Below are 57671 nucleotides of genomic sequence, written 5' to 3'. Positions count from 1 at the left end.
CGTAATTACTCGCGAAAGCATCAAGCAAAATTTGTTCACCAAGGATGTCGTTTATAGTATCTGCGTCAAAACCTTCTGTCAGCAAATATACTTGTAAAGCAGAAGGACTGGCAGTGACCCATTCCAAATTAGTAAATGTTCCTTCCTGTTCTCCGCCGTTATATGACCAATAATGGTCTCCAACTTCTACGGCTTCACCTATAGCGCTATCTATAGCTAAAGCCTTGTCATCGCCGTCGATTTCAGTATAAAAATCCATCGTGTAGCCTGTATCTTCCGGATCCCAATATCGTGACCACGTATAAATTGTTCGAGGCCATGCAAATGTCGTTCGATATGAATAGTAATCGGTAAATCCGTAATACCACGATGGCGATCCCCATCCCCAGTAACTGCCATAATAGCCGGCATAGTAGCCATTATACGGGTGATACCAACCAGAATATGCTCCCCATGAATATCCTCCATAGTTATAGTTATACCAGCCGCCCCAATAACCAGTAGGTACGGTGGTCCAAGTTGTATAATAGTTCCATGTTGTATAAGCATCTACACCCCAGTATCTGCCATAATAAATTCCACCATCAGCGTTGCTCGACAACAGTCCTGCTAAAAAAACAATAACACAAATTAACACCATAGACTTGATCTTCATAACTTGGTCTCCTTAATTTCGCCTCATTCCTCCCAATTTCACTTCTTTCTCGCACCGTTTATAACGTAACCCCAGAAAGAGGATTATAGTAAACCTCAGTTAATCATCAATTCGTCATTTCTGGTATCATCGAATACGAGGACAGTCAAGCTTGCGGCAATTCTGACGGAACAGCCCAATGACGTGCAATATGACATCTGCCCTGTCATTAGCCTCAAGTTTTCTAAACAGACGGGCCATATGGGTTCTTACTGTCGGGATGGTTATTTTCAGGTCCATAGCGATTCTCTTGTCCGATTCATCGGCAAAAAGACATTTGATGATTTGGCTTTCGCGCGGAGACAAAGAAAGCCCCTCTATAATCTCAGCCCACTCCTGCTCTGAGAATATTTTTGTCCCGTTCGTTGTAGCTTTTGACATAATTTCTCTCCCTATTAAGCCGACACGGGTTGTGTATTTAGTATAGCGATGCCTTTTGAAACAAACAAGCCTTTCCTTAAAATTTATATAACTGCCGTTATTAAAATAGCTTACCGGCATAAAAATTGTGTTATCCGGCCAAAAAAACGTTGACACCCCTTTTTTGGCGGTTATAATCCACCGTTTTCAATAAATTAGAGAAAGAGTCTATGAAGAGTTTTTTGGCTAAAAAAGAAGAAGTTCAGCGAAAATGGCTTATAGTTGACGCCGATGGGGCTATTCTGGGCAGATTGGCCGCGAAGATTGCTCCTATTCTGATGGGCAAGACAAAGCCGACTTATACGCCGAGTGTCGATACCGGAGATTTTGTTATTGTCGTAAATGCTGACAAGATAAGAGTTACCGGCAAAAAAGCCGAGGCGAAGGAATACGACTACTACACCGAATACCCCGGCGGGCACAAATATATAACCTTTAAGGATTTAATGACAAGAAAGCCTGAAAGAGTTATCGAACTTGCCGTGAAAAGAATGCTTCCCAAGAGCAGTCTTGGCGAGGATATGTTTAAGAAATTAAAGGTTTATCGCGGTCCGAATCATAAACACACCGCGCAACAGCCTGAAAAAATCGAACTATAAAAAATTAAATTTTACGGAAACTTAAAGTATGACAGAAAATCCAGCAAATAGCCCTTTAGGGGGAATAAAGCTGCCTTCGCCTGCGGGACAACCTGCACAAAAGGCTGAACACAAAAGCAGCTTCACCTGGGGCACCGGAAGAAGAAAAACCTCCGTCGCACGGGTAAGAATCAAGCCGGGCAAGGGAGACCTTAAGATAAATAAAAAAGAAGTTGGCAAATACTTCACGAGACCTCAGGACATCAGTAATGTTCTGGCTCCGCTGAAGACGACGAAAACCGAGAAAAGTCTCGATGTTTTTGTCAATGTTAAAGGCGGCGGCATCACAGGCCAAAGCGGCGCTGTAATGCTCGGTCTGGCAAGGGCATTGAAGAATTACGACCCTTCGCTGACACAGGCCCTGAGAGACGCAGGCCTGCTGACTCGTGACGGCAGAATGGTTGAAAGGAAGAAACCGGGACAAAGCGGCGCCCGAAGGAGATTCCAGTTCTCAAAACGTTAATTGCAAAATACCTTCAGGATTATTACAATGGCCGCGATACGAAAACGCGGCCTTTTTTATTTCAGGAGTTTTAAAATGCTTACTGTTGCTATTATAGGCGCAAGCGGATATACAGGCGCTGAGGTTATCGAAATCCTTCTGCACCATCCACAGGCTAAGCTTACCTATCTTACTGCCCTGCCGGAAGAATGCGGCAGTGTCGCTGAAGTCTTTCCGCGGTTCAAGGGACGGTGTCCGCTCGATATCGAACCGCTCAATATGAATAAGCTCGTAGAAAAAGCTCAAATCGCACTTTGCTGCCTGCCGCATAAAGTCTCGATGGGGTTTGTACCGCAACTTCTCAAAGCGGGCCTGAAAGTTATCGACTTCAGCGCGGATTACCGAATCAAAGATGTTAAGGTATATGAAAAATACTATCAGCCGCACAGCGATAAAGAAAATCTGAAACACGCTGTTTACGGATTGTGCGAACTGTATCGCGATAAAATCAAGGACGCCAAACTTATCGCAAATCCGGGCTGTTTCCCGACAGGATTTATGCTCGGCACCGCTCCGCTTTTTAAGAATAACTTAATCGAAAAATCGGTTATCGTTAACGCGGTTACCGGAGCAAGCGGCGCAGGGAAAAACCCATCTAAGAATTTTCATTTTCCGAATATGAACGAAAACTTTTTCGCTTACGGCATCGGCAAACATCGTCATCAGCCGGAGATGGAACAAATTGCAGGCGAAATCTCGGGTAAAAATATCGAGGTACTGTTTCAGCCGCACGTCGGGCCGTTCGATGTCGGAATAATGTCAACGATTTATTGCCAGCCGAAAGAGAAAATAACTGCTGAAAAACTTACCGAGTTGTATAAATCTTTCTACGCAAATGAACATTTCGTTCGGGTGCTTGATGCTGCTCCGATGCTGAAAGATATTGCGAAAACAAATTACTGCCAGATATATCCTGCCGTCTGCAAAGATAAAATAGTTGTTTTCAGCGCAATTGACAACCTGATAAAAGGCGCATCGGGGCAGGCGATTCAGAATATGAATATAATGTATGGTTTCGATGAAACCGCCGGACTTTTATAGCCACAGAGAAAGGACTTGTTTTTTTAGCCACAGAGAACACAGAGATATAAGATAATTGTGAAAAAATACATTTTAAAATTTAAAGGCCCTTTCAGCTTTATTCGACATACGCATCCGTGTATTTTCGAACAAGATATCGCGCAAGACTCTGGAATATATATTTGGACAATCCCGTATTGTCAAGGTGGTTATATTATCACATATATTGGAGAAACCGGTGTTTCGTTCTATAAAAGAACTAAAGAGCGTTTTATTCAATTAATAGGTGGTAATTACCGAATCCTTGACTCTGATTCAGCATTAAAAGGTGAATTGAAAGAATTATGGAGAGGTATGTGGCGTAAGGGAACCCGGGATAAAATGCCAGAATATTTTGAAAAGCTTATAGAGTTTGCCCCTAAAATAGTTCGATTATTGAAAACACAACAAATTTTCTTAGCCTCATTTGAGGCTGAAAGAAATATACGACGAAAAATAGAATGGGCAATTGCTGAACATATTAAAAATCAACCGTTGCCCGCATCTTCTCTTTTTCCAAGAGATGTCAGATATTATATGCCAAAAGATATAAAGGAATCACTAACCGTAATCTTGGAATGTCAGAGTAATATTTATGGTTTGCCTAAAAAATTGAATATATAATGTAATTCTCTGTGTTCTCTGTGAGCTCTGTGGCTAATAAATGACAAACCCGCCGTGAAACGGCGGGCTAAATAAAAAGGAAAACTCTGTGGCTAATGGAATTTTAAAAATTGCGACGTGCCAGTTTTCTGTGAGCGAGATTGTCGAGCAGAACTCGAAGTATATTCAAAAATTCCTCAAAAAAGCGAAATCGCTCGATGCCGATATAGTTCACTTCTCCGAATGCGCGTTAAGCGGTTACGCAGGCGTGGATTTTGAAAATCTCGAAGATTATGACTGGCCGGTGCTGATTAAAGAAACTCAAAAAATTATGCAGCTTGCCGCTGAACTTAATTTATGGGTAGTTCTCGGCAGCTCACACAAACTTACAGGGCCGAATAAGCCGCACAATTGCCTTTATCTTATAAATCCACAGGGCCAAATAACTGACAGATACGATAAACGCTTCTGCACCGAAAGCGATTTGAATCATTACACGCCGGGAAACAGATTCGTAACATTTGAAATTAACAGCGTTAAATGCGCACTGCTTATTTGTTTCGATGTAAGATTTCCGGAGTTGTATAGAGAACTTAGAAAACTAAACGTTCAGTGTGTTTTTCAGTCGTTTTACAATGCCCGGCAAAAAGAACAGAGCGTCCACAGACATATAATAAGACAGACAATGCAGGCGAACGCGGCATCGAATTATTTCTGGGCGAGCGTTGCGAATTCGTCTGGCCAAATCGCTCCATATCCATCCTGTCTTATCCAGCCGGACGGCGAAATTATAAATGAATTAAAACTCAATAAGCCCGGCATAATGGTCAACACCATCGATACGACACGGTCATTTTATGACCCATCGGAAAAATTCAGAGACCTTGCGATGAAAGGGATTTTGACGAATAGGCCGGGAAGTCTCGACGACCCGAGAAGCAAAGATACAAAGAATCTATAGGGATAAAAATGAAAAATACTACTTTAACAGCACCAAAGGGATTTCTGGCGGCTGGAATAAGCTGCGGAATAAAAATTTCAGGCAAAAAAGACATTGGAATTATCTGTTGTCCGACCGGAGCAAAGGCCGCCGGCGTCTTTACGACAAATAAAATCGTATCAGCGGCGGTAACGGTCTGTAAAAAACATATAAAAACAGGCGACGCCGAGACGATTGTAGTCAATTCCGGAAACGCCAATACCTGCACAGGCAAAGCGGGTCTGCGAAACGCGGAAATAATGTGTCAAACCGCTGCCCGGCTTATCGACGCAAAAGCGAATCAGGTTCTCATCGCTTCGACCGGTATTATCGGCCATCAACTGCCGATGGATAAAATTAACGATGGAATTATTATCGCCGCGGCGAAACTATCGAGCAGCCCGAAAGCCGGAGATGATTTTGCCCATGCGATAATGACAACTGATACCCGCTGCAAACAGGCGTATAAAACCATCGCAATCGGCGGTGCAAATATCACAATCGCAGGCACAACCAAAGGCGCAGGAATGATTGGCCCAAATATGGCGACGACTCTTTGCTTCATCACGACTGACGCGGCAATATCGAAAAATCTTCTGCAAAAATCGTTAAAAGACGCTATCGGCAATTCGCTGAACAAACTTACAGTTGACGGCCATCAAAGCACAAACGATACTGCGATAATTCTCGCTTCAGGCCTTGCCGGAAATAAAGCTATAACTAAATCGGATGTAAATTATAAAAAGTTCGCTTCGGCGCTTTCCGAGCTTGCCACCGATTTGGCAAAACAGATGGCACTCGATGCCGAGGGCGCGACAAGAATGTTTACAGTTGCCGTAAACGGCGCTGCATCGAAAGATGAAGCGATAAAAGCCGCACGTGCTGTCGCAGATTACGACCTTGTCAAATGTGCGATTCACGGCGGCGACCCGAACTGGGGCAGAATTATCTGCGCAGTCGGTTCCTGCGGCGTAAAATTAAATACAAACAAATTAACCTGCATTCTTGGAAACGTAACTGTCTTCAAAAACGGCCAACCCGCAAAATTCGACCCGAAGAAAGTTTCCAAAATTATATCTCAAAAAGAGCATACAATTACGGTAAATCTCGGGGCGGGAAAATTCAGCGATTTCTGCTACGGCTGCGACTTAAGTAAAGATTATGTAACAATTAACGCCGATTATCACACATAATCGTATTTGTCTGCCAAAATCAAAGCACCAGGTCTTCCGATTTTTTCCGGCTGGTTTCAATCTTTTTGTTACGGCCGGCCACCAAAGACAGACCGAAAGTCAGCGGCCCTAATCGTCCCATATACATTAATCCGATGAGAATTATTTTTGACATTGATGTTACCGACGATGTGATTCCCGTACTAAGCCCGACAGTGCCAAGAGCCGAGGCCGCTTCGAAAAGTATTTTTTCGAAACCTATAGATGCGTCGCTTAGACTCAATAAATACGTACCTATGAGCAGGAAAGTTACATAAAAACAGAAGACCGCACTGGCCAGCTTCACCCGATAGTCCGGCACAATTCTTCCCCAGAAAGACACCTCTTTTTCTCCTTTAAGAGTGCTTTTGACAAGACCCCATAACGCCGAAAAAGTAGTTGACTTCAAACCTCCGCCTGTGCCTGAAGGTGAAGCTCCTATTACCATCAATGTTATAATCAATAAAAGAGAGGCGCGGGAAAGACTACCGATTGGTATCGTATTGAATCCAACCGTAGTCATTGCAGTCATCACCTGAAAAAATGACGCCAGCAGTCGTTTGCCAGCCGGCAGATTCTGTATAGTTGGTTCTGTTATGAAGAAGATAAACGTACCGATGATACTGACGTAAAAAGTCGCCCACAGAATGATTTTCGTTGTCAGCGTTACATTTTCAATTTTCCCCTGCAATTTTCGCCACACATCCACAAAAACGATAAACCCGACTGCTCCAAGATAACTCAGAACGGCAATTACAATATTCAAACCGAAATTAGACGGATAATTCTCAAAGCTGTTATCGTACAGACCAAAACCGGCCGTACAAAATGAAGATATGCTGTGAAATATCGCCGACCAGAATGCGTCTTCAACACCTGCTTTTCGAAATAAAGCATAAAGTATAATCGCCCCGACGATTTCTATCGAAGCCGTAAAAATAATCACGCTTTTGATAAATTTATAAACCTTAAACGATTCCGGAAGAGCAAAAACCACATTAGCAATATTCATACGCTCTTTGCTTAATGGTTTCCTTTGAGCCAGGAAAACAAACGACCCAAAAGTCATATAACCAATTCCGCCAAGCTGAATCAGAATCAACACTATTATCTGGCCGGCAATATTATATGTTCCGGACACACTTACAGTAACTAATCCCGTTGTCGAAACCGCTGACGTGGAAATAAACAAATGGTCGAGAATACTGGCGACAGCGCCAGCCTTATGCAAAAAAGGAAGACAAAGCAATATCCAGCCGATCAGGATATATATGAGATATCCTATTACAACATGCCGAACAGGATGCATTCCAAAAAAATAATTTATAATATTTTCAAGCTTCGTTTTTATTTTAATTTTCATAAAATCGGCCTTTTTGCTTCAAATTTTGGCACAATAAAGCCCTTTTATACTAAACAGAAAATATATCACACGAATTATGTTTTATCAATTGAGAACTTGTTTTGGATAGTCTATTTTTGTATAATGCCTGCCAGGTCCTGATTACAGATTTTATATATGCGAAGATTATACATATTGTTTGCTGTTTTTGCCGTTAGTTCATTCTGCGGAGTATGTCAATCCGCCCCGTCATCAATCGAAAAACTGCTTACCAAAGCCGAAAGCGGCGATGCGAACAGTCAATTTACCCTTGCCAAAAAGTATTCCATAGGTCAGAGCGTTGAGCAGGATTACAACGAATCATTTAAATGGTACACAAAGGCCGCCGAGCAGGGAAACGCAAAGGCTCAATACGAACTTGGTGCGATATACGATGACGGCCTGAATATTGTGCAGGATTACGCCCAGGCGATTCAATGGTACACAAAAGCCGCCGAGCAGGGAAATGCAAACGCTCAGCACAGTCTTGGTTTAATGTACGGCAAGGGCCGGGGAGTTAGGCGGGATTACGACAAGGCGGTTGAATGGTTTAAAAAAGCTGCCGCACAGGGGCAGATAGATGCTCAGTTCGACCTTGGATTGATGTACTTCAGGGGTCAGGGCGTCGAGAAGGATTACAGCGAGGCAGTTAAATTATTCACAAAGGCCGCGGCACGGGGAAATGCAAAGGCCCAGTATATTCTTGGTATGATATACTGCAACGACAAGAATGAAGAAATTCCGCAGGATTATAAGGAAGCAGCTAAATGGTTTACAAGAGCTGCCGTGCAGGGACAAGCCAAAGCCCAGTATGTTCTCGGTACGATGTACTGCAGCGGCGAAGGCGTCGAGCAGAATTACACAATAGCGGCTAAATGGTTCACAAAAGCCGCCACACAGGGAAATGCGGAATCACAGGTTGTTCTTGGTGTAATGTACTGGAACGGCAGAGGCGTTACGGAAGATTATGTTGAGGCTTATAAATGGCTGCTTCTGGCCGGAATGAACGGAGACAAAGACGCCCAGTGGCTGAAAAAAGACCTTCATGAAAAAATGACGCCCGGCCAGATAGAAGAAGCTCAGCAAAGATTAAACAGGATAAAAAAAATAAAAGGATTCCTGGCCGAGAAAGAAAATAACAACAAGGACAATAACCAGACTGTAGAAAATGTAGAAAGTATTTCAACCGGCTTTTTGATAACTTCGGATGGCTTCATTCTTACGGCCTGTCATTCTGTCGGGAAAGCTACAAATGTGGAAGTTACATATAATCAAAAAAAATATACCGCGAAGGTAATCGGCAAAGACGAATCGATTGATGCGGCAGTTCTGAAAATCGACGGCAACGATTTTTCTTTTCTGCCGATAGCTTCAAGCGATACGGTTAAAACCGGCGATGCGGTATTTACTATGGGCTATCCTCAGATTACGCTTCAGGGCACAGAACCGAAATTTACCGAAGGCTCCATCAGTTCTCTTTCCGGCCTTACCGACAACCCTCAGTATTTTCAAATCAGCGTTCCTATCCAGCCGGGCAATTCCGGCGGTCCGCTGGTAAATAAAAACGGAGAAGTTATTGGTTTGATTGTCGCAAAGCTGAACGATATCTCTTCTCTTCTGAAAACAGGTTCGCTGCCTCAGAATGTCAACTACGCACTGAAGAGTTCATTTATTTTGTCGTTTTTCGAATCTGTTCCGGACCTTTCGCAAAAAATAAAAATCACAACCGACGACTCTCTAAAAGACAGGTCCGCGACCATTGAAAAAACAAATAAATCCATCGTTTTAATTGTTACACATAGATAATATTACTTTAACTGAAAACATCGGAACACCTTCTACGGCCAATGCATAACTTCTTGCTTTTACAATAGTTATGTTATTTATTTTGTCTCGGAATAAAAAACGAGAAATATTTCCGGAATCTTTTTTTCTTCTGGTCTAAAATTTAGACCAATTTTCAGGTTTTTTAGCGCTAATTTACTTGCAAAAAAAGCTCTGTTCTATACACTGTCGCTAATTTCGCGCGTAAAAAACCAACGGTTTTCTTTATAAGGAGTTTTTAAGGTGAAAAATACTATCGTAAAAACAGGATTTTTGGCGACAATTTTAATTTTCGCTGCAACTGCTTTGGCACAGGAAGGCGCTGCAGAAGCATCAGCAAATGCGATACCGGCTTTATGGTGGATCGCACCGATTTCATCTGCGCTGGCACTTGTGTTTGCATTTGTTTTCTACAAAATGATGATGAGCGCAAATCCAGGCACTCCGAAAATGATTGAAATTGCACAATATGTAAAAGAAGGCGCTTACGCTTATCTTTTCAGACAATACAGAGTTGTCGCGATGGTCTTCGTAGTTTTGCTTATCATTTTTGCGATACTTGCCAGGATGGGAGTTCAAAACCCGTTTGTGCCTGTCGCGTTTTTGACCGGCGGTTTGTTCAGTGGTATCTGCGGCTTTTTGGGAATGAAAACCGCGACCAACGCTTCCAATAGAACTGCTCAGGGCGCAAGTGAAAGCCTTAACAAAGGTCTGCAGGTCGCCTTCAGAAGCGGCGCTGTTATGGGCCTGATTGTCGTGGGATTCGGCCTTTTGGATATTTCGATTTGGTTCCTTATCCTCGATAAAATTGTTTATACCGCAGGTAATATGGCAGCAGGCCTGCGTTTCCTCGGACTTCAGCTTGTGCCGGTTGGAATGAACCCGGAACATAAACTCGTTGAAATAACAACGACTATGATTACTTTCGGTATGGGTGCTTCGACCCAGGCTCTGTTCGCAAGAGTCGGCGGCGGTATCTATACAAAAGCCGCTGATGTCGGAGCGGACCTTGTCGGTAAAGTCGAAGCCGGTATTCCGGAAGACGACCCGAGAAACCCGGCAACAATCGCTGACAACGTCGGCGATAACGTAGGCGACGTCGCAGGTATGGGCGCCGACCTTTACGAAAGTTATTGCGGCTCGATTCTCGCAACGATGGCCCTTGGCGCTGCTATGGCAATGAAAACTCAGGCCGACGTTCTCAAATCGGTTCTCGCTCCAATGGTTGTCGCCGGAATGGGTATTGTCCTTTCGATAATCGGCATTTTTATGGTTCGATGCAAAGAAGAGGCGACTCAGAAAAATCTGCTTCGCTCGCTGCTCATCGGAACGCTCGGAAGTTCGGCACTGATTTTAGTGGCATTACTTTTCCTTGTAAAATTAGAGTGGATAAGCTGGGGCATTTTCGGCTCAGTCGTATCTGGCCTCGTAGCAGGCGTTGTAATCGGTCAATTTACTGAATATTATACTTCAGACGAATATAAACCTACGAAAGGCATTGCCAGCCAGGCGGTAATGGGTCCTGCCACAACCATCATCGATGGTTTCGCAACAGGAATGTACTCATCAGGCCTGCCTGTGGTAACTATCGTAATCGGTATCCTTTGTGCGTTCGCTTTCGCAGGCGGCTTCACAACTCCAACAATGGGATTGTATGGTATCGGTTTCGCAGCAGTCGGTATGCTCTCAACATTAGGCATTACACTGGCGACAGACGCTTACGGCCCAATCGCTGACAACGCAGGCGGAAACGCTGAAATGAGCGGTCTCGGCAAAGAAGTAAGAAAAAGAACGGATGCTCTTGATTCTCTCGGAAATACAACCGCGGCAACAGGTAAAGGTTTCGCAATCGGTTCAGCCGCTTTGACAGCTATGGCACTTCTCGCATCGCTGATTGAGGAAATAAGAATATGGATAGGCAGACTCGCTGACGCCGCACCTGATAAAATTTATTACGTCGGCAAATACCTGTTCAGCTCGAACGGGCAAATCGAAGGCACTATTTCAACAAAGACCGCTACTATCGCAGATTTCGTACAGGCTTATGAACTGAATATTATGAATCCGAAACTTCTTTGCGGCCTGTTCATCGGCGCTATGATGTCGTTCGTATTTTGTGCTATGACCATTAAGGCTGTCGGAAGAGCGGCAGGTGCAATGGTTAATGAAGTTCGCAGACAGTTTAAGGAAATCGTTGGCATTATGGAAGGTACGGGAAAACCTGATTACGCAAGATGCGTATCTATATCTACCGCCGGTGCCCAGAGAGAAATGATTCTGCCGTCGCTATTGGCGATTATCGTACCGGTTGCCACGGGTCTGTTTCTCGGAGTGGCAGGCGTAATGGGACTGCTCACAGGCGGACTTACCTGCGGATTCGTTCTGGCAATCACGCTGAACAACGCAGGAGGCGCATGGGACAACGCCAAGAAGTATATCGAAAAAGGCGCTCTCGGCGGAAAGGGCTCACCTGCTCATAAAGCCGCAGTTGTAGGCGATACAGTCGGCGACCCGTTCAAAGATACAGCCGGGCCGAGTATGAACATCCTTATAAAACTGATGTGTATGGTCAGCGTCGTATTCGCAGGCGTTATAGTCAAATTTGCTCCTGCTATCGCTGAATTTCTGCATTTGGGCAAATAGTTGACTTATACAGCAATTGAATGTATCCTATCGGGGTCGAGAATGCTTCTCGGCCCCGTTTTTTTTATGAAAAGTAAATATCTCTGTGACCTCTGTGTTCTCTGTGGCAAAAAAATAAAACTCTGTGGCTGAATCTGAAAAGGATTAAATTGGCAAAAAAGAAAACTACCGCAAAGAAAAAGACTATTGCAAAAAAACCTGCTGTTTTAACCGCAAAAAAATTCGCCCTTGAGGCGGCTAAAATCGCTCTCGAAAGACACTGCACTAACGTAGTTGTGCTCAACCTTACCGGCAAAAGCCCCGCAACGGATTATTTCCTCATCGCCACCGGAACAAGCAACCGCCAGACCTGTTCCGTCGCCGATGAGATTATGGAAATGGGCAAAAAGCACAATTTTAGAATCTTCGGCCGGGCAGGTTACGAACAGGGCAAATGGGTACTGCTGGATTTCGTCGATGTGGTAGTTCATCTATTCAACGAGGAATTCAGACAATACTACGATTTGGAATTGCTCTGGGGCGACGCTGAAAAATTGAAGATTTAAAATGTAAATTGAAAAATTTATAACCACGAATGAACACGAATTAACAAATATTATTTCTCTGTGTTCTCTGTGGCTAAAATAAAAAAACTAAAGAACTCTGCGGCAAAAAAATGAAACCTGTAATTCAAATAATCTCTGAACGAATCAGTCAGGCCATTCAAAAGGCGACCGGCCAAAATGTTCCCGCAATCGTAACTGCCGCGACTGACTCTAAATTCGGCGATTACCAGAGCAACAACGCCCTTGCGCTTGCAAAGCAGTTAAAAGCAAATCCAAGACAGCTTGCCGAAAAAATTATCGCAGAACTGAAAATTGACGATATATGCCAAAAGCCGGAAATAGCCGGTGCAGGTTTTATAAACTTAAGGCTCAAACCGGAATTCGTCAAAGAAACCCTGCGAGAAATTTCCAAAGACACAAAAGAGCTCGGCATAGAAAAAACAAACAAGCCTCAAACGGTTGTTGTTGATTTTTCCGGCCCGAACATCGCAAAGCAAATGCACGTTGGACATTTGCGCAGCACAATCATCGGCGACTGTATCTGTAGAATGTTAAAACAGGCAGGCTGCAATGTAATCCCGCAAAACCACATCGGCGACTGGGGTACGCAATTTGGTATGCTAATTGCGTATTTCAAATTAGAATGGCCTTATGTTGATGAAGATTATTCAAAAGTAGAAATTAATGATCTTGAGCAATTTTATAAAAATGCAAAACAACGATTTGATAATGATGAAAATTTTGTTGCTGTTGCACATCAGCAAGTAAGAAGATTGCATCAATCTGACTCTATCACAATGGAGCAATGGAAAAATATTGTAGACGAATCTCGTAAACATTATCAGCCAATTTATGAGACATTAGGTATTGATTTAACTGTTAAAGATGAATGCGGTGAAAGTTTTTATAAAGATAAATTGGCAGATGTTGTCAATGAATTAAAAAAACTTGGTATTGCAAAAGAATCTGAAGGAGCGATTTGTGTTTTCCCGGAAGGTTTTAAAACCAAAGAAGGCAATCCGATGCCTTTCATCATTCAAAAGACTGACGGTGCTTTTCTTTACGCAACGACAGATTTAGCGGCTATCAGATACAGGGTAAACGAATTAAAGGCTGATGAAATTATTTACGTTACCGATGCCCGGCAGAAACAGCATTTTGAAATGCTCTTCAAAGTCGCTGAAATGGCCTGCTGGGCAAAGGATACAAAACTTGTTCATATTACATTCGGAAGTGTCTTAGGCGAAGACGGCAAACCATTAAAAACCCGCTCCGGCGAAAATGTAAAACTGAAAGAGCTTCTCGATGAAGCCGTCAAACGTGCAAAGTCTGTCGTCGAGCAAAAAAATCCCGAACTGCCGGAGAGCGAAAAAGAAACAATCGCCCAGGCAGTTGGAATCGGCGCCGTAAAATACGCCGATTATTCTAATAATCGAACAAGCGATTACATTTTCAATTTCGATAAGATGCTTGCGATGGACGGCAACACCGCACCTTATATGCAGTACGCTTACGCGAGGATTAAATCCATCGGCAGAAAAGGACAGGAAAAAGGAATTGATACCGCAAAGGAACTAAAAGACATAAAAGAAATTTATCTTGAGAACAGCTCCGAACTTGAGCTTGCAAAGCAGCTTATCCGTTACGGCGAGGCGTTTAATACTGCAATTTCCGATTTTAAGCCGAATTTTTTAACGGCTTATCTTTACGAACTGGCGGGCAAATTCAGCGGGTTTTATAATGCCTGCCCTGTTCTCGATGCGGATAAGAAAATTCGACCATCGAGACTATTGCTCTGCGATTTAACCGCTAAAATAATTCGGCACGGTCTTGAAAACCTGCTCGGCATAAAAACAATCGACAGGATGTAAGAGGAAAAATTATGAAGACTGCAAACAGTTCATTTACTGTCAGCACAGGCAAACGCAACGAGATGGTTGATATCACAGGCAAAGTTGAAAAAGCCGTTGCCGATGCGGGCGTATCCGACGGGTCAGTCATAATTTACTGTCCGCACACAACCGCGGCGATAACCATAAATGAAAACGCCGACCCCGATGTCGTGCATGATATTCTGCTGACGCTTTCGGCCCTCTTGCCGCAGGACAGAGCCGGCTATTTACACTCCGAAGGCAATTCGGATTCTCACGTCAAAAGCTCGCTGGTAGGATGCAGCGAAACAGTGATAATAAGCGGCGGAAAAATGCAGCTCGGCACATGGCAGGGAATTTATTTTTGTGAATTCGACGGACCCAGAAGAAGAACTGTCATCGTCCGGATAACCGGACAATAAACACCTCGTGAAAACAGTCCCATATTATATCGCCGGGGAAAATCTGCGCATAAAAAATGGCGAGCAGGACAACGTGGCTTGGGGGGAAACCAATGTTGTACCTGCCTCGCCGAGGATTTTTCAGCGAGATAGTGACGCAGCTGGGGGGCGGCTACGTCATTGGGGGAAATTCTCGCCGCCTCAAAAATGGCGAGACGGCCAAAGTGGCTGGGGGGAAACCACTGTTTTGACACTGCCTCGCCGAGGTTCTTAAACTGCTTGACGCAGCTTATTTACAACAAAGATATTATAGCAATTTTAAAGAGCAAAGTCAATTGAATTCCCGGTACCCATACATCCCATAAAATCAGAATCCACAATGCCTGTCAAGGCATTTTTGGGCAAAAATACAAAAACTTTAGACTTGAATTACGCAATTTTGGGCCTTAGATTATACATGTTAATTTATGGGGAATTTCCCCTTATATATTTTAGGCAGGGAGTTACAGCACATGACAAAGAAGACCGATTCGGCCGTTGCCGAAAAGATAAAAAATGCCGCCAAGTCTATTCAGGACAAGATTTTAAAGAGACAAAAACCGACTATGTCCACTCCTGTTCGTTCGCTGGGCAATGTTAAATACCATTCCGACGAGGGACATTTTGAAATCCTCGGCAAAAACAAGATAAGAACTCTGACGGTAAGCACCGTAAAAACCTTTGCCCAGACTCTCAAGATGATGTCGCTTTCAAAAGAGCTAATCGAGGCCAGCAACATGGCAACAAAGAGGGAGGCCTATTACATCTCGAAGAACTGGGGCAAGGCGGGCTTTACCGAACAGCCCGAATCGGACACAATAATGGACGATATCGAAGCGATGTTCGGCGTCAACCGCGAACAGCTCAAATTCATTCCCGAAGAGAAAGGCGGCGAAGTCGCAGGCAGACTCGTTGTTATCGACAAAGACTCGAAGGGAAACAGATTGAAAATAGACTGCACACGTTTCGGCTCCGGTGCGTATTCTATTCCGATTGATGTCGAAGAGCTTGAGTTTTCTAGCGACGCGAAATTTATTCTCGCCATTGAAACCGCCGGTGCGTTCCAGAGACTTGTCAAGTACGACTACTGGGACAAAAACAACTGCATCCTTATCAGTATGGGCGGCGTTCCTACACGTGCGTGCAGAAGATTTATCCGCAGACTTTCCGACAAGCTGAAAATACCTGTTTACGCTTTTGTCGATGGCGACCCTTACGGTTATTTCAATATTTACAGAACACTAAAAGTCGGCTCGGGCAATTCGGCCCATCTGAATCAGTTCTTTTGTGTTCCAAAGGCAAAGTTTCTCGGCGTAACTCCGCAGGACATTGTTGATTATAAGCTGCCTACGCATCCTTTAAAGGAGGTTGATATAAAACGGGCAAAAGACGCCCTGAAAAACGACCCGTTCGTAAAACACCACAAACCCTGGCAGGCTGCGATAAATCAAATGCTGAATATGGGTGTTCGTGTTGAGCAGCAGGCATTTGCAAAGCACGGGCTGGATTTTGTCGTGGCCGAATATCTGCCGCGAAAACTTAAAAATGTGGTAAAATTTCTGCCGTGATAAGAAATACCAGATGAGTAAAATAGCCGATAATCTGCAAAAGGTTCGTGAAAATATAGAATCTGCCTGCGCCCGCTGCAAGCGCAGCAGTTCCGAGGTGACGCTCGTTGTCGTGACTAAATCGGCCAATCTCGATATGATAAAACAAGTCGTGCGCCTCGGCTGCAGCGAACTCGGCGAAAACAGAGTGCAGCATTTAAAACTTACCGCCGACGACATTGACCTTTTCCTGAGTGAGAATCAAGCCGATTCGACTTTACCGAAGAAAATCAACTGGCACATGATAGGCCATCTTCAAAGGAACAAGGTTCGTCAGCTTTTGAGAAATTCCGAAACAATCCAATCGGTCGATACGCTCCGGCTCGCCGAGGAAATAAGCAAAAGCGCTGAAAGACTTAATATCTGCCCCAAAATTATGATGCAGGTGAACTGCTCGGAAGAACCGCAGAAATACGGCGTTCCGGTCGGCGCCGCCATTCATCTTGCCGAACAGGTTGGTACGATGCCGAATATTAAACTCATCGGCCTTATGGCCATGGCTCCTCTTACACTCAACAAGGACCTTGTAAAAGCCAGTTTTACCCGCACACGGGAGCTGTTCGAAGAAATCCGCGGAGAAAAAATCTCAGGGCCTGATTTTAGACATCTCAGTATGGGGATGAGTCAGGACTACGAAATCGCCATCGAATACGGTGCTACGATTTTGCGAATCGGCTCAGCGATATTCGCCGGGTAATATTTATGTTTCCTGCACAGATTTTCTGACCACCGGCCATTTCGAGAATTCCAAAATGCAAACTCAGGCGGAATTTCAGTCAAAGACCGATAAAATTCCAAAATATCACTCTTAAATTATCAACCCCGTTAGAGAAAGCTGTGGAATAGTCGCCGATTTTAGTTACTTCGTAGTGAAAGTTCTCTAACGGGGTCAATCAAAACTAACCTTCATAAGTCCTGAATATAAACAGCCGAAATAAGGTTGTACTAATAGCCTATGGTCTAAAAAATGCTCGAAACCCTTATAAAACCGAACAAAAACACGACAGGCTTTATCGATGCCCTGTTTATTTTCGCCGGCGATATTATTTGCCCGGAAATCCGCAAAATCATTGACTACGAAAACTTCTGCTGGCAAATCGTGGATTTAGACAAATTTCCTGAAATGAGACTAAGCCTTGAAAATATAGGAACTGCCATAATCGATGCCGAATCGGTAACAGGCCGTAATTTGAAAAAATGGCTTGAAATTATTTCGCTGCTGGACAGGGCGAATATCCCTACAGTGCTCTATGGAAATACAGACAACATCAACATAAAAAAATTCAAAATGCTCAATGTAATCGAGAAAAAATCCGCCCGGCAGATTATCCCCGTAATAAAAATAAGTAATGTTTATCGAAAAAGTGCCATTGAAACTAAAAATTACAGCTCAGATATTTCAGCTAAAGACCATCATGCACAACAGCTCGAGACTCAGCTGAAAATGGCCGGTGCCGTTCAGCGTGATTTTCTGCCGCAAACCCTGCCAGACAGCGAAAAATTCAAATGGTCTGTCGCTTTTATGCCTGCGGACTGGGTATCAGGCGATATTTACGATATAACAAGACTCGATGAAAAGCATATAGGTTTCTATCTTGCCGACGCGGTGGGGCACTCAATGCCCGCCGCCCTGCTGACTATGTTTCTCAAACAGGCGGTTCAAATGCGGCAAACTATCGGCAATAAATATAAAATCTTTTCGCCGCTCGAGGTTGTGGATAATCTCAACGAGAAAATGTTTGCTCAGCATTTAAGCGGCTGCCAGTTTGCGACCTGCTGTTATTGCCTGTTGAACACACAAACGATGAACTTGTCTTATTGCAGAGCAGGCCATCCGTATCCGATTTTGATAAGGGGAAATAATCCGCCGCAGCAGCTTCAAACGAGAGGTTCGCTGCTTGGTATCTTTGATAACGCTAATTTTGAACAAAATTCAATACAGCTCGTCCCCGGCGATAAATTGCTTTTATATTCCGATGGCGCAGAACCGTTTATCGGCTCAGCCGAAAATAACGTGTCGCTCGAATTCAGCAAATGGTTTCTTGAGGTTGTAAAACTTCCGGCCCAGGCAATAACATCGGAATTTGAATCGATTACCCGGCAGCACAAAACTTTCGCCGAGCTTGACGACATTTCGCTGATTGTGCTCGAAATCCAGTGATGAGTTTTTTTATTTTCCCATCGCCTTAAGTCTTCCCTTTGCTTCCTCGCGTATAAGGTCCAAATCCTGCTGACTTATGCCAATTTGTTTCGCAAAGGTTACAATAATTTTCTTTTCCATCTGATGCAGTTTTTTATCGCTCATCGCAACAAACATCATATCTTCAAGGTTTCGTATTTTTTCAGAGAAGCGCAGCGGCAGTTTTATTTCAAAATCTTTCTGCTGCGCCGAGTCCAGCGCTTTTCTTGTCTCCAAATATCCTGCCCCGATTCCCTTGGCGATATCCTGCAGAAGATAATCTTCTTCCACTTCAAAACATCCATCCCCACAGGCCAAATAATAAATATTGGCTAAATATTGTATCTGCTCCTGCTGTGTCATTGCCATTAACCCTTTCATAGCATTTTGGCGTATTTTACGAATAATTCCTGACTATCGGCAACCAAATTTGTTTTTTCTTTGAAGATTTACAGGAATTATGGCAAATTGCAGGGATGAGCAAAACCGAGCTAAAATACGTTATTTTTCAAACTGCCTGGGGTTTTTTCGGACTATTGGCCGATGGCAAAGGACTTTTGCGAGTAACTCTACCAATGAGCGATTTCAAGACCGCCAAAAGATACCTACTGGTCGGTACGTTTTCAAAGACGAAACAAGACCTGAATTTGTGTCCGGCACTGCAAAAAAGCGTAACGGCTTATTATAAAGACAGTTACGTAAATTTTTATAAGTTAAAATTGGCGTTAAACTGGGAAAATCTCACAGATTTTTATAAAAAGGTTCTTAATGTCTGCATTAAGATTCCACTCGGTCAAACAATCACATATTCCGAGCTTGCCAAACGTGCGGGCTTTCCCAAAGCGGCAAGGGCCGTAGGTAGTGTTCTCGCGAAAAATCCGCTGCCCTTAATTATTCCCTGCCACAGGGTTATCCGCTCTGACGGCAAAATCGGAAATTTCAGCGCAGCGGGCGGAAGCAAAACAAAAAAGAAAATGCTCGAACATGAAAAAATAATAGCCGCGAAGACACCAGGGCACTAAGCAATTTTAATTTATATAATTTTTTTGTGTCTTTGTGCCTTAGTGGCTAAGTTGAAAGTAAGGAATTAAGAAATGAATACGATTAAAAAAATAAGTACGGTAAATGCACCGGCGGCGATTGGGCCTTATTCACAGGGTATAACTTCAGGGAACACAATATATCTCTCGGGCCAGTTAGGACTTGACCCGAAGACGGGCAAACTCGCCGATGGTGGAATCGCCGCTGAAACAAAACAGGCACTTGAGAACATTAAAGCTGTTTTGCTTGCGGCAGGAAGCGACCTTGCAAGTGTTGTGATGGTGAACGTTTATCTTGCGGATATGGGCGAGTTTTCAAAAATGAATGAACTTTACGCGACTTATTTTACCGAGCCGTATCCGGCTCGTGGGACGGTGGCGGTGAAATCTTTGCCGAAAGATGGACGTGTTGAGATATCTGTAATTGCTGTAAAATAATACAGTTCTGAATCATCTGTGATAATAACTTTTTTGCGGCTTGACTTATTCGGATTAAAAATTTACTTTAAACGTATAGACTTATTTGTTGAATGGACTTAAGTAATGGCGGAGAAGGGATTTACCCCGCACCTTTGCTAAAAAATGGCAGGTTTGCAGGGAATGAACAAATATTATGGCAGAGCAAGAAGAAATAAATAATACAACATCGGCAAAGGGGCGGGGCTTCGCTCATCTTCATTTGCATACGCAGTATTCACTGCTGGACGGAGCGATAGCGCCTGAAAAACTTTTCGCACGCTGCGCCGCAGACGGGATGAATTCTGTCGCCATTACCGACCACGGCAATATGTTCGGGGCGGTCGATTTCTACCTTGCGGCAAAGGCCGCCAATATCAAACCAATCATCGGAATCGAGGCGTATATCGCGCCTGACAGCCGATTTAATAAGCAGAAAGCCTCAATCTCAGACGCGGCATATCATCTTATTCTGCTTGCGGAGAACAATACCGGCTATCACAATCTGCTCAAACTTGCGAGTATCGGATACACGGAAGGTTTTTATTACCGGCCCCGAATCGATAAGGAAATTCTGGCCGAGCTGAACGAAGGTCTTATCTGCGCGACGGCCTGTCTTAAAGGCGAAGTCAATGTAATGCTCGCCAGGCAGGATATGGAAGCGGCAAAAAAAGCGGTCGAAGATTACCTGAAGATATTCGGCGATAAAAGGTTCTTCCTTGAAGTTCAGCAGCATGAGCCAACCGATGTGCCGCACGTTCGCGGCGCGATAATCGACCTTGCGCGGAAGATGTCGCTGCCGCTGCTGGCGACGAACGACTGTCATTTTCTCGACGCGGACGATTACGAAGCGCACGACGCTCTTACATGCATCAGTACGGGGAAAAAAGTTACGGACACCGACAGGATGAAGTATCCGGCCGATGTATATGTGAAAACGCCGGCGGAGATGCGTCAGCTTTTCGCGGATGTACCGGATGCGTGCGATAATACACTGCTTGTCGCCGAAAGATGCAATGTGGAAATCGACACGAAGCATCGGCACGCGCCGAGTTTCAAGCCGGCGGACGGTTCGACGCCTGACAAGTTTCTGACGAAACTCTGTTACGAAGGCGCGGAAAAACGCTACGGCAAAATCACAGACGAGATAAAACAGCGGATCGACCATGAATTGACGGTTATCGAGAGCAAAGGTTTTTCGAGTTATTTTCTGATTGTGTGGGATTTCTGCCGATATGCGACGGAGAATAATATTCCGACCGGGGCCAGGGGCAGCGGAGTCGGAACGGTTGTCGGGTATTGCCTGGGTCTGTGCAATGTCGACCCGATTAAATACGATTTGCTGTTCGAGCGGTTTATGGACCCCGAACGAAACGAGATGCCTGATATCGATATCGACATCTGCCAGGACGGCAGGGCAAAACTTCTGGATTATGTCCGCAACAAGTATGGTCATATCGCCCAGATTATTACCTTCGGCACGATGAAGGCCCGCGCGGTCATACGCGATGTATGCAGAGTTCTCGACGTTCCTTTGGCCGAGGCGGACAAACTTGCCAAACTCGTGCCGGCAAGTTTGGGCATTACGCTCGAAGACGCGCTTAAGCAGGAGCCGGATTTAAAGAGCGCTTATGAAAATAATCCTACGACAAGAAAAGTTATAGATATAGGAAAGAGACTGGAAGGTCTCGCCCGGCACGCATCGGTGCACGCCTGCGGTGTTGTGATTGCCGATGAACCTTTGACGAATTTTGTGCCGCTGTACCGCGATTCGAAATCTGAAGATGTCGTTACTCAATACGAAGGTCCGCTGATTGACAAAATCGGTCTGCTGAAGATGGACTTTCTCGGTTTGCGGACACTGAGCGTTATTCAGCAGACTATCAATCTTGTGGAAGCGACGCACGGAGTCAAAATCGATATCGAGAAGATTGACATTGCCGATGCGAAGGTTTTCGAGATATTCGCATCCGGCAAGACGAAAGGCATTTTCCAGTTCGAATCGGGGGGGATGCAGGATTTGCTTATGCGGCTCAAACCCGACCGAATCGAAGACCTCATCGCGGCAAACGCTCTGTACCGGCCGGGGCCGATGGCACTTATCGGAGATTTCATCGACCGTAAACACGGGGCCAAATGGGACGTGCCGCACCAGATAATGAAGGAAGTACTCGAAGAGACTTTCGGGATTATGGTATATCAGGAACAGGTGATGCGAATCTGCAACAGGCTGGGCGATATACCGCTGCGACAGGCCTATACGCTTATCAAGGCGATAAGCAAGAAACAGGCCTCGGTTATTTCCAAACAGAGACATAAATTTATCGAGGGCTGCGCGGAAAAGGGACTGAATCAGCACAAGGCCGATGAAATTTTCGAACTTATCGAACGGTTCGCCGGTTACGGTTTCAACAAGAGCCACGCGACAAGATATTCTTTCATCGCTTTTCAGACGGCATATCTGAAGGCTTACTGGCCGGTGGAATTCATGGCTTCGCTTTTGACTTATGAAAAAGGCGATGCCGACAAGGTCGCCGATTATATCGGCGAGTGCAGGCAGATGGGAATTGAGGTTGCTCCGCCGGATATAAACGAAAGCTCGAACGATTTTACGGTCATCTACGAAGAGGAAAGCCATCGAAAAGCAGGCAAGGGCCTGATACGTTTCGGACTTGCCGCGGTTAAAGGCGTAGGCGAAAAGGCGGTCGAGCAGATTATCGCGGCAAGAGAAAGAGTCGGACAATTCCACAGCCTGTTTCACTTTTGCGAAAACGTCGATTTGCGGCTGGTCAATAAACAGGTAATGGAATCATTAATAAAGGCAGGAGCATTCGATAATCTCGGCGGAAGCAGGTCGCAAATGATGGCCGGACTCGAGATAATGATGAAAGCCGGGGCGAATATGCAGACCGACCGGGCCAGCGGACAGATGGGACTGTTCGAGTCAGATGAGGTAAAACAGGATTATGAAACTGACCATTTGAAACTTCCGGATGTGCCCGCGTGGCCGGAGACGCAGATGCTCGCTTATGAAAAAGAAGTGCTCGGTCTTTATGTTACGAAAAATCCGCTAAGCGAACACGCCGATACTATAAGTGTTTACAGTACGCTGAATACATCGCAGCTCAAGGATGAAACTTCCGGCAGGCCGGTGATTATCGGCGGGATGGTTCAGAAAGTCCGAAGTATCGTAACCCGCAACGGCAGAAACGCCGGTGCCAAGATGGCGGTATTTACACTTCAGGATTTGCAGGGAAACTGCGAAGTCGTGATGTGGTCGGATTGTTTCGCGGTGTTCGGGCAAATGCTGGCGGTCGATAAAATCCTGTTCGTCAGGGGTAAAGTTGACCTGACGAGGGAAACGCCGCAGATTATATGCGAAGAGTTAATCGATATCGAACACGCGGCGACGAAGATAACAGCCAACAGGAGCGTAAATATTCTGCTGGACGAGGCGCAGGCAACGAAGGAAAAAATCGCGCGATTAAAAAGTATCTGTTCGGCGCATCGCGGAAAAAGTCCGGTTTATATAACCGTAAAAACAAACACGGGTTTCAAGGTCAAGACCATGGCGGGCAGGAATCTGAATGTCAATCCATCGACGGATTTCTGCCGGCAGATGGAACAGCTTCTCGGTGCGAATAATTTTCAGTTGTCGAGATGACAATTATCAGTCGTTTTGCGGAATCTTGCCGTCTTTGAGGAGTTTGTATTCGACACTGTCAACGAGAGCCTGCCAGCTTGCCTCGATGATGTTTTCCGAAACGCCGACAGTTCCCCAAATCGCATCCTTGTCGCGGGTTTCAATGATAACTCTTATCGTGGCGGCGGTGGCGGCGGCGGGATTAACGATACGAACCTTATAATCGATAAGATGCATTTCACGGACAGTCGGGTATAACCTCTCGAGAGATTTACACAGCGCACTGTAAAGCGCATCGACGGGGCCGTCGCTTTCACTGACGACGTGTTCGACAGAACCGTTGACAATAAGTTTGACGGTAGCCTGGCTGACCATTTTGCCGTAAAGATCCTTCTCGACAGTTACGTGGAATTTTTCGAGCTTAAAGAAAGGCTTATAAGTTCTCATTATTTTTTTGACGAGCAACTCGAAACTGGCCTCGGCGGCCTCGAACTGATAGCCCTTGTTTTCGAGGTCCTGAACCTTGTCGAGAATTTTTTTTGCGAGGTCTTTGTCCTGAGCGATGTTTGCTTTTTCAAGTTTGGCAAGGACGTTGGCCTTTCCGGAAAGCTCGGAAATCAGAAACCGCCGTTCGTTGCCGACAAGAGCCGGGTCGATATGCTCGTAAGTCTTTTTGTTCTTACGCAGCGCATCGACGTGCAGGCCTGCTTTGTGCGCAAACGCGCTTTCGCCGACATAAGGCATATTCGAAGCAGGTGATAGATTAGCTGTTTCCGAAATGAACCGCGAAGTCTCGGACAGCATTTTTATTTTATCGGGACTGAGTATCTCATAGCCCATCTTAATCGCGAGATTAGGAATAATCGTGCACAGGTTCGCGTTTCCGGTTCTTTCGCCAAGGCCGTTGATTGTGCCTTGCACGTGTCTCGCTCCTGCGTGAACCGCGGCAAGAGAATTCGCGACCGCACAATCGGTATCGTTATGACAATGAATACCGAGCGATACTTTGCCGAATTTTTGCTTTACAGCTTTTGTCATGTCATAAACGTCATTCGGCAGACATCCGCCATTAGTTTCGCAAAGCACAATTACATCGGTGCCGGCGTCGACAACAGCGGCGAGAACCTTCATCGCGTAATCAGAATTTTTTTTGAACCCGTCGAAGAAATGCTCGGCGTCGAAAATTACTTCCAGACCTTTCGACTTCATATATTGTACGGATTCGGCGCAGATTTTTATATTATCATCGAGACTGCATCGAAGGACTTCTGTAACGTGCAAATCCCAGCATTTGCCGACAAGTGTGGCAACGGGAGTTTTGCAGGCAAGAATAGCGTTCAACGATGCATCGGTCTGACAGGTAGCGTCGGCTCTGCGGGTATTGCCGAAGCCGGCGATTTTCGCTGATTTTAAATCGAGTTTGGCGGCCTCAAGAAAGAACTGCATTTCCTTTTGATTGCTCGACGCGTAGCCGCCTTCGATGTAGTCGAAGCCCAGCTTGTCGAGATGTTTTGCTATCGCAAGCTTGTCGTCGAGCGAAAAACTGACGCCTTCGGCCTGCATTCCATCGCGAAGAGTTGTGTCGTAGATTTTGATTCTTTCCATATCTGCCTGTTTAAAACAAAAGATTAATTTAATAAAAAAGACAGAAAAAGTAAAGGAAAATTATAATAGGGTATAGGGGACAGAATATAGGGCATTATAGAGCTTTCAGCAAGTTTACAAAGGCACTCATTTCGTTATCGTTAATCAAAGATTTATCAAAAATCGCCAGATTTGCTCTTACCTTCCAGCTTTTATCCCCGGCAATTTTCTTAAGCTCATCTGCGCTGAATTTATAATCGATTTTTCTTAACTGGCAAAGACACCATGCCCTTAAATCTTCATTATTACTTTGCAGCCCTTTGACAAGCAGGACGGCGTCCTCGGATGTCAAATAATATTCAACTCCAAAGGTTTCCAATCCTCTATTCTCCTTGTCATATACGCCCAACATTAAATTTAATATTCTTTTTGCGGTAGGGCTATCCCAATATAAACCTTCAAAGCTGCGTAAGTCCGCTAATGGATTTAGCCTTCTGTAATCATCAGAACTTCCAGGATTAGTTTGTACTTCATCAAGATACAGATTAAAAATCTTTAAAACTAAATCCTTCGGAAGCAGGCAAAAGAATCTAAAATCAAAATTGTGACATTCTTTTCCCAAAGGATTCCTTTCAAAATAATCCTTATACAATTCATAAGCATATTCAGGTTCGGAAATTACCGCTAATGCTGAAATTATTTCTATTTCATCAGGTTTTGAAAAATCCTCTATGGTATCTAATTTAGTACTATTATTTACATCGCCAATCTTTTCCCCAAGCAGTCTCTGTAATTTTTCTTTAGCGCTTTTATCGCCTAATTGAGCCCTGTAAATCAAAGATCTTCCGATATCCGGATTTTTCATATAACTAAGTATTACAGGCATCTGGTCTTTGCCGGCATCTCGCAATAAATTTGAAATACAAAAGTCGGTATTCGTATTGTAATCTATGGTTTCCTCTGAATGAAACCCCGGAGGCATTACATAGCCATGTGTACATCGTTTTTCCATGAATTCTTCTATAATCGCAGGTAAATCAACTGATTTTACGAAGGAAATATAGCTTGCATTAAATGACATATAATTGTTCGCATCGTTAATTTCATTTAAAACATTCTGATATGCTTTTTCATAATCTTTTTGCGGCTGATAAGAATAAGCCGGGACGGTTTTCTCTTCTTTTTCCATCGATTTTTTAACCGGAGCGGCCAGGAATAAAATACCAAGCCAGCACAGAATCACCGAAAGAATTGAGAGCTTGAGTAAATTAGTTCGCAATACAGGAATTTCATTTCTTGAGCTACCGGCAATGGATTTAAAGATATCTCTGAAAGTAATTTTTCGGAAAGAATATTTAAACACAAATAAAAGAAAAACAATTACCGGCAGGTATTTGGTATATTTATCGCCGGTGAGAAATAGTGTTGCCAGACCCAGCGGTATTGAAATTAAAATACCAGCAATAAAGCGTGTAATCAAATTGTCAAATTTTGGTTTAAAGAATTTTATAAGAGCTATCAAAATTGTAATTGCAAAAGGCAAAACAAACACGAAGAAGAAAAAGGGCTCTTTAAACAATTCCTTTATGTCACGAAAATTTATATCAGAGAAATGAGGCGGGATAAATAAAATATCCGCATAGCTTAAATGGCTACATTCATCAAAATCTGAGTTCAAAAAAAATTCAGCTATAAGAATAGCCTGTCCAGCCGTGAAAAAAACAGAACTGAAGACAAAAAACCTGATTATATCAGCCTTTTTAAGTTTACCTGATACATTGTCTTTGCTGACAAAAGATATTATAAATAAAATAGCAGCCGCAACCCCAAAAACACACATCATTCTATAAAGATATAAAAAAGGCAACAAGCTTAAAGCGTAAAAACCGTATATCTTCTTTGGTACATTTTCTTTCTTATATGAGATAATTTTTTCGGGACTGGCAATTGCGCACATTTCCATTCTTTTTGCATTTGTCTGTGAAGCGGTAAGATTTTTTCTTCTAAGATCTATCTGTTGCGGCAAATCCCAGAAACTGATCATTCCACGCATTGAATGCGGAACAGAACGCATAACAGGTTCATATTCAACTTTAAGCAACATTTTAAGAACATCTGCTATTTCATCGGCCTGTGTGAAATTGCCTTCTGTAATAAGCAGATTTTGATACGATATTAATGTTCGATAAATTTCCCTTGTAGAATCGTTAATTGAAATATCAAAATCCAGTTCTTCAATCAAACGATTATGCAATTTCTGTTTTCGACCAATCGATACGGCCCTATCCTTATAAATTGAATACGGGGATTTATAATATTCACATTTTTGGGCTATCTTTAATTCTTTGATTGTAGCATTAAAATCATTATCTGTTCTGGAACGGAATAATGCGTAAGCCTTCAAATAATGATATGCCGCATTTTTCTCATTTAACCGGATAAGTCTGTTTGACAGGTTAATCAGAATTTCAGGGTCAAGCCAATTTCCTGAAATATGAACTAATAACTCGCAGAGTTCATAAATAAAATATTGGTTATTTGGGAATTCGAGTATATTCTGCGGCAATATTTCTATACCTGGTATATCTCCGCGATAAATTAATCTATAATTTACAATTGCTGCCGTTTCGGGATCGGTTTCCGCAATTTTTGGTTTTATCGCCGGCTGCTTTGTTTTCCAGCTATAATCGTCATAGTAATAACTTTTATGTATAGTCCAATATTCGCCAAAGATGGTTTTGAGGTTATTTTTTTGCCAGAAAGTCAGGCCGATGCAAACTATTAAACCTGATATCAAAATCAATTTTCCAGGTCTCATCTCGTGTCTCCTTTTGGGATATTAGACCACTGAATGTACCGGAAAATCAAGAAAAATATCACTGGAATTTACCCAATCAGCAATTATCAGCATTATTCGAGATGAACGACGCTTCTTTTGCCGTCGGCGTCGAGGCTTGCCTTTTTAATGAGGTCGTAAAGCTGTTTCGGTCTGCGTACTTTTTCAAACCTGAATTCAGGGTCGGTCTTGTCATTGGTAATCAGCGTAACAGAACCTATTCCCGTAAGCCTGTCCGAAAAACTTCGGTGCATACTCATATCGACAATCCGGAACATATCGATATTGTCGATGCGTCTTTCAAGCAGTCCTCTTGCCCATTCAATCCTGTCGGTGGTCACCCTGTAGCGAATACTTTTCAGTTTGATGACCCTGAATAAAAAGATAATCAATGCCGCCGCGGCCAGTGATAGAGCCACGATGGCTCTATATTTTTCTATTTCAGCAATTGCATCAGTGGGAAGTTTAAGGTTTGTCAGAAGTTTTTTAACCGGCCAGAACGCCATAAAATAACATACCGTAAAAACAATTGCTATTTTCAGGAAATTGCCGGCGAGTATCCAAAGCGAAGGCGACGCCTCGAAAAACTTCTCAGCCTGAATTTCCTTATCCGGCGATTTTTCCTGCGAAGGCTCAGCTTCTGTTTTAACAGGCTTGTTAAGAAACTCGCCGCAGTAGCGGCACTTTATCGCGGCAGTGAGAATCAGCTCAGCACAATAAGGACATTGCTTAGTGCCCTGCGGCAAATTCTGCACCATTTGTTTGTATTCAGGCATATCAGACCTAAGAATTTATAATCTCCTGCTGCTGGGGAGCGGAGTAATCATAATTAACTTCCTTAACGCTGTGCGGCGACTTGTCCAGCGGTTCATTTTCTTCATCGTCAGCCTGGGGTTCATCATCCTGCATATCTGCGTATCCGGCGTCTTTATCAGCTTCCATCTGGTTCCTGAGCCGTTCATATTCTTCGAGCGTCATCAAAACTTCACGGGCCTGGCTGCCTTTATATTCACCGAGGATTCCAGAAGCGCCCATTGCTTCGATAATTCTGCTTGCGCGGGCGTAGCCGATACTGAGTTTTCTCTGCAATAGAGAAACACTGCCGCGCTGCGATTCGAGTATGATTCTCGCGGCCTGGTCGAACAGTTCATCTTTGCCCGCCTCGCTCGCATCGAGACGATTAAGCTGCATAAGCTCGGGATGGAATTGCGGCTCGGCCTGTTCGGCAAGATGCTGTACGACCTTGCGGACTTCCGTATCATCGACGAAAGCGCCCTGAGCCCGAACAAGGTCGCTTGTGCCGGGTTTGAGGAACAGCATATCGCCCTGACCCAGCAGCGTTTCGGCGCCGTTCTGGTCGAGCACAATTCTGCTGTCCATTCTCGAAGCGACGCGGAAGCTTATACGGCTCGGCAGGTTTGCCTTGATGAGGCCTGTGACAACCGTCGCCTGCGGCCGCTGCGTGGCAAGAACTATATGAATACCAACCGCCCTGCTCTTCTGAGCGATACGGACGATATAGCTTTCTATTTCTTTCGACGAGGTCATCATAAGGTCGGCAAGCTCATCGACGATTATCATAAAATAAGGCAGGCGTTTCGGAATCTTCGCCTCTTCATCGGGACTTTGCGGATTAAACCTGCGGATGATTTCCTCGGTGCCAAGCAAATTGTATCCTGCGATATTTTTCACGCCGGCCTCGGCAAAGAGGGCGTAGCGTTCATCCATTTTCATCGTGGCCCATTCGAATATTTGCTCGGCCTTGCTGATTTCCGTAACTATCGGCGCCATCAGGTGCGGGATTTTGGAAAAGGCCGTCATTTCAACCATCTTCGGGTCGACCAGAACAAGTTTCACCTCGTTCGGCCGTTTCGTCAGCATAATGCTCATAATGATACTGTTTATGCACACGCTTTTTCCGGAACCTGTTGTGCCGGCGATAAGCAGATGAGGCATAGTCGACAGGTCGCTGACAATCGCCTGGCCGGAAGAGTCCTTGCCGAGAAACAGCGGCAGTTCCATTCGCTTATAGGTTTCGCCTGCGCGTACAATCAGGTCCTTGAGCCTAACGGTTTCCTTCTGACTATTCGGCACTTCGATTCCAATCGTATGTTTACCGGCCAGAGGCGCAACGATACGCACTGCCAGAGCGCCAAGGGCACGCGCTATGTCATTGGAAAGATTCGATATCTGACTGACCTTAACGCCCGGCGCAAGCGCCAGTTCGAACATCGTTATCGTAGGTCCCGGCTCGGAACCGACAACGTGCGCTTCAATGCCGAATTCGTTGAGCACCTGCTCGAGAGCCGAGGATTTGGCCCTGATAATCTTTTCCTGTACGGTGCCGAAATTATATTCCGGCTCCATAAGCATATCCAGCGGAGGAAGCTGATAGCCGTCAAAACTTTCCGACTCGTACGCCGGTTCGACAGCCTTAACTTCAGGCTGGTCTTTTTTGGAAATTAAAAGTTTCTTCTCCAGATGGTCTTCGATTACCTCGTCTGTTTTTATTCCAATATCCCCAGGCACAGGCACCGGCTGGATAATCTGCCCGCCGGCGGCGAGGTCTCGCCCCAGGACGGACTGCGCCTCTTCGGCAAGGAGCTGTGCCACTGAAGGCTGAGCTTTTTTAACGCTTAATTTTTTCCATATTTCTGAAATTTTCTGTGAGCGTTTTCTCGCAGCCGACCACGCGGGAGCAAAAACTCCAAGTGTCCGCATAAACACACTGCCGCTCAAATGAAGCAGGCCCATAACCAGCGAATCGGCCAAAAGAATCGAACCTACGATGAAGCCGCTCAGAACGATAATTACCGTACCGAGCAGTGAAAAATTCTTTTTCAAAAATAACACCGTTCCTGCGCCGAGGATTCCGCCACTTCCTGTCGGCAGAGCCGATGCCGCATGACGGCGAATCATATAAATTACCGACGAGACCGCCGTCGTTACAAGCAGCATTCCGACGACTCGCAAAATCGGCTGGCTGATTTTTTTGTCCGCAAGTTTCACAATAATCGCGGCAGCAGCGGCGGCAAGCGCGATAAACACGCCCGGCCCGACGTAGTACATCAGGTAATACGCGAAAAAGGCTCCAACGGCGCCGCACCAGTTGACCGCGGGATGATTGTTCGGCCAGACATATTTACTTGGAAAATCACCTATATTGAAACTCATGCAGCTGAAAAATAACATCGCCACAATTGCCAGGGCGATTACCTGCACTGCCTTTGAGCTTAAATTCACCGGCTTATTCAACGTTCACCTCACAAAAAATTTCCAAAGGTCCTATAAAAAAGTAATATTCTGCATTATGCGCGCAAACTTATTGCGACGCCATACCAAATTTTATCGGCAAAACACGTTATTTTTCTCCAGCTTTACTGTGATTTATAGGAGAGCGTATTCTTGATATAAATGCGGCTCCTGCCGCTGCCTGAGATATGTAACAAACCACCCTGCCAACAATGAATGCATTTCTCTGCTTTGACGATGACGCCAATGGCAAGATTCAATAAATTTTTTATTAAAAAAGAGGAAGAATATATTCAAAACTCTCAATTTTTTAATTTATATAACTATTTATATAATAAAATGTTATGTCCGTTTACATCGGTTTTATCTTGAATTTTTTAAAAATTATTAATATTTTTTTGGGGGATAGTGAATAATCCACCCACAATGGCATAATAAGCCGGACAATACATTTATAACAGATTTATACCCCCCAAAAAAATGTTGACAGCCGAATTTAAAAGTATATTATATCTTTAGGTAAGCGTTTACTTGTAAATGTTTTTTCCGAGAGAGACATCAGGAACATCAAGAACAGATAAAAGAATTTAGAAGGAGTTTTAAAATGTGTGGAAAACTTCTATTAGTAAGTGCGCTCTTAGTCGGCCTGCTATCTGGTATTTCATTTGGCGGCGATTTAAATCAGACTAAAAATGATGTAATCGACTTAATAAACAAGGGCCAAACAGAAGCTGCCTCAAAAAGTATTAACCAAATTATTTCCGATTATTCGCAGGATAGTTTTTTGCCGGAGGCGCTTTATTGGATTGCATGGAGTTACGGCTGGACAGGCAGATACAATGAGGAACAAAATCTTTATCAGCAAATAATTCAGAAATATCCGGACAATACAATCGTAAATAGCGCACGGATGTGTTATCTGGGTTCGGAGATTCAGGCTTTTATAGCAGCACAAAAATTCGACGAGGCTAAAACGGCCCTGAATAAGCTGGCAGCGGATTTTTACAGTCTGCCGGATTTGCCGCAGATGCTATATCGAATCGCTCGAAGTTACGAATGGTCACAGGACAATCAGTATGAAGATTCAAAAGAAATTTTCAGGCGGATAATACAGTTTACGTCCGATGAAAAATTAAAAGGCAAGGCGCAATTAGGGGCTGCGAGGACGGAGATTCTCGCGCTCATAAAGCAGGGAATGTATAAAGAGTCGAGAGAATCTTATGCAAAATTGATCGAGGAGTTTGCGGAGAATGCGGATTTAGCAGATACATTGTACTGGATAGCTAATAGATACGGGTATGCGAACAGGTATGAAGAGGAAAAAAATGTTTATCAGGAACTTCTTGAGAAATATCCCGAAAACAATAATACTGTCAATGCACAATTTGGATTCAACAAGGCACAGATACATTCATTAATAGCGTTAGATAGAATTGAAGATTCAAATTCAGCATTAAACAAATTTGTCGCGGATTATAACAATCATCCGGACATGCCGGAAGCTCTTTACTGGATAGCCAGAAGATATGAATGGAATGTTAACTATGCACAGGCGGCAAATATTTTCGGATTAATATTACAGGAGTACCCAAAAAATAAGATTGAGAACAAAGTACAAACAGGAATTGAGAGAACAAGCATTTGCCTGAAAATTGTCTCAGATGAAACAGAAAGTTTACAGGCAGATACAGAAAATGTTATAGCCAACTTTATCAATAATCCTGAATTGCTGGAAACTATGGAGGAAATCGGGAGAAGATATGAATGGGCCGATAAATACGAAGAGGCAAAAATAATTTATCAAAGAATAATAGATATTCAGCCGGAGAGTAATTTCAGCGACAAGGCGGAAATAGATTTGGCAAGTTTGGATACTTTAATCGCCATTAGCTCGCTGGATTATAATGAGACTAAAATCGGTATAGATGAACTGATTGCCGATTACAATGAAAGCCCATATTTGGCAGAGACTTTATTGTTTATAGCGGAAAAATGTTATGATACATGTTATGATTTCGCAATAAAAAATGAGGCATGCCGTAAATTATTACAATTGTCTGCACAAATACTCGATGAAAGAGTCCTGAATAAAATTCAAGATACCGACAATAAAACGCTGGCGTATTATCTTGCGGCGGTAGTAAATTCCAGATTAGGCAATATTGATAAAACCATGGAGTATGCAGATAAATTACTGCAAATTGCTCCTGAATTCATACATGCCGCAAGTATGCAGTTGATGATAGCGGATGGCTTTGAGAAATTAAAGGCATCGGGACAATTACCTGCGGCGGAAGCGGATTTGATAATTGAAGAAGAGTATAAAAATCTGATGGATAATTATACAAATGGCTTAAATAATTACGCAGCGCTGCATTTGGGCGAGATTTTTATTAAGCAGGAGCGGATAACCGAGGCGTGCGCGTGTTTCGGATTGTATTTAATGAACACCGGGCTCGATGGTTGCGGAGCGGTACGTATAAACAGGATATTCGAGCAGTGTGGGAGATGTAAAAAATGAAAAAGCAAACTACTTTTATTTTAATAGGTTTATTCACTATTGAGATTTTATGTACAACGACCCTCGGATGTACCCCGCCTCCCTCTCCTATTCATTGCTTTATTTGGAAGAGCGGACGATGGGAATGGAAATGTCAGGTAGACCAGTATGGTCATTCTATACAAGAGTGCTGTGAAGGCGAAACACCTGCAGAGGATGAATGCTGTGCGTGGGATAAAATTTGCTGCAATCATGAATGTGTAACGCCTGATGGAAACCAGGCCTGCTGCGATGGCGAAGAACTTTATAATACTGATACACAGGAATGCTGCGGCGGTAACGTTATTACCAAGTGCGACCCTGATGAATGTGAAAGTTGTATAGATGGAGAATGTAAAGTTTGTGGTGGCGACCCAAATAAGCAGTGCTGTGGTAACTATCAGTGCTGTAATGAATCCTGCAATGACAGCTTCAACTGCGAAAAGTGCAAAGATGGCGGAGGCTGCCAGGCTTGCCTTCGTACAGTCAGCACCTATGAAGAATTAGAAAGTTGTTCAAAAGTCGATAACCCAGATAGGTCGCCGACAGCCAACGGATGTTCGGCTCCTCTGGAAAATGGAGACAACCCGGCAGGATGTACCTATTCCAGTTTTCTTAGTTCCTGCAATACACACGATTTATGTTATGGTAATTGTAGCAGGGGAAAATCTGAGTGCGATAGTACTTTCAATAATGAGATGGAAACAGTATGTACTTCCTTGGATAACGTCTCTGATGGTTGTTACTACCCTTGTAATAGCTGGAGGAATGTTTATTATATGGCAGTCCTGGGGCTTGGCGATCTATTTTATAAACCTGCCCAAGTAACTGAATGTGCTTGTAACGACTGTTAGGGAAAATGGATGATGTTTACGGTATCATTCATAGCAGAGAATTGCAAAGAACATATAGAATATTTTACTCTTTAAATGTAAGGAGCAAATAATGAAAACATTTACACAAATAAATATAATTGTTATTATTCTATTTGGATTCACAAACGTAAATTACGTTATGGCTGAAAGTAATTTTCCGTCGTTAAAAATATTATGGCAGAAGGAGTATTCAGTAGATGACAATGTTACATATGCCCCACATATGGCGACCTTCTGCAGAAAAACTAACAGGATAGTAGTCTTAGGCAGCTCCTTTCGTCCCGTAGACCCTAACTTTCGCGGCAAAGTGTGGATTTGGGAAATCTCACCAGATGGCGAGAAAACTAAGGAGACTATCCTTAAGGAAGGTACTATAAAAGAATGTTCCGCGATAGGAGATTTGTGGCCAACCAGAGGTTTAAAAATATCCGAAAATGGTGATATTTTTATGGTAGGTAGTTTTGGAAAGCTGCCTGCGAAAGAAATGTCTCTCATGCAGACTGACGTGGAAGGAACAAAGAAGAATGCTAAATTAATTGCAGAGGAAAATCAGGAAGAAAAAGATATTCTAATATTGAAAATGACAAGTCTTCTTGATGATAATATCCTTTTAATCGGCAAGGATGCTAATGGGAATGGTCTGGTTATTAAAGCTGATCCACAAGGAAATAGGCTCTGGAAAAAAATATACAAATTCGGAGAAAACAACATTTTCACTGATGGTATCCCACTAAGTGAAAAAGGAGAATTTTTGGTAGTTGGATTATCTTTTTTTATGGACAAAAGTGAAGATGTCGCCGCTATAAGGCACAACATTTGTATGATAAAGTATAATGCCGATGGCCAAATATTGGCCGAAAACATGTTTTCCGGAGGTAACCTTAGCCCCTATGCCTATCCTCAGGTGTGCCAGCTTGACTCGGGTAATTTTGTAGTGGTGTATGACATGAGCGAAACCATGAGATCTACGGATTGCTGGTTTGAGATATTTACTCCAACATTGGAGTCATTAAAGAAAAGTCAAATAAGTAAATCTGTTAATACACTGGCATTTTCTGGAATTGAAAGTATTCCGGGGGGTGGTTTTGTTGTAGCAAACTGGTTGGAATCATCTGGGTTGATGATACGTCAATATGACGAGAAAGGGAATGAGTTAGGGCGAGCTTCAATAGACAAGACGACAGTATTTGGCAGCTTCAACATTAATATTATATGTACAGAAAATAAAGGATTCGTAGTTTTGTGTGGTCCTTTTCAAGGTGCCCTTACTAAAGCTAAAGCTGTTGCTTTTGAACTCAAGAGGCCATAATTGTAATAAAATATAGGTTATAAGAGACCGAACAAAAATAATGACTATCCAGGAGTCTGTCCCGAGTTCTTGTGGAGATGCATCGCCAGAGTGTCCGCATATGTACACCTGCGTCAACGACACCTCGGCCAGGGGCCCGACAATAGAGTGCTGTAACTGTCAAACTCCTTATGACTATACTATGGAACTATGCTGCGGCGGCGGAAAATAGCATTATTTCATCCAGTCGTTGATATTTTTGGCCAGGACTTGCGGGTCTTTTTGTTTCAAAATATGTTCTATGACCGGCTGGGGGATTTTCAACTTCTTCAGAGCCATTTCAACCCTTTGCCAGAGTTTTGCTTTCTTTTCCCTGCTTTCGGCAAGAAATATTTCAGTTACCAGCTCAGACAGCTTCGTCAGTGCGATTTTGTCGATGTTGCTGTAGTAATCCCTGATGACTTTCTGCTGATATCCGCTGAACATTTTGCCCATTTTAACAAATTCCTTTAATGTAATTTTGTTTTGATAATAAGTTCAAAGTTATCTTTTGACAACTGATAACTGCTAATTATTTCCACAACACTTTATCGGACTATAGGTTATATATTGCTGTTATCAGTATTATTATTGCGGTTTTTTGGGATTTATGGCTGGATTTATGAATTAGTATAGCTATAATCACTGGCAATTGAGGCGTTTTGTTTTCTGGAGGCATATGCGTAAACGGATTATCTGCCTTATAGTGATATTGTTATTTTGCACGGAAGGTCTATTGGCAATTGACTCCGGCAAAGCTCAAATTTTCGGCGCCGATGACCTGCATCTTCGCGGGGGAACGGTAACAAGCTACCAGGTTTCCGGCGGAGAACATATTCTTGTATTCAACGATGGCTTCGACCTTGTCATAGGCGATAACAAATTAAAAAGCAACCAGGCTGTCGTCTGGATCAACAGCGTTACCACCGATGACCGTGGCGTTAAATATGTCGAACACAATGTAACTGTTTATCTGCAGGACAAGGTAACCGTCGAGGCGGGTTTGGGTTCGAAGACATCCGGCGTCGATATGAGCCGTCCAATAATGGAAGGCGCTGAGTCGCTGGTTACGAAATTTCAGGTGGCAGGTGAAATTTTTGCGACGGCCGAGAAACGAATCACAGAAGACCCGCGTACGAGCCTGATATATCACAATGCACTTGTGGCAACTCATCAGATAGAATTACCGCCGGAAGAAAAAGCGGCCATTGTTCAGCAGCAGCCCGCTGCGCCGAACATTTTTGAAAAAGTTTTCGGCACGGACACAACCGGCCGCAAAGGGCAGCCGCAACAGCCCGCGGCACCGGCAGTGCCTGCGGCGGCCGCTCCTAAATTTCAGTATCCTGTCAATATAAGCAGCGCTACGGACAAACCGGTCAGAATCACAAATGAAAATCTTGCTGACGGCACAAATATAGCGACAGTTTTAAACAGGTTCTACCTGTGGCAGAAACAGGATGAAAGCGGCAGACTGCTTGAGTTCCAGGCTGACAGCGCGGTTATCTTCTACGCCGGCAAAACAAGCGACCCGAATAAAAACAAGGACCTTTTGCCGGTCGATAACACGGTAAAAGCTGTTTATCTCCGCGGCGATATAGTTATGACCGAAGGCAGCAGAACGATTCGCGCCGATGAAGTCTATTACGATTTCCAGAAGAAACAGGCCCTTGTCATAAACGCAGTTATGCGGACATTCGACCCGTCGCGCGGAATACCGGTTTACGCAAGAGCGGCGAAACTCAAACAGGTTTCCGAAAATAAATTTGCCGGCAGCAATGTAACACTTACGAGCAGTGAATTTTATGTGCCCAAAATTTCGGCGACAGCATCGGAGATTTATATCGCCGATAGTACTGTCGTTGACCAGCAGACAGACCAGCTCGGTAATCAAAGCTACGATGTTATGATGAAAGATGTCAAGCTGAAGGTCGATAACCGGACAGTTTTTTATTGGCCGAAACTCAGCGGCGACTTCGAGAGGCCCGACATTCCTATCAGGAGAGTGCAGTTTGCCCGCGACAATACTTTCGGTACATCTATCGAGACCGAATGGTTTCTTGCAAGAGTTCTTGGGCTCCGTGAACTGCCGGGCGTTGATTCGAGTCTTATGTATGATTACTATTCCAAACGAGGCACAGGAATAGGCGGCGCTATAAAATACGAAAGAGACACTTATTTCGGCCATATCGATGGCTATGTAATTAACGACCGCGGCAAAGACGACCTTGGCAGAGACAGGCAAAACGACAAACCTGAAGATAAGTTAAGGGGCATGGTCGATTTCCAGCACAGGCAATTTCTGCCCTACCACTGGCAGCTTACGCTTGAATCCAGCTATCAATCTGACGAAAATTATCTCGAATCCTTCCGCCGCAGTGAATTCATGAACGGCAAAGAACGGGAAACCCTTATACATCTGAAGTGGCTTAAAGACAACCAGGCCTTCGCGATACTCGGCAAATGGCGGATAAACGACTTTGCCGACCAGCTCGAAGAACTTCCTTCGGCACAATATCATTTAAAGGGGCAGTCGCTTTTTAGCGACAAGTTTACCTTATATAGCGACAGTTCCGTAGGCAGATTCCGCCAGCGAACCGGCAAAGACCACGGCCTGAACATTTCAAACGAATATTTCACATTCGGTTCGACTCGCACCGAAATTGATATGCCGGTCAAGTTCGCCTCCGGCAATATCGTGCCTTATATAGCCGGCACATTCGGCTACGACGACAGAAGCGGTTTTGACCGCGGCATAACTACCGGAACAGGTTCGAACTTCGGCCAGCAGAATGTTTTCATCGGCGAGGCCGGCGTAAGAACATCGACTCAATACTGGCGAACCTACCCAAATATCCAATCGAAGTTCTGGGACATCGACGGCATTCGTCATATTATAAAGCCGTATGCGAACGCCGCTATTTTTGCTGAAAGCGACGATGTAGTCGAACAGAAGGATACTTACACTCTCGGCGTTCTGCAGCGGTGGCAGACCAAACGCGGCCAGGGCGAGAAACGCAGGAGTCTCGACTGGATGCGCTTGAAAATGGAATATACCATGGTCAGCAACGACAACTCCGATATAGACAGACCCGACAATGCTCTCTGGAACAATCCGCTTATTCCGCTTTCGGTTTTATCAGTGCCGGCGATTTCCAACGGTGATTTAGCCGGGTACAGGCGGTTTCAGCTTTTCGGTCCGCAGAAGGACAGCTTCAACGCCGATTACATCTGGCGGCTAAGCGATACAACGGCTATTTTGAGCGACCTGAATTACGGCACCAAGGACAACGAGCTTGAGCAGTTCAATATAGGCTTGTCCCGGCTGGTATGGCCGAATCTGAGCTATTATATCGGCATGAGATACCTGAAAAACGTGCAAAATGAGGATGAAAACGGCTCAAACGCATTTACGTTCGCGATGACATACAAACTTAATCCGCGTTATATGATTTCCATGGCTCATCAGTATGATTTCAAAACCAAAAAGAGAATAACCAGCCAGGTCTCCCTCATCAGGCGCTATCACAGGCTTTATTACGGTCTTACCTACAGTATCGACGAATCCCTTGACAGACGGGCGATAGTTCTTAATATATGGCCTGAAGGAGTCGGCGAGCTCGGATTCGGCTCAAAGACGTTTATGGGGCTGGATTCCCCGACGGATCGTAACTATTAATCCTAATGATGCCCGAAACAGTGGTTTTTTTATGTCGTTAATTCAGTATATAGTGTCGTAGTCTATAAACTTTTTTTAAGGAATCGATAAATGGCTTTAGTTACCACGAAAAAGATGTTCGAAATGGCCTATAAGAACGGCTATGCAATCGGAGCATTCAATGTCAATAATATGGAGATTACGCAGGGAATTGTAGAGGCTATTGCCGAGAAAAAGGCCCCGTTAATTCTTCAGATATCCCGCGGCGCGAGAAAATACGCTTCTATGAGTTATTTGCGGGCGATTATCGACGTTGCTGTCGCTGAAAATCCGAGTATCCCGATTTGTATGCACCTCGACCACGGCGATACGTTTGAAGTCTGCAAGCAGTGCGTCGATGACGGCTTTACCTCGGTAATGATTGACGCATCGCATCATCCTTTCAAGGAAAACATCAAAATTACCAAACAGGTCGTCGAATACGCTCACGCTCACGGCGTTGTCGTCGAGGCGGAACTCGGCCAGCTCGGCGGTATCGAGGAAGACGTAGTAGGACTCAGTCACGAAGATGTCGCAAGTCATCTGACCGACCCGAACCAGGCGATTGAGTTCGTCGAAAAGAGCGGATGCGATTCACTGGCCGTTGCCTGCGGAACAAGTCACGGAGCTTATAAGTTTAAATCCGAACCGACGCTTGCTTTTGACGTAATACAAAAGGTCGCCGACAAACTGAGCGGTTTTCCGCTGGTAATGCACGGATCGAGCAGCGTATTGAAGGAATTCAAGGACCTCATAAATAAATACGGCGGCAAGATGCCTGACGCGATGGGCGTTCCGGAATCGGCCATAACAAAAGCTTCGAAAATGGCAATCTGCAAAGTGAATATCGACACCGACCTTCGTATGGCGATGACTGCCAAGATTCGTCAGGTATTTGCCGAAAAGCCTGCCGAATTCGACCCGAGAAATTATCTCGGTCCCGCAAGAGACGCGATAAAGGCGATGGTACTGCACAAGCTCGACATTCTCGGCTGCAGCGGCAAAGCGGCAGAGTGCCTGTAAAAAATTATTAAAAAATAGCCACAAAGGCACCGGGACACAAAGAAAAATAATGTAATAAACTTTGTGCCTTAGTGTCTTAGTGGCTAAGTTTCTTTATATATTTCGAGAAAAGCGCAAATGAAAAAAGCCATAGTATTTATTCTCGCATCTCTGCTGCCGATTTGGCCCGTATTTTCAATGTCAACCCCGGAAAAAAAGGTTTCGCCTTTATCAAGGCCGGACGGTAATGAAACTGCTTTAATAAAATCCGCGGTGAGTGAGATATGCGACGGCAATTTTGCCGCCGCCGAACGGACTATCAAAGAGTCCGATGTTAACGATTCCGCCTCATCTGCGATTCTCGGGATAATTTCCCAGTACAATCAGATTCAGCAGTCAAGGCAGGAGGCGAGAAAGCAGACTTTCGAGGAGAAACTTGCGGAACTTGAGAAATTTAAATTACAGGCCGATGCGAACGAACGGACGATTGCAGACTCGGCTCGGCAAATTCAGAACGCTTCTGTGCCGGGTGCGGTTGAGCCGAACCTGTTGGGACAACTTTCGGCAATGCTCAAGGATTGTAATTTTACCGACGATTACATCAGAGCAGAGTTTCTAACCGATCCGTTTATAAAAGATATTATTGATAACGAGGTTAAAAATTCTGCTGATAGCGGAATCAAACGTAAATGGTTTGGCACGCTGCTGTATTCTTATTGCTGGTTTACAGAGTCCTGCGGCGACAAGATAAGCTGTCTGGATAAATTTGGAACAAACGAATTCGTTTCAGAAGTTCCGGCCCGGCAAGAACCAAACACGGCAGAACCGAACCTGCTGGATATATTTCCTGTGGTAATCAGGGCCCGGGAAGCAGCCGAGGGGGACGATAAGGCGAAGATTTTAGAGGACCCTTTTGTAAAGGCAACTATTGCAAGGGCGCAGAAAGCCGCCGCCGATTACGAAGCCAAAGGCGATTGGATAGATGCCCTGCTGAACTGTTACAGCTGGCTCGCCGTTCTTTACGAAGACGACAAAACATACAAAGATAAAAAAGACCAGCTTGAGGAAAAGGCCATCATCAAGGCCTCGCTGATGGACAGCCCGTGTGAAAGCTGTGCCGACCGGTACGAAAAGATAAAGCCTGAAATGTTTATCCGTGCTCTTGACGTGCTCGGGTATAGTTATGTCGAGCCTTTCCATTACAGCGATATGACCGAAAAAGCCTTAGAGCGATGCCGGTATCTTGCCCAGGTAATAAGTCTTTCGGAAAATTTCGACCCGAATACGTTCAAGATTCAGTTTGATAAAGACCAGATACCGCAGTTTATTGCCGGGCTTTCAGCACTGGAAAAAAATTACAAAGCCGAATCTCTCGGTATAAGCAAAGACCAGTTTATAAAACTTTTTAAACATGTCCTGGCCCTGAACTCGGCGACAATGAAACTGCCCGAGCAGGTGGTAATCTGGCACTTTGCCGAAGCGTCGCTGAACGCGCTCGACCCGCATACGATGATTATCTGGCCAAAACAGGTGGAAGACTTCGAAAAGAATATGACCAATGAATTTACAGGAATCGGCGTTGAAATATCCAAACAGGACGGGCCTTTGAAAGCCGTAAGTCTTGTGCCCGGTACGCCTGCCTACAATTCCGGCCTTCTCGACGCCGGCGATATAATCGAAGCTGTCAACGGCGAAAGCACAAAAGATATGTCTATTTCCTGTGCGGTCAGCAAAATTACAGGCCCGGCCGGCACAAAGGTTGTTCTAACAATTCGCCGGCAGCAGGAAGAAAAAACATTTGATATTGAAATTACAAGGGCAAGAATTATCGTTCCCACCACTCGCGGCTGGTGCAGAGATGAATCCGGAAACTGGCTCTACTTCGTTGATGACAAAGACAAAATCGGCTACGTCAGAGTTACGCAGTTTTCAGGATCCACCGCGGCAGACCTTGATGAAATTATCACCAAACTCGAAGCTGAAGGTATGAAAGGACTCATTCTGGATTTAAGATTCAACAGCGGCGGCTACCTTCAGAGCGCGGCCGACATAACGGATTTATTTGTCGAAAAAGGCGTTATGGTCAGTACGCAGCCGAGAGTCGGCCTGCCGACATGGGAAACCGCCGAGAAAAAAGGAACGCATCCGAATTATCCGCTGGTGATATTGATTAATTCGAGTTCCGCCAGCGCATCTGAAATAGTTTCCGGAGCTCTTGCCGATAAAACCTTCTCAAGGGCAACCCTTGTTGGAGAACAGAGCTATGGCAAAGGCAGCGTTCAGACAATTACAGCATACCCGGGCGACGGCGCACAGATGAAATATACGATGGCGTATTATCATTTGCCGTCAGGCCAGAGAGTCAACGACCGATGGGCAAAGGAAAAACTCGGGAAAAAAGACTGGGGCGTCACGCCCAACGTAAATGTCAAACTGCTTAACGATGAAATAAAAAAAGTAATCGATATTCAGCGGGACAATGATGTTCTTGCCGCGGCGGACCACGACCAGAACAAAGCAAAACTGAAAAGACATGATCTGGCAGAAACTCTCCAGGCTGACCGTCAGCTTGACATAGCGGTTCTTGCCGCGAAAGCAAAACTTATCGAATCGGGAATACAAAAATGATGGAACAGGAAGATATCGGAAAACTTGAAAAACAGCGAATGGAGAAACTCCAGCGGATAAAACAGCTTGGAGTTGACCCGTACGGCGGACGTTTCGATAATGTCGAGACAGTAGAATCTGTCAGGGCTAAATTTGACGAGAAAATACAGCCGCCGCAAAGAGCGACCTGTGCCGGCAGGATAGTTCTTCTTCGCGATATCGGCAAATTAATATTTATAACTTTGCGCGACAGCAGCGGCACGATTCAGCTCGGTTTAAGCAAAAAACTTCTCGAAAGTCAGTGGGAACTTATCAAACTGGTCGAACTTGGCGATACAATCGGCGCCCAAGGTCAGCTTGGCCTTACGAAGACCGGCGAACTTACGATATGGGCGGACAAAATTACGATTCTGGCGAAATCACTGCTGCAGCCGCCTGAAAAATTCCACGGCCTTTCGGATACGGACCTTCGCTATCGTCAGCGGTATGTCGACCTCTGGGCAAATCCAGAGGTAATGCAGAGATTCAAAAAACGGCTTGCGATAGTATCGACGATTCGCGCTTTTCTGCAGGAAAAAGGTTTTTACGAAGTGGAAACGCCGATGATGCAGACCATCGCCGGCGGCGCAGCGGCAAAACCGTTCATTACTCATCACAACGCCCTTGATATCGATTTGTATCTTAGAATCGCACCGGAATTATTCCTGAAAAGACTTCTTGTCGGCGGCATTGAAAAGGTTTTCGAGATAAACCGTAATTTTCGCAACGAAGGTTTAAGCCCCCGCCACAATCCTGAATTTACAATGATGGAAATCTATCAAGCTTACGCCGACTATAATATAATGATGGAACTTACCGAATCTCTTATCGGCGCCGCTGTGGAAAAACACTGCGAAAGTTCGAAAGTTCAGTTCGGCGACCATACAATCGATTTTTCACGCCCGTGGAAGAGAAGTTCGTACTCAGACCTCGTCGGCCAGTATTGCGGCTGCGACATAAACGATATCGCGGACATTCGCAAAAAGGCGAAAGAGGCCGGCATCGACGAGACAAAAATGGACGATGAAGTCGTTACGAACAAACTTTTCGAGGAAAAGGTCGAATCGCATCTTGTTGACCCGATCTTTGTAATCGACTATCCCGGCAAACTTTGCCCGCTTACCAAGCGCAGCAAATCGAATCCTGAACTGGCCGAGCGGTTTGAGCTTTACGCTGGAACAATAGAGATTGCCAACGCCTATACGGAGCTTAACGACCCGACCGTACAGTATGAAAACTTTACGTCGCAGGTAAAAGGCGCCGGCGAAGACGAAAAAACCTTCCGCAGTCTCGATGAGGACTTTATAACGGCCCTGAAATACGGAATGCCTCCGGCCGGCGGACTTGGCATCGGAATCGACAGACTTATTATGCTGCTTACCGGCACGACAAATATAAAGGATGTAATCCTGTTTCCGTTATTGAAGCCGGAAAAATAATCAGCAGGATGGGATAAATGCTCAAATTTTTTTTGGCACTGCGGTATCTTAAAAAACGAAAAATCGTTTTTCTCAGCATCGCCGCGGTAACACTTTCGACCGCGCTGCTTGTTACGGTGGCAAGTCTTTTCACCGCTTTTATCGGGGCGATTGAACTCAGTTCATCGGAATACCTTGGCGATATCGTTCTTGAGCCGCCCGCGAGATTTTCCAATTACGATATTCTTATCGAGAAACTGTGCTCGGCCGAAGAAATAGACTCTGCCACGCCGATACTTTCCACAAACGGCCTTGTACATCTCGGCGCAGGAAATGTAAAAGCCGTTACTATCTGGGGCATAGAACCGGTCAGCCGCTGCCGGGTTACAAATTTCAAAAACAATCTGTTGAGACAGAAAAATTCTCTTTCGGTGCCGGAATTTAATTACGGCGATGAAAATCCCGATTCGACCGGGATACCAATCTTTATAGGCATCGCCGCCATTTTGGAGCCGGACCCCATAACCGACCGCTACGATTTTCCCCTTGCAGAAGATTTTATCGGGAAAAAAGCCGTAATAACCATCGGCACAACCGAAAGTGAAAATAATGAACCTGTAAATTTAGCCCGTTCCCGCTCGGCCCAGGCGGTTATTTCCGATATAGTCTTTACGTCGGTTTATGACATAGACAAGAGATTTGTTTTTATGCCGATAGACGCACTGGCCGGCCTTTTATTTCCTTCGGACAAACAGAATAAGGCAGCGGATATTATTCATATCAAATGCGCCGCAGGATTTAATCCGTCGCAATCCATCGAAGTTGTTCGTAAGATATGGTCCGATTTCGCATCGGAGCAGCTTAATTGGCCGGCATATCACATCGCCGATACCGAGATTTTGACATCCGTTCAAAAACAGGCCGAATATACCGCGGAACTTCGCAAACAGATGGGCGTTCTTCTTTTGATATTCGGAATCATAAGCGGCGGCATTGTCGTTCTTGTGTTCTGCATTTTCTATATGATAGTCAAGGCGAAACAAAAGGACCTTGCGATTATAAAAGCCATCGGCGGTTCATCTGCCGACATTACCTCTATATTTTTATTGTTCGGTCTTTTCATCGGCCTTATCGGCGCTTCTGCCGGAGTGGCCGTTGGTTTTGTCGTTACCAGTAATGTAAACGCCGTCGAACAGTTTGTCGGCCGGCTCTTCGGCCTTAAACTGTGGAGCAGCAGCATTTATATGTTTACAAAAATCCCGAACCATTTCGACTGGTCATGGGCGATAATTTTCTTTATTGCCGCTGTCGCCGCTTCGGTTCTCGGCGCTGTACTGCCTTCGATAGTCGCGGCAATGACTTCGCCGGTAAAGATTCTAAGGTACGAATAAAATGTACGATGTAATACTGCCGTTGAAACTATTCAAGTCCAGCAGGCTGACCATTCTTGCGGTCGCAGCGGTAGCGGTCTGTGTTTTCGTTGTCATCGTGGTAATGACAGTTATGAACGGCCTGACGGTCGACTTCATCGATAAGAATCACGAATTTTTCTCCGATTGCATTATCTCAACGGATTCGCTTGTCGGATTCGGCCATTATGATGAGTTTATAACTTCTTTGCGGTCATCCGATTTTATCGAAAGCGCAACGCCTGTCATAAACACCTTCGGTCTTGTCAAGTCGGACTCTTCCGGTAAAAATGCCGCCCTTAGTCTTATGGGTATTGCCCTTGATTCTCATATAAAGACAACGAATTTTGCGCAAAGCCTTTACTATCGCAAAGAAAAACCGCTGCTTGCTTTCGAACCTTCGTATAATTCTGAACTGCCGGGCTGCATAATCGGCGTTGACCTTCTTGTTGAACGCGACCAGTGGGGCAACTATCAGCAGTGGATGACTCTGCCGAGATGGTCTTATGGTATTACCTGTTTTCCGCTTACGCCAAAAGGAACGCTTGTCAGAACCGGAACCTCAGTTTCCGCAAACACGAGAACCTTTTATTACAGCGATAATTCCAACTCCGGTCTTGCCAAAATTGATAGTACGGTTGTTTATCTGCCGTTCGAGCAGCTTCAGTCTATGACGGGTATGAACATCGGCCCAAAGAGAGCCGGTGCGATATTCATAAAATTCAAAAAAGGCGCCGACTTCAACAAGTCCGTCGAAAAAACAACGGCTTTATGGAAAGACTTTGTCGGGCGAAAGTCTGGTTCGGAACTTGCCGACCTTTTTAAAACCGTAAACGTACAGGACTTCAAGAGTTACCGCAGAGAATCGATCGCTCCAATGGAAAAAGAACGGGCGATGTTGCTTTTGCTTTTTCTGCTTGTCGGCCTGATTACGGTCTTTATTATTTTCGTTATTTTCTATATGATTGTAGGCGGCAAGAGCAGAGATATCGGCATATTGAAAAGTATCGGTGCTTCCCGGTTCGGCATTATGCGGGTCTTTTTGCGATATGCGGTTTTGACCGGCATTGTCGGTGCGGCGGTCGGCATTGCCGCGGCGCTGGTGTTCCTGGACAATATTAACGGCCTCGAAGACTGGCTGTATGTCAAATTCGGCTTCCAGATGTGGAACAGGGAAATTTACGCGATAGGCGATATACCAAATAATCCCGGCTTCGCCCTGCCGATTGAGGTGGCCGCGGCAGCGGTTATTGCCTGCCTGCTCGGCGCGATGCTGCCGACAATCAGGGCCGCCAGACAAAACTGTGTCGATATTTTGAGAGTGAATCAAATATGATTGAAAACAATTACATATTAACCTGTCGGGATATTTTTAAATCTTACAGAATGGGTGCCGTTAATCTGGAGGTTCTTAAGGGTGTGGACCTCAACGTTGAGAAAGGTGAATTTATCGCTGTTAAAGGCGCTTCGGGTAGCGGCAAGAGTACGCTTTTGCATATACTCGGCGCACTCGATAAGCCCGATAAAGGCAGCGTTTTCTTTCAGAAAAAAAACATTTCGGCTTTCAGCGGCAGAAAAATAAACGAATTCAGGAACAAAAAAATAGGTTTTGTGTTTCAGTTTTATCATTTGCTTGACGAATTAACAGTATTGCAGAATGTTTTAATTGCCCCGATGGTGCAATCCGGCACAATCGGCTGGCTTCTCCATTCGGCAAAGGCTAAAAAAGCGGCCTGGCGGCTTTTGGACGAGCTTGGGCTTGCCGCCCGTGCCGAACACAGGCCTTATCAACTCTCCGGCGGCGAACGCCAGAGGGTCGCTATCGCAAGGGCACTGATAAACGAGCCGGATATTATCCTGGCCGACGAGCCGACAGGAAACCTTGACTCTGGGACAGGAAATGATATTCTAAAGATCTTTGAAAAACTGCACAGTTCCGGCCAGACGATTGTAATGGTTACTCACGATGACCGGATTGCGGAAAAGGCATCAAGGATAATAAGACTCGCCGACGGCAGAATCGCTGCGGCATAAATTTTTCGGAGTTTTTATGGCTTTAAAAATATGGATTAACAATGGACTCGTAGATGAGAAGGACGCGAAAATAAGCGTTTTCGACCATGGTCTGCTTTACGGCGACGGTGTCTTCGAGGGTATTCGCATCTACGGCTCGAAAATCTTCGAACTTGACGCTCATCTTAAAAGGCTTTATGAGTCCGCGAAAGTCATACGGCTCGATATCGGTATGACCGTTCAGCAGCTTGCCAGGGCCACAGAGGAAACTGTCAGGGCGAACGGAATCGTCGACGGCTATATCCGGCTTGTTGTTACAAGAGGCGTCGGCACGCTCGGCATTAATCCTTTTACCTGTGAAAAATCGCAGATAATTATCATTGCCGATAAAATCCAGCTTTATCCGCAGGACCTCTATGAGAAAGGCTTGAGAGTCATCTGCGCCTGTACGATTCGCAATCATCCTCTTGCGATTCCGCCGCAGGTCAAGAGTCTCAACTATCTCAATAATATTCTGGCCAAGATTGAAGCAATCGATGCCGGCGTACCCGAAGCCATTATGTTTAATCACGAAGGTTTCGTCGCCGAAGCTTCAGGCGATAATGTTTTCGTTGTCAGGAACGGTGTTCTCTGTTCTCCGCCGATTCAGGCCGGTTCTCTCGAGGGCGTTACAAGAGCCGTTGTTATGAGTCTGGCAGCACAGGAAAAAATCGAAGTCGTTCAGAAAAATCTGACACGATTCGACCTTTACGTCGCTGACGAGCTTTTCCTTACCGGCACAGCCGCCGAGGTTATCGGCGTCGTTGAAATCGACGGCAGGAAAATTTCTGATGGAAAACCGGGACCGGTTACGAAGATGCTTCGCAAAAAATTCTTCGAGTACGCTAACGGCCGGTCGAAATAAAATGACCACGCAAAATTCATCATCGGTCAGTCCTGCGCTGATAGCCGACCAGCTTGCACAGGCTCACGATTTCCTGTTGAACCAGCTTTGCTGCGCCGACGACAGGCTCAGACCGTTTGTCGAATACCTCGGAAACAGGCAGGGCAAAATGCTCCGCGCCTCGGTTCTGCTGCTCAGCGGCGAATTATTCGGCGAAATAAATCATCTGCACATCAAAATCGCCGCCGTTATCGAGATGATTCACGCCGCGACTCTTTTGCACGATGATGTGATAGACAACGGCCAGTCACGCAGGCATCACGCAACGGCAAACAGCCTGTGGGGCGCGAATATGGCCGTGCTGCTCGGAGATTATATTTTGAGCAAAGCCTTTGTCGTTACCGCTTCACTGCAGAGAAACGATATCAATATGATTCTCGCCGATACCGCCGCGACAATCTGTCAGGGCGAAATGCTCCAGAACACCTGCCGGGGCGACTCCAATATCAGCGTGGAAGACTATCTCGGCATAATAGAAAAAAAGACCGCCGTATTTTTCGCAGCCTGCGCCAGGCTTGGCGGAATTATCGCTGGTGCAGAAAAAACCGATTGCGACGCGTTATATGATTTTGGTCTCAATCTCGGCCTGTCCTTTCAGATGACTGATGATTTGATTGATATTGTCGGAACGGAAAACGAAACCGGCAAAACCGGCGGCAGGGACGTCGAAAATGAAATCCTGACTCTGCCGGCCATAAAAGGTATAGATTTTACAAAATCTCAAATCGCCTATTTCCGCCAAAAAGCCGTATCATCGCTCGACCGCTTCGGCCAAAGCCCCGCTGCTGCTGCCTTAAAAGAGCTTGCCTCTTCCATGACCCAATTGCCCCTTTAATCGGCCGGATTTTTCTTTACCTCCGCCCTTCCTTGTGTCAAAATATCTTCAATGATTTTATGGAGACACAAAAAATGAAAAAATTACTTTCCATTCTTGCAATTCTTTTACTTTCAAATTGTCTTTTCGCAGCCAAAGAACCGTCCGAAAGCAATTCCGTAGCCGTCACCGTTTATAACAACAATTTCGGCGTAGTTAAGGAGTGTCGCCCCATAGTCTTTGAAAAAGGCCTTAACACGATAAAATTCACCGATGTCGCTTCGTCCATTGACCCTGCCAGCGTAAGTTTCCAGTGCCTTTCCTCGCCGGGCAAAATCGCCATCCTCGAACAAAATTATGAATACGACCTTGTCGGCACCTCGAGTCTTTTGCAGCGGTATATCAACAAACCAGTTTCTATTTTTGTAAAAGGCAGCGGCTCCGACCCCGGCAAAAAAATCATCGGAACTCTGCTGGCCGCAAGAGACAATAACCTGATAATGAAAGATCAGGAAGGCTACATTCAAATAATATCTGAAAACAGTATCGAAAACATTCTATTGCTTCATATGCCGGATGATTTGGTTACAAAACCGACACTCGTATGGTTGGCTCAGTCCGAAATGAGCGGCAAAGAGAACTGTCAGGTAACTTATACTACCAATGACATAAACTGGAAAGCCGACTACTCGGCAATTCTCAACGCCGATGAAAACGCATTCGATTTCAGCGGATGGGTAACCCTCGACAATAAAAGCGGAGCTGCATATAAAGACGCGAAGATAAAACTTATTGCCGGAGATGTAAGGCGAATCACGGAACCTCAGCCGCCCGAAATGATGAAATACAGAGCTCTTGGTATGACAGCCAGCGACCAGGTTTTTGAAGAAAAAGCATTTATGGAATATCATCTTTATACGCTCGGACGCACAAGCACGATAAACAATAATCAGACCAAGCAGATTGAATTTATTACGCCTGCCGAAAACGTCCCCGCAAAAAAAATCTATCTCTATGAGCGGACCAAAAACGATAAAAAAGTTCAGATAAAATTCGAGTTCGAAAACAAAAAAGAATTCGCCCTAGGAATCGCCCTGCCCAAAGGCAAAGTCCGTGTCTTCAAAAAAGATACCGACGGCGCACTTGAATTTGTCGGCGAAGATTTAATTGACCATACGCCGAAGAATGAAAAATTATCGCTCTATATCGGCGACGCCTTTGATATCGCCGTTGAGTATAAAATGCTCGACAGCAAAGTTGACCGCAGGAGCAGATGGGAAAAACATTCGATTGAACTTCGCAACCGCAAGGACTCGGCCGTTACGGTTTTCGTCGATGAAAAATTCCCGTCATGGGTAAACTGGAAAATCGATGAAGGTACCAGCCATTCTTACACAAAGAAAGACGCGACAACCGCGCGTTTCACCGTCGAGATACCGGCCGATGCCAACGCGACGGTGGAATATTCGGCGATGCAGAACTGGTAAAAAGGAGATTATTATGACAAAAAATACGATGCTTAAAATTTTAAATCCAATTTTGGCGGTGTTTTTCATCAACCAGACGATATCAGTAATCTTTCGCGATTATTATTCGCACGCCGCTTTCGGAATTTTTCACAAAGCCGCAGGAATGATTTTTATCTGCCTTATCGGTCTGCATATAATTTTTAATTTTAACTGGGTAAAGGCGAATTATTTCCCGAAATAGTTATTTCTTTTCCATAGGATAGACAAGATTCCACTGCTGCCGAATCCGGTCCATCGTCCTCATAATAGCCATGCTCGTATCCAGCGGCATAATCGGGCTTTCAGTTTCTCCCTCGCGCAGGCACCGCATAACTTCCATGGCTTCATAAGTGTATCCGTTTCCGAGCCGGTCGAATTTTATTTCTTTTTCCTGTTCCTGTCCGGCTTTTACAATGATTTTGTCGGGCTGGAAAAACATGTGCGGGATTTTAATATATCCATCTGTTCCGAAAATCACAGCTTCGCATGGCATATTGACGCGAAATGAACAGTTCAGTGAGGCCATCACGCCGCCGTCATACCCCAAAATCATCGATGACTGGTCGTCAACGCCTGTTTTCCCGATGTCCGCCATGCTGGCAATTTGGACCGGCTCCTTGTCTAATATTTTGTGGGCAAAGGCGATGACATAAACGCCAATATCCAGCAAGGTTCCGCCGCCAAGGTTCGGATTGAACAATCTGCTTTGCGGCTGAAAGTCTTTAAGGAAACAGAAGTTGACCTGCACATGCCGTATTTCTCCGACATCCCCGTCATCGACGAGTTGGCGAACCTTTTTCATTGCCGGGAAAAAATACATCCACATTGCTTCCATCAGGAACAATTTATTTTTCTTTGCGCATTTAATCATCTGCCCGACTTCTAAGCCGTTCATCGCGAAAGGTTTTTCGCACAACACCGCTTTTCCACCCTCAAGACAAAAAATTGTTTCGCCTTTATGCATCGGATGAGGCGTCGCTATATAAACGGCATCGACGTTTTTATCGTTTGCCAGAGATTCCGCTCCGATATGGCAGTTCGGCACATTGAATTCCGCGGCGAATTTTTCAGCGGCTTCTTTTGTGCGTGACGATACAGCCGTCAGTTCTGTATCAGGAAGTATCGCCAGTGCTTTAGCGAACTGATGTGCAATTCCGCCGGTACCAACAATACCCCACCGTATTTTTTTTGCCATTTATCTTCCTTTCTTCATATCATCCTCATCATAGATTATTTGCCGTATATTGCAACTTACGAGTTTTGTCGTTAAAATTTTAACGAAAATGCCGATTATTTATCGTATTTAAGGTGTTTATATTTTTAATTTGTATTTTTCAGCAATATTTTGGCCCATTTAAACGTATCTATATATGTATCGTCAGTTGTATGTTATGCCGTATTTTGAGAGTTTCGGCAGTAAATGACACAAAATAGGCTTTACAAACACTGTTATTTTAAGGACAAAAAAGGTCGGTATGTTTGTTTTAGCGGTTAATTTTTCTTGATTTTAGCATGCCGAAGGTTATAATATATGTGAATCAGCCTGAATACTTTAACTATCGGATATTAATGAGGTTTAGGTGTGTACAGTTTTGGGGAGTATTAGCCTGTATTTGTTGTGCTCTATGCATATCTTGTGCAATCGCAGATCCCAATAACGGCAGCTTTGAGCTTTTTGACTATAATGAAGTATTTGATTTCAACACCCCGACAGGCTGGTACCATGAGAACTATGCCGCGGTAATAGGACAATTCACGCCGGATGAAAATTTGTCTGAATGGCATATCAACAGCCTTCTTCCATTTGATGGAAATAACTTCCTGATGCTCAGCACGGGTGATTTTAATCCTGAGCCGATCTACGCCAAGGTATGGCAGAATATTAATATTGAAGCCGGCAATAAACTTACCGGCGTCTATTTCTTTGGGACATACGACTGGCTGCCTGAGTGGAACGATTTTGCGGATATAAAACTTATACCTGTAATAGATGCCAACCTCCAGGAATTGACAGTTGCTCATATGGAGATATCCTACACCGGCTCCTATCGTTCAATGGCCGGCTGGAGGAGATTCGAATATACTTTTGAGCCAAATCAGGCGGGCAATTACAATTTAGTTATAACAGTAAACGATGTCGGCGATTATCGATACAATACATATTTTGCGGTTGACGGACTCGTTTTATGTCAAAATCCGTCGGGGCCCGGCGATCTTAATTGTGATTGTACGGTTAATTTCGAGGATTTCACGATTTTGGCCCGCGATTGGCAATGCGACTGTAACGACACCGCGATTTATAATGACCCCAATGGCAGTTGCCTGCTTGGCACTGACATAACAGGTGATGGGCCGGTCGATATGAATGATCTGCAAATTATGTCTGAAAACTGGCTCACCGGATCCCTTATTTTCCACCATAATCCATCTGTGAACGGCATTAAGCCGTGATAATACTGTAGATTTCGAAGATTTTGCAATTCTCGCAACCGATTGGATGCGTAACTGTAACGACCCTTTAATTTACAATGACCCCAACAATAGTTGTCGTTTCGGTATAGATTTAAAAAACGATGGGCCGGTTGATATGAATGATATGCAAATTATGCCTGGAAACTGGACGGAAGGTGTAAAAGAATAAAATTCCGCAAAAGTCTCCACATAATGCCCCGATTATCCTGCTCTAATTGGACAATAAAACAACTGGAACAGCCACCATTTTTCTGGTATAAATACCACCTCTGTTTGTGATAATTTTGTTCATTAAGTCAGGAATACCGCATGTTTGCGATAATCAGCGACATACATTCGAATCTTGAAGCACTGACAACAGTGCTTGCGGATATTGAAAAAAGGGGCATTAAGACTATTTATTGCCTTGGAGATATAATCGGTTACGGACCCGACCCGAAGGATTGTCTGGACCTGGTAATCGAAAAAACCCAGGCCTGTGTTATCGGCAATCACGATTATGCTATTTTGTATGAGCCGACAAATTTTAACCTCGGCGCCGAACGGGCAAGCTTCTGGACAAGAAGCCAGCTTGAAACCGAACAAGGCAGCGAAAAAAGACATAAACGCTGGAACTATCTTGGCACACAGCAGATGAGATGGACCCTTTCCGCGGAACTCGACGGCGCAACGGCAACGTTCGACTTTGTTCACGCCTCGCCGAGAAGACCAATAAACGAATATCTTTTCCCGGACGATGTTTATACTACGCCGGCGAAAATAACGGCACAGTTTGACCGTGTTAAGCATATCTGCTTTATCGGGCACACCCATCTTCCGGGCGTTTTTCTCGATGACCCGGACTTCTATACTCCTGACGAACTCGATTATGTTTATCCCATAGTGCCGGAAGAAAGAGCAATTATAAACGTCGGTTCCGTAGGTCAGCCGCGAGACAAGGACAACAGGGCAAGCTATGTTTGTGTCGAGCAGAACAGCGTTCATTTCGTCCGCCTTGAATACGACTACAAAACCACAGCGAAAAAAATATATGATATTCCGGAACTCGACAATTTCGAGGCCGACAGATTAAGCGAAGGACGATAAAAAATTATGAGCGTAAAAAAACTGACTATTTTGTTCATTTCCGCGTATCTGGTTATATGTGCTGTTTTGATATCGGAATCAGGTATATTTTCAGCATCGCAAAATACTGGCGGAAAAATCTTAACTCTTGCCGCTGAAGCTAATCAGCCCGCTGAAAAAACACAGCCTCAAATGGCGTCCCTGCCTGATGAACCGGTTGATAGTTCTCAAATTACCGCGGTAAGCGCCGAAGAAAAAACATTCACGCTCGGCTCTGTTCTGCCGGCGGAAAGCAATAACATTTATAAACTCGAACTTGCACTTACCACAAAAGGTGCCGCGGTTATTTCTGTAAAACTTCGCGACTATGATAATCGGGACCCTAAAAATCTGCAGCCGCTTAAGCTGTTATCCTCTGTTGGTAATGCAAATACCCTGGCAAGTGCCAGGCTGCTGCTGCCGGAGACAGGCAAAGCATTTCCGCTTGACCGGCTTAACTGGCAAAGTACCGGCATAAATAAAAATAGCGATGGCTCCGAAACGGTAAGTTTTTATGCGGTCATTTTGAAGAATAGCAGCGAACTTATAAAACTGACAAAAACCTATACACTCAGACCTGAAAAGTATCTGCTGGATTGCAATGTTGCTATCGCTAATTTGAGCGATGCCGAAATTAAAGCCTCGCTTGATATGCTCGGCCCTGTCGGTATAACAAGAGAGGACCAAAGAACCGATACGAGAACAGTAACTACAGGTTTTTTGAATCCTCAGGGACTTGTGGAAGTTACAAAGATAAACATTAAAAAAATTACCAAGGATTTTAACGGCAAAGCGAAACTGTTCCACAAAAACGCTGAATATAAATTCCTCTGGACTGCCATATCGGATAAGTATTTCACCTCTATCATTCGGCCTGTGCCGACAGAGGCAAAAGATTTATACAGCGACTGGACAGATGCAAAATACGCAATAAGTTTTGACCCTGACGCTGACGTAAAAGACGATGAGAATATCGGCGTTCGGCTCCAAACCCAGACGGCATCAATTGCGTCGCAGCAGAAACTTGCATACAATTTTCAGGTCTATATCGGCCCAAAAGACAGGCATCTTTTTGATTCGACCCCACTTTATACCAAACTGGGTTTTAGAAAAGCAATAGATTTTCAGGCCTGCTTCGGAGATACCTTCAGCCCGCTGAGTTTCTTCATCCTTAATTCAATGGACTGGCTTTATGGATTTATTCCCAACTACGGAGTTGTGATTATCATATTTGTTTTCGTGGTTCGGGTACTGCTGCATCCGATTACGAAGAAAAGCCAGGTCTCGATGATGAAGATGTCGAAACTGGCGCCAAAGTCAGAGGAGATAAAGAAAAAATATGCTGATAATAAAGCTGAAATGAACAAACAGATGATGACGCTCTACAAAGAGCACGGAGCATCGCCAGTGCTGGGCTGTCTGCCTATGCTGCTGCAGATGCCAATCTGGATTGCTCTTTACAGCGCTATTTACGCCGGTATAGAATTCAGAGGAGCGGCATTCCTGCCGTTCTGGATAACCGACCTGTCGAACGTTGACGCGCTGTTTTATTTCCCTGCCGCTGTCGAGAAAATTCCGATTATCGGCACATTTATCGGCACAAGTTTCAATCTGCTGCCGCTGCTGCTCGGTGCCGCGATGTTCGCGCAGCAAAGACTTATGCCTTCATCGGCTCCTTCGGCTAATCCACAGGCAGCTCAACAGCAGAAAATGATGCTTTGGATGATGCCCATAATGATGCTCCTGTTCCTTTACAAGGCACCATCTGGTTTGAACCTTTACATTATGGCCAGCACTACGGCCGGTGTTGTCGAACAATATATCATAAAAAAACACATTCAGGAAAAAGAGGCCGCCGAAGAAGCCTATCTTGTGCCGACAACAAGCAAACTCGGCGGAAAATTAAAAAAGAAAAAACCGAAACCGCCTATTAAGTTTTCATAAACCTAATGTTTGATATATAAAACACAATGTATAATGTGAATGATACGATTGTCGCGGTATCGAGCGGAACGACTCCTTCCATAAAAAAAATCATACGCATAAGCGGCGATAAAACTTTCGATATCCTGAAAAATATTGCCGAAGACGGCCATATCGCTGAACAAAGAAAAGTTATTCAGATGCAGGTGAAAATTACGGAAGATTTTACCGCTGCTGCCGGGCTTTATCTTTTCCATTCCCCGAATTCTTACACGGGCGAGAACCTCGCTGAAATTCATCTTTTCGCCTGCGGCGAAGCTGTCGAGCTGCTTTTTTCAAAACTGCTTTCCCTCGGCTGCAGAAGCGCACTGGCCGGCGAATTTACATACAGGGCTTTCATTAACGGTAAAATGGATTTATCGAGAGCTGAAGCTGTTGCGCAATTAATACAAAGTTCGAATCAGTATCAGCTTTGTGCCGCGCAAAAACTTTTCAGCGGTTCCATCGAACAAAAGGTCGGTCAAATCCGGCAGGAAATACTTGGCTTGTTGAGTTTAATCGAAGCGGACCTTGACTT

General features: G+C 44.6%; 45 protein-coding genes (2 of these 45 running past the window's edge). 35 read left to right on the top strand and 10 right to left on the bottom strand.

Annotation, left to right across the window (positions count from 1 at the left end):
* Together WC496_05640 and WC496_05635 are read right to left on the bottom strand one after the other, a co-directional pair.
* Positions 1-655 carry the 5' portion of a PEP-CTERM sorting domain-containing protein gene (locus tag WC496_05640; GenBank protein ID MFA5292502.1) on the bottom strand. The gene continues 125 nt to the left of window position 1, outside the view, so the window shows 655 of its 780 coding nt (coding positions 1-655); the start codon lies at positions 653-655; the stop codon falls past the left edge of the window.
* 126 nt (positions 656-781) lie between these two features.
* Positions 782-1075, bottom strand: coding sequence for a helix-turn-helix transcriptional regulator (locus WC496_05635; GenBank protein ID MFA5292501.1), 294 nt, complete (start codon positions 1073-1075; stop codon positions 782-784).
* A gap of 209 nt (positions 1076-1284) precedes the next feature.
* Between WC496_05635 and rplM the strand changes: the two genes are divergently transcribed.
* The 6 genes from rplM to argJ all read left to right on the top strand — a co-directional run bounded on the left by rplM (position 1285) and on the right by argJ (position 6088).
* Positions 1285-1713, top strand: a complete 429-nt coding sequence (rplM, locus tag WC496_05630) for a 50S ribosomal protein L13 (GenBank protein MFA5292500.1) — start codon at positions 1285-1287, stop codon at positions 1711-1713.
* A gap of 28 nt (positions 1714-1741) precedes the next feature.
* Positions 1742-2215 (top strand): 30S ribosomal protein S9, encoded by a 474-nt coding sequence (gene rpsI / locus WC496_05625; GenBank protein ID MFA5292499.1) that lies wholly within the window; start codon positions 1742-1744, stop codon positions 2213-2215.
* 75 nt (positions 2216-2290) lie between these two features.
* Complete coding sequence (argC, locus tag WC496_05620; protein MFA5292498.1) at positions 2291-3295, top strand: N-acetyl-gamma-glutamyl-phosphate reductase; 1005 nt, start codon at positions 2291-2293, stop codon at positions 3293-3295.
* Between the two features lie 57 nt (positions 3296-3352).
* A complete protein-coding gene (locus WC496_05615; GenBank protein ID MFA5292497.1) occupies positions 3353-3937 on the top strand; it encodes a hypothetical protein in 585 nt (194 codons plus the stop codon).
* Between the two features lie 88 nt (positions 3938-4025).
* Positions 4026-4877, top strand: coding sequence for a carbon-nitrogen hydrolase family protein (locus tag WC496_05610; GenBank protein ID MFA5292496.1), 852 nt, complete (start codon positions 4026-4028; stop codon positions 4875-4877).
* 8 nt (positions 4878-4885) lie between these two features.
* Positions 4886-6088 carry a bifunctional glutamate N-acetyltransferase/amino-acid acetyltransferase ArgJ gene (gene argJ / locus WC496_05605; GenBank protein MFA5292495.1) on the top strand — a complete coding sequence of 401 codons (1203 nt, stop codon included), beginning with the start codon at positions 4886-4888 and terminating at the stop codon, positions 6086-6088.
* Positions 6089-6107: 19 nt separating this feature from the next.
* Here argJ and WC496_05600 read toward each other — a convergent pair whose 3' ends face one another.
* Positions 6108-7469, bottom strand: a complete 1362-nt coding sequence (locus WC496_05600) for a potassium transporter TrkG (protein MFA5292494.1) — start codon at positions 7467-7469, stop codon at positions 6108-6110.
* Between the two features lie 156 nt (positions 7470-7625).
* Here WC496_05600 and WC496_05595 point away from each other — a divergent pair, with 156 nt between their 5' ends.
* The 8 genes from WC496_05595 to WC496_05560 all read left to right on the top strand — a co-directional run bounded on the left by WC496_05595 (position 7626) and on the right by WC496_05560 (position 18578).
* A complete protein-coding gene (locus WC496_05595) occupies positions 7626-9293 on the top strand; it encodes a tetratricopeptide repeat-containing serine protease family protein (protein MFA5292493.1) in 1668 nt (555 codons plus the stop codon).
* A gap of 363 nt (positions 9294-9656) precedes the next feature.
* Positions 9657-11954, top strand: a complete 2298-nt coding sequence (locus tag WC496_05590; GenBank protein ID MFA5292492.1) for a sodium-translocating pyrophosphatase — start codon at positions 9657-9659, stop codon at positions 11952-11954.
* A 149-nt stretch (positions 11955-12103) separates the two neighbouring features.
* Entirely contained in the window at positions 12104-12499 is a 396-nt protein-coding gene (rsfS, locus tag WC496_05585; GenBank protein MFA5292491.1) for a ribosome silencing factor, read from the top strand.
* Between the two features lie 110 nt (positions 12500-12609).
* Positions 12610-14370: an arginine--tRNA ligase gene (gene argS / locus WC496_05580; protein MFA5292490.1), complete on the top strand. Its 1761-nt coding sequence runs from the start codon at positions 12610-12612 to the stop codon at positions 14368-14370.
* A gap of 11 nt (positions 14371-14381) precedes the next feature.
* Entirely contained in the window at positions 14382-14792 is a 411-nt protein-coding gene (locus WC496_05575) for a secondary thiamine-phosphate synthase enzyme YjbQ (GenBank protein ID MFA5292489.1), read from the top strand.
* Positions 14793-15283: 491 nt separating this feature from the next.
* Complete coding sequence (locus WC496_05570) at positions 15284-16378, top strand: DNA topoisomerase IV subunit A (protein MFA5292488.1); 1095 nt, start codon at positions 15284-15286, stop codon at positions 16376-16378.
* A 13-nt stretch (positions 16379-16391) separates the two neighbouring features.
* Positions 16392-17114, top strand: coding sequence for a YggS family pyridoxal phosphate-dependent enzyme (locus WC496_05565; GenBank protein ID MFA5292487.1), 723 nt, complete (start codon positions 16392-16394; stop codon positions 17112-17114).
* Positions 17115-17384: 270 nt separating this feature from the next.
* On the top strand, positions 17385-18578 hold the full coding sequence (locus WC496_05560; protein ID MFA5292486.1) for a PP2C family protein-serine/threonine phosphatase: 1194 nt from the start codon (positions 17385-17387) through the stop codon (positions 18576-18578).
* Between the two features lie 9 nt (positions 18579-18587).
* On the opposite strand, the gene WC496_05555 is transcribed toward WC496_05560, so the two are convergent.
* On the bottom strand, positions 18588-18965 hold the full coding sequence (locus WC496_05555) for a TerB family tellurite resistance protein (protein ID MFA5292485.1): 378 nt from the start codon (positions 18963-18965) through the stop codon (positions 18588-18590).
* Between the two features lie 107 nt (positions 18966-19072).
* On the opposite strand from WC496_05555, the gene WC496_05550 reads away from it, so the two are divergent.
* The 3 genes from WC496_05550 to dnaE all read left to right on the top strand — a co-directional run bounded on the left by WC496_05550 (position 19073) and on the right by dnaE (position 23756).
* The gene (locus tag WC496_05550) at positions 19073-19618 is read left to right on the top strand and encodes an MGMT family protein (protein MFA5292484.1); all 546 of its coding nucleotides are present in this window, start codon (positions 19073-19075) and stop codon (positions 19616-19618) included.
* Positions 19619-19699: 81 nt separating this feature from the next.
* Positions 19700-20074 carry a RidA family protein gene (locus WC496_05545; protein ID MFA5292483.1) on the top strand — a complete coding sequence of 125 codons (375 nt, stop codon included), beginning with the start codon at positions 19700-19702 and terminating at the stop codon, positions 20072-20074.
* Between the two features lie 175 nt (positions 20075-20249).
* Positions 20250-23756: a DNA polymerase III subunit alpha gene (gene dnaE / locus WC496_05540; GenBank protein ID MFA5292482.1), complete on the top strand. Its 3507-nt coding sequence runs from the start codon at positions 20250-20252 to the stop codon at positions 23754-23756.
* Positions 23757-23762: 6 nt separating this feature from the next.
* Here the strand turns inward: dnaE and cimA are convergent, their stop codons facing one another.
* The 4 genes from cimA to WC496_05520 form a co-directional block, all read right to left on the bottom strand.
* Positions 23763-25340 carry a citramalate synthase gene (gene cimA / locus WC496_05535; GenBank protein ID MFA5292481.1) on the bottom strand — a complete coding sequence of 526 codons (1578 nt, stop codon included), beginning with the start codon at positions 25338-25340 and terminating at the stop codon, positions 23763-23765.
* Between the two features lie 94 nt (positions 25341-25434).
* Positions 25435-27723, bottom strand: a complete 2289-nt coding sequence (locus WC496_05530; protein ID MFA5292480.1) for a hypothetical protein — start codon at positions 27721-27723, stop codon at positions 25435-25437.
* 506 nt (positions 27724-28229) lie between these two features.
* A complete protein-coding gene (locus WC496_05525; protein MFA5292479.1) occupies positions 28230-28931 on the bottom strand; it encodes a PH domain-containing protein in 702 nt (233 codons plus the stop codon).
* Between the two features lie 7 nt (positions 28932-28938).
* On the bottom strand, positions 28939-31410 hold the full coding sequence (locus WC496_05520) for a DNA translocase FtsK 4TM domain-containing protein (GenBank protein MFA5292478.1): 2472 nt from the start codon (positions 31408-31410) through the stop codon (positions 28939-28941).
* Between the two features lie 601 nt (positions 31411-32011).
* On the opposite strand from WC496_05520, the gene WC496_05515 reads away from it, so the two are divergent.
* The 3 genes from WC496_05515 to WC496_05505 all read left to right on the top strand — a co-directional run bounded on the left by WC496_05515 (position 32012) and on the right by WC496_05505 (position 36130).
* Positions 32012-33928, top strand: coding sequence for a tetratricopeptide repeat protein (locus WC496_05515; GenBank protein ID MFA5292477.1), 1917 nt, complete (start codon positions 32012-32014; stop codon positions 33926-33928).
* Positions 33925-34800 (top strand): hypothetical protein, encoded by an 876-nt coding sequence (locus WC496_05510; protein ID MFA5292476.1) that lies wholly within the window; start codon positions 33925-33927, stop codon positions 34798-34800. The genes WC496_05515 and WC496_05510 overlap by 4 nt, the downstream gene beginning before the upstream one ends.
* Before the next feature lie 91 nt (positions 34801-34891).
* Positions 34892-36130, top strand: a complete 1239-nt coding sequence (locus WC496_05505; protein ID MFA5292475.1) for a hypothetical protein — start codon at positions 34892-34894, stop codon at positions 36128-36130.
* A gap of 213 nt (positions 36131-36343) precedes the next feature.
* Here the strand turns inward: WC496_05505 and WC496_05500 are convergent, their stop codons facing one another.
* Complete coding sequence (locus WC496_05500) at positions 36344-36604, bottom strand: hypothetical protein (protein ID MFA5292474.1); 261 nt, start codon at positions 36602-36604, stop codon at positions 36344-36346.
* A 280-nt stretch (positions 36605-36884) separates the two neighbouring features.
* Here WC496_05500 and WC496_05495 point away from each other — a divergent pair, with 280 nt between their 5' ends.
* The 11 genes from WC496_05495 to WC496_05445 all read left to right on the top strand — a co-directional run bounded on the left by WC496_05495 (position 36885) and on the right by WC496_05445 (position 51797).
* Positions 36885-39824: a hypothetical protein gene (locus WC496_05495; GenBank protein MFA5292473.1), complete on the top strand. Its 2940-nt coding sequence runs from the start codon at positions 36885-36887 to the stop codon at positions 39822-39824.
* 90 nt (positions 39825-39914) lie between these two features.
* Positions 39915-40865, top strand: a complete 951-nt coding sequence (fba, locus tag WC496_05490) for a class II fructose-1,6-bisphosphate aldolase (protein ID MFA5292472.1) — start codon at positions 39915-39917, stop codon at positions 40863-40865.
* 117 nt (positions 40866-40982) lie between these two features.
* Positions 40983-43472: a S41 family peptidase gene (locus WC496_05485; GenBank protein MFA5292471.1), complete on the top strand. Its 2490-nt coding sequence runs from the start codon at positions 40983-40985 to the stop codon at positions 43470-43472.
* Positions 43469-44929, top strand: coding sequence for a lysine--tRNA ligase (gene lysS / locus WC496_05480; protein MFA5292470.1), 1461 nt, complete (start codon positions 43469-43471; stop codon positions 44927-44929). The genes WC496_05485 and lysS overlap by 4 nt, the downstream gene beginning before the upstream one ends.
* A 17-nt stretch (positions 44930-44946) precedes the next feature.
* Positions 44947-46299 (top strand): FtsX-like permease family protein, encoded by a 1353-nt coding sequence (locus WC496_05475; GenBank protein ID MFA5292469.1) that lies wholly within the window; start codon positions 44947-44949, stop codon positions 46297-46299.
* Between the two features lies 1 nt (position 46300).
* A complete protein-coding gene (locus WC496_05470) occupies positions 46301-47653 on the top strand; it encodes an FtsX-like permease family protein (GenBank protein MFA5292468.1) in 1353 nt (450 codons plus the stop codon).
* The gene (locus tag WC496_05465) at positions 47650-48351 is read left to right on the top strand and encodes an ABC transporter ATP-binding protein (protein ID MFA5292467.1); all 702 of its coding nucleotides are present in this window, start codon (positions 47650-47652) and stop codon (positions 48349-48351) included. Before WC496_05470 ends, WC496_05465 begins: the two co-directional genes overlap by 4 nt.
* Before the next feature lie 16 nt (positions 48352-48367).
* Positions 48368-49234: a branched-chain-amino-acid transaminase gene (gene ilvE, locus WC496_05460; protein MFA5292466.1), complete on the top strand. Its 867-nt coding sequence runs from the start codon at positions 48368-48370 to the stop codon at positions 49232-49234.
* 1 nt (position 49235) lies between these two features.
* Entirely contained in the window at positions 49236-50108 is an 873-nt protein-coding gene (locus WC496_05455) for a polyprenyl synthetase family protein (protein ID MFA5292465.1), read from the top strand.
* 74 nt (positions 50109-50182) lie between these two features.
* Positions 50183-51574, top strand: a complete 1392-nt coding sequence (locus WC496_05450; GenBank protein MFA5292464.1) for a DUF4139 domain-containing protein — start codon at positions 50183-50185, stop codon at positions 51572-51574.
* A gap of 13 nt (positions 51575-51587) precedes the next feature.
* Entirely contained in the window at positions 51588-51797 is a 210-nt protein-coding gene (locus tag WC496_05445) for a hypothetical protein (GenBank protein ID MFA5292463.1), read from the top strand.
* Here the strand turns inward: WC496_05445 and WC496_05440 are convergent, their stop codons facing one another.
* On the bottom strand, positions 51798-52790 hold the full coding sequence (locus tag WC496_05440; protein MFA5292462.1) for a Gfo/Idh/MocA family oxidoreductase: 993 nt from the start codon (positions 52788-52790) through the stop codon (positions 51798-51800).
* A gap of 374 nt (positions 52791-53164) precedes the next feature.
* Here WC496_05440 and WC496_05435 point away from each other — a divergent pair, with 374 nt between their 5' ends.
* The 4 genes from WC496_05435 to WC496_05420 all read left to right on the top strand — a co-directional run.
* The gene (locus WC496_05435; GenBank protein MFA5292461.1) at positions 53165-54046 is read left to right on the top strand and encodes a hypothetical protein; all 882 of its coding nucleotides are present in this window, start codon (positions 53165-53167) and stop codon (positions 54044-54046) included.
* Positions 54047-54376: 330 nt separating this feature from the next.
* Positions 54377-55153 (top strand): metallophosphoesterase family protein, encoded by a 777-nt coding sequence (locus WC496_05430; GenBank protein ID MFA5292460.1) that lies wholly within the window; start codon positions 54377-54379, stop codon positions 55151-55153.
* A 6-nt stretch (positions 55154-55159) separates the two neighbouring features.
* The gene (yidC, locus tag WC496_05425; GenBank protein ID MFA5292459.1) at positions 55160-57115 is read left to right on the top strand and encodes a membrane protein insertase YidC; all 1956 of its coding nucleotides are present in this window, start codon (positions 55160-55162) and stop codon (positions 57113-57115) included.
* A gap of 35 nt (positions 57116-57150) precedes the next feature.
* On the top strand, positions 57151-57671 hold the 5' portion of the coding sequence (locus WC496_05420; GenBank protein ID MFA5292458.1) for a GTPase. 853 nt of this gene lie beyond the right edge of the window; 521 of the gene's 1374 nt are visible here — the first part of the coding sequence; the start codon lies at positions 57151-57153; its stop codon lies off the right edge, out of view.

The sequence above is a fragment of the Phycisphaerae bacterium genome, assembly GCA_041652575.1.
GTDB lineage: Bacteria > Planctomycetota > Phycisphaerae > Sedimentisphaerales > UBA12454 > UBA12454.
This window is presented reverse-complemented; position numbering and strand designations above follow the sequence as displayed.

What these genes read in the sequence shown, in the direction of transcription:
- WC496_05635 (MFA5292501.1), bottom strand. Translation starts at nt 1,075, where the DNA reads ATGTCAAAAGCTACAACGAACGGGACAAAAATATTCTCAGAGCAGGAG.
- rpsI (MFA5292499.1), top strand. Translation starts at nt 1,742, where the DNA reads ATGACAGAAAATCCAGCAAATAGCCCTTTAGGGGGAATAAAGCTGCCT.
- WC496_05570 (MFA5292488.1), top strand. Translation starts at nt 15,284, where the DNA reads ATGACAAAGAAGACCGATTCGGCCGTTGCCGAAAAGATAAAAAATGCC.
- argC (MFA5292498.1), top strand. Translation starts at nt 2,291, where the DNA reads ATGCTTACTGTTGCTATTATAGGCGCAAGCGGATATACAGGCGCTGAG.
- WC496_05525 (MFA5292479.1), bottom strand. Translation starts at nt 28,931, where the DNA reads ATGCCTGAATACAAACAAATGGTGCAGAATTTGCCGCAGGGCACTAAG.
- yidC (MFA5292459.1), top strand. Translation starts at nt 55,160, where the DNA reads ATGAGCGTAAAAAAACTGACTATTTTGTTCATTTCCGCGTATCTGGTT.
- WC496_05485 (MFA5292471.1), top strand. Translation starts at nt 40,983, where the DNA reads ATGAAAAAAGCCATAGTATTTATTCTCGCATCTCTGCTGCCGATTTGG.
- cimA (MFA5292481.1), bottom strand. Translation starts at nt 25,340, where the DNA reads ATGGAAAGAATCAAAATCTACGACACAACTCTTCGCGATGGAATGCAG.
- WC496_05550 (MFA5292484.1), top strand. Translation starts at nt 19,073, where the DNA reads ATGAGCAAAACCGAGCTAAAATACGTTATTTTTCAAACTGCCTGGGGT.
- WC496_05510 (MFA5292476.1), top strand. Translation starts at nt 33,925, where the DNA reads ATGAAAAAGCAAACTACTTTTATTTTAATAGGTTTATTCACTATTGAG.
- WC496_05560 (MFA5292486.1), top strand. Translation starts at nt 17,385, where the DNA reads ATGCTCGAAACCCTTATAAAACCGAACAAAAACACGACAGGCTTTATC.
- WC496_05595 (MFA5292493.1), top strand. Translation starts at nt 7,626, where the DNA reads ATGCGAAGATTATACATATTGTTTGCTGTTTTTGCCGTTAGTTCATTC.
- rplM (MFA5292500.1), top strand. Translation starts at nt 1,285, where the DNA reads ATGAAGAGTTTTTTGGCTAAAAAAGAAGAAGTTCAGCGAAAATGGCTT.
- dnaE (MFA5292482.1), top strand. Translation starts at nt 20,250, where the DNA reads ATGGCAGAGCAAGAAGAAATAAATAATACAACATCGGCAAAGGGGCGG.
- WC496_05515 (MFA5292477.1), top strand. Translation starts at nt 32,012, where the DNA reads ATGTGTGGAAAACTTCTATTAGTAAGTGCGCTCTTAGTCGGCCTGCTA.
- WC496_05450 (MFA5292464.1), top strand. Translation starts at nt 50,183, where the DNA reads ATGAAAAAATTACTTTCCATTCTTGCAATTCTTTTACTTTCAAATTGT.
- WC496_05445 (MFA5292463.1), top strand. Translation starts at nt 51,588, where the DNA reads ATGACAAAAAATACGATGCTTAAAATTTTAAATCCAATTTTGGCGGTG.
- lysS (MFA5292470.1), top strand. Translation starts at nt 43,469, where the DNA reads ATGATGGAACAGGAAGATATCGGAAAACTTGAAAAACAGCGAATGGAG.
- ilvE (MFA5292466.1), top strand. Translation starts at nt 48,368, where the DNA reads ATGGCTTTAAAAATATGGATTAACAATGGACTCGTAGATGAGAAGGAC.
- WC496_05440 (MFA5292462.1), bottom strand. Translation starts at nt 52,790, where the DNA reads ATGGCAAAAAAAATACGGTGGGGTATTGTTGGTACCGGCGGAATTGCA.
- WC496_05455 (MFA5292465.1), top strand. Translation starts at nt 49,236, where the DNA reads ATGACCACGCAAAATTCATCATCGGTCAGTCCTGCGCTGATAGCCGAC.
- WC496_05555 (MFA5292485.1), bottom strand. Translation starts at nt 18,965, where the DNA reads ATGGCAATGACACAGCAGGAGCAGATACAATATTTAGCCAATATTTAT.
- argJ (MFA5292495.1), top strand. Translation starts at nt 4,886, where the DNA reads ATGAAAAATACTACTTTAACAGCACCAAAGGGATTTCTGGCGGCTGGA.
- fba (MFA5292472.1), top strand. Translation starts at nt 39,915, where the DNA reads ATGGCTTTAGTTACCACGAAAAAGATGTTCGAAATGGCCTATAAGAAC.
- WC496_05435 (MFA5292461.1), top strand. Translation starts at nt 53,165, where the DNA reads ATGAGGTTTAGGTGTGTACAGTTTTGGGGAGTATTAGCCTGTATTTGT.
- WC496_05430 (MFA5292460.1), top strand. Translation starts at nt 54,377, where the DNA reads ATGTTTGCGATAATCAGCGACATACATTCGAATCTTGAAGCACTGACA.
- WC496_05600 (MFA5292494.1), bottom strand. Translation starts at nt 7,469, where the DNA reads ATGAAAATTAAAATAAAAACGAAGCTTGAAAATATTATAAATTATTTT.
- WC496_05575 (MFA5292489.1), top strand. Translation starts at nt 14,382, where the DNA reads ATGAAGACTGCAAACAGTTCATTTACTGTCAGCACAGGCAAACGCAAC.
- WC496_05565 (MFA5292487.1), top strand. Translation starts at nt 16,392, where the DNA reads ATGAGTAAAATAGCCGATAATCTGCAAAAGGTTCGTGAAAATATAGAA.
- WC496_05475 (MFA5292469.1), top strand. Translation starts at nt 44,947, where the DNA reads ATGCTCAAATTTTTTTTGGCACTGCGGTATCTTAAAAAACGAAAAATC.
- WC496_05470 (MFA5292468.1), top strand. Translation starts at nt 46,301, where the DNA reads ATGTACGATGTAATACTGCCGTTGAAACTATTCAAGTCCAGCAGGCTG.
- WC496_05465 (MFA5292467.1), top strand. Translation starts at nt 47,650, where the DNA reads ATGATTGAAAACAATTACATATTAACCTGTCGGGATATTTTTAAATCT.
- WC496_05505 (MFA5292475.1), top strand. Translation starts at nt 34,892, where the DNA reads ATGAAAACATTTACACAAATAAATATAATTGTTATTATTCTATTTGGA.
- WC496_05500 (MFA5292474.1), bottom strand. Translation starts at nt 36,604, where the DNA reads ATGGGCAAAATGTTCAGCGGATATCAGCAGAAAGTCATCAGGGATTAC.
- argS (MFA5292490.1), top strand. Translation starts at nt 12,610, where the DNA reads ATGAAACCTGTAATTCAAATAATCTCTGAACGAATCAGTCAGGCCATT.